64 protein-coding genes and 1 pseudogene are annotated in these 55,559 nt (G+C 32.5%); 20 read left to right on the top strand and 45 right to left on the bottom strand.

The features are described from left to right. Positions 1–1,100, bottom strand: a 1,100-nt coding sequence (locus AC34EU_RS00880; protein ID WP_489695999.1) for a hypothetical protein, incomplete at its 3' end; no start/stop codon positions are given. Positions 1,101–1,237: 137 nt separating this feature from the next. Here AC34EU_RS00880 and AC34EU_RS00885 point away from each other — a divergent pair. Continuing rightward, positions 1,238–1,732 (top strand): hypothetical protein, encoded by a 495-nt coding sequence (locus AC34EU_RS00885; RefSeq protein WP_487533272.1) that lies wholly within the window; start codon positions 1,238–1,240, stop codon positions 1,730–1,732. Between the two features lie 3 nt (positions 1,733–1,735). On the opposite strand, the pseudogene AC34EU_RS00890 reads toward AC34EU_RS00885, so the two are convergent. Then, positions 1,736–2,710 (bottom strand): annotated as a pseudogene (locus AC34EU_RS00890) (PLP-dependent cysteine synthase family protein); the annotation flags it as partial. Positions 2,711–2,727: 17 nt separating this feature from the next. Then, positions 2,728–3,963 carry an ABC transporter permease gene (locus AC34EU_RS00895; RefSeq protein WP_487533271.1) on the bottom strand — a complete coding sequence of 412 codons (1,236 nt, stop codon included), beginning with the start codon at positions 3,961–3,963 and terminating at the stop codon, positions 2,728–2,730. A gap of 12 nt (positions 3,964–3,975) precedes the next feature. Between AC34EU_RS00895 and AC34EU_RS00900 the strand changes: the two genes are divergently transcribed. Further along, complete coding sequence (locus AC34EU_RS00900) at positions 3,976–5,145, top strand: exo-beta-N-acetylmuramidase NamZ family protein (RefSeq protein ID WP_489696000.1); 1,170 nt, start codon at positions 3,976–3,978, stop codon at positions 5,143–5,145. Continuing rightward, entirely contained in the window at positions 5,138–5,845 is a 708-nt protein-coding gene (locus AC34EU_RS00905) for a methyltransferase domain-containing protein (protein WP_487533269.1), read from the top strand. The genes AC34EU_RS00900 and AC34EU_RS00905 overlap by 8 nt, the downstream gene beginning before the upstream one ends. Here AC34EU_RS00905 and AC34EU_RS00910 read toward each other — a convergent pair. Continuing rightward, positions 5,832–6,464, bottom strand: coding sequence for a 7-carboxy-7-deazaguanine synthase QueE (locus tag AC34EU_RS00910; RefSeq protein WP_487533268.1), 633 nt, complete (start codon positions 6,462–6,464; stop codon positions 5,832–5,834). The two genes, AC34EU_RS00905 and AC34EU_RS00910, sit on opposite strands and share 14 nt — an antisense overlap. A gap of 58 nt (positions 6,465–6,522) precedes the next feature. Here AC34EU_RS00910 and AC34EU_RS00915 point away from each other — a divergent pair, with 58 nt between their 5' ends. Beyond that, positions 6,523–6,948, top strand: coding sequence for a VOC family protein (locus AC34EU_RS00915; RefSeq protein WP_487533267.1), 426 nt, complete (start codon positions 6,523–6,525; stop codon positions 6,946–6,948). A gap of 54 nt (positions 6,949–7,002) precedes the next feature. On the opposite strand, the gene AC34EU_RS00920 is transcribed toward AC34EU_RS00915, so the two are convergent. From AC34EU_RS00920 to argS, 3 genes are all read right to left on the bottom strand, one after another. Further along, a complete protein-coding gene (locus AC34EU_RS00920) occupies positions 7,003–7,878 on the bottom strand; it encodes a bifunctional 5,10-methylenetetrahydrofolate dehydrogenase/5,10-methenyltetrahydrofolate cyclohydrolase (protein WP_487533266.1) in 876 nt (291 codons plus the stop codon). 3 nt (positions 7,879–7,881) lie between these two features. Next, on the bottom strand, positions 7,882–9,210 hold the full coding sequence (gene ffh / locus AC34EU_RS00925; RefSeq protein ID WP_487533265.1) for a signal recognition particle protein: 1,329 nt from the start codon (positions 9,208–9,210) through the stop codon (positions 7,882–7,884). A gap of 80 nt (positions 9,211–9,290) precedes the next feature. After that, on the bottom strand, positions 9,291–11,057 hold the full coding sequence (gene argS, locus AC34EU_RS00930; protein WP_487533264.1) for an arginine--tRNA ligase: 1,767 nt from the start codon (positions 11,055–11,057) through the stop codon (positions 9,291–9,293). Positions 11,058–11,137: 80 nt separating this feature from the next. Here argS and AC34EU_RS00935 point away from each other — a divergent pair, with 80 nt between their 5' ends. Beyond that, positions 11,138–11,560 carry a hypothetical protein gene (locus tag AC34EU_RS00935; RefSeq protein WP_487533263.1) on the top strand — a complete coding sequence of 141 codons (423 nt, stop codon included), beginning with the start codon at positions 11,138–11,140 and terminating at the stop codon, positions 11,558–11,560. Here AC34EU_RS00935 and AC34EU_RS00940 read toward each other — a convergent pair. From AC34EU_RS00940 to rpsL, 35 genes are all read right to left on the bottom strand, one after another. After that, entirely contained in the window at positions 11,550–12,827 is a 1,278-nt protein-coding gene (locus AC34EU_RS00940; RefSeq protein WP_487533262.1) for a citrate synthase, read from the bottom strand. The genes AC34EU_RS00935 and AC34EU_RS00940 overlap by 11 nt on opposite strands. 31 nt (positions 12,828–12,858) lie before the next feature. After that, positions 12,859–14,154, bottom strand: coding sequence for a phosphopyruvate hydratase (gene eno / locus AC34EU_RS00945; protein WP_487533261.1), 1,296 nt, complete (start codon positions 14,152–14,154; stop codon positions 12,859–12,861). 17 nt (positions 14,155–14,171) lie between these two features. Continuing rightward, positions 14,172–15,281 (bottom strand): glutamine-hydrolyzing carbamoyl-phosphate synthase small subunit, encoded by a 1,110-nt coding sequence (carA, locus tag AC34EU_RS00950; RefSeq protein ID WP_487533260.1) that lies wholly within the window; start codon positions 15,279–15,281, stop codon positions 14,172–14,174. 85 nt (positions 15,282–15,366) lie between these two features. Then, positions 15,367–15,861 carry a 50S ribosomal protein L17 gene (gene rplQ, locus AC34EU_RS00955; RefSeq protein ID WP_487533259.1) on the bottom strand — a complete coding sequence of 165 codons (495 nt, stop codon included), beginning with the start codon at positions 15,859–15,861 and terminating at the stop codon, positions 15,367–15,369. A 24-nt stretch (positions 15,862–15,885) separates the two neighbouring features. After that, on the bottom strand, positions 15,886–16,878 hold the full coding sequence (locus tag AC34EU_RS00960) for a DNA-directed RNA polymerase subunit alpha (protein WP_487533258.1): 993 nt from the start codon (positions 16,876–16,878) through the stop codon (positions 15,886–15,888). A 17-nt stretch (positions 16,879–16,895) separates the two neighbouring features. Continuing rightward, positions 16,896–17,501: a 30S ribosomal protein S4 gene (rpsD, locus tag AC34EU_RS00965; RefSeq protein WP_487533257.1), complete on the bottom strand. Its 606-nt coding sequence runs from the start codon at positions 17,499–17,501 to the stop codon at positions 16,896–16,898. A gap of 77 nt (positions 17,502–17,578) precedes the next feature. Further along, positions 17,579–17,962, bottom strand: coding sequence for a 30S ribosomal protein S11 (rpsK, locus tag AC34EU_RS00970; RefSeq protein ID WP_487533255.1), 384 nt, complete (start codon positions 17,960–17,962; stop codon positions 17,579–17,581). A 9-nt stretch (positions 17,963–17,971) separates the two neighbouring features. After that, positions 17,972–18,346 carry a 30S ribosomal protein S13 gene (rpsM, locus tag AC34EU_RS00975; RefSeq protein ID WP_487533253.1) on the bottom strand — a complete coding sequence of 125 codons (375 nt, stop codon included), beginning with the start codon at positions 18,344–18,346 and terminating at the stop codon, positions 17,972–17,974. 3 nt (positions 18,347–18,349) lie between these two features. Next, on the bottom strand, positions 18,350–18,466 hold the full coding sequence (ykgO, locus tag AC34EU_RS00980) for a type B 50S ribosomal protein L36 (protein WP_487531234.1): 117 nt from the start codon (positions 18,464–18,466) through the stop codon (positions 18,350–18,352). Positions 18,467–18,481: 15 nt separating this feature from the next. Beyond that, on the bottom strand, positions 18,482–18,697 hold the full coding sequence (gene infA, locus AC34EU_RS00985; RefSeq protein ID WP_487533252.1) for a translation initiation factor IF-1: 216 nt from the start codon (positions 18,695–18,697) through the stop codon (positions 18,482–18,484). 2 nt (positions 18,698–18,699) lie between these two features. Next, positions 18,700–20,058: a preprotein translocase subunit SecY gene (gene secY / locus AC34EU_RS00990; protein ID WP_487533251.1), complete on the bottom strand. Its 1,359-nt coding sequence runs from the start codon at positions 20,056–20,058 to the stop codon at positions 18,700–18,702. Between the two features lies 1 nt (position 20,059). Then, positions 20,060–20,515 (bottom strand): 50S ribosomal protein L15, encoded by a 456-nt coding sequence (gene rplO / locus AC34EU_RS00995; RefSeq protein ID WP_487533250.1) that lies wholly within the window; start codon positions 20,513–20,515, stop codon positions 20,060–20,062. A gap of 13 nt (positions 20,516–20,528) precedes the next feature. Then, positions 20,529–20,708, bottom strand: a complete 180-nt coding sequence (gene rpmD / locus AC34EU_RS01000; protein ID WP_487533248.1) for a 50S ribosomal protein L30 — start codon at positions 20,706–20,708, stop codon at positions 20,529–20,531. 9 nt (positions 20,709–20,717) lie between these two features. Beyond that, positions 20,718–21,242, bottom strand: coding sequence for a 30S ribosomal protein S5 (gene rpsE, locus AC34EU_RS01005; RefSeq protein WP_487533247.1), 525 nt, complete (start codon positions 21,240–21,242; stop codon positions 20,718–20,720). Between the two features lie 12 nt (positions 21,243–21,254). Beyond that, positions 21,255–21,605: a 50S ribosomal protein L18 gene (gene rplR / locus AC34EU_RS01010; protein ID WP_487533246.1), complete on the bottom strand. Its 351-nt coding sequence runs from the start codon at positions 21,603–21,605 to the stop codon at positions 21,255–21,257. A gap of 9 nt (positions 21,606–21,614) precedes the next feature. After that, positions 21,615–22,157: a 50S ribosomal protein L6 gene (gene rplF, locus AC34EU_RS01015; RefSeq protein WP_487533244.1), complete on the bottom strand. Its 543-nt coding sequence runs from the start codon at positions 22,155–22,157 to the stop codon at positions 21,615–21,617. A 19-nt stretch (positions 22,158–22,176) separates the two neighbouring features. After that, on the bottom strand, positions 22,177–22,578 hold the full coding sequence (rpsH, locus tag AC34EU_RS01020; RefSeq protein ID WP_487533243.1) for a 30S ribosomal protein S8: 402 nt from the start codon (positions 22,576–22,578) through the stop codon (positions 22,177–22,179). A 14-nt stretch (positions 22,579–22,592) separates the two neighbouring features. Beyond that, the gene (rpsN, locus tag AC34EU_RS01025; RefSeq protein WP_487533242.1) at positions 22,593–22,862 is read right to left on the bottom strand and encodes a 30S ribosomal protein S14; all 270 of its coding nucleotides are present in this window, start codon (positions 22,860–22,862) and stop codon (positions 22,593–22,595) included. A 1-nt stretch (position 22,863) separates the two neighbouring features. Next, entirely contained in the window at positions 22,864–23,415 is a 552-nt protein-coding gene (gene rplE, locus AC34EU_RS01030; protein ID WP_487533241.1) for a 50S ribosomal protein L5, read from the bottom strand. Between the two features lie 2 nt (positions 23,416–23,417). Beyond that, positions 23,418–23,729, bottom strand: a complete 312-nt coding sequence (gene rplX, locus AC34EU_RS01035; protein ID WP_487533240.1) for a 50S ribosomal protein L24 — start codon at positions 23,727–23,729, stop codon at positions 23,418–23,420. 11 nt (positions 23,730–23,740) lie between these two features. Then, positions 23,741–24,109 (bottom strand): 50S ribosomal protein L14, encoded by a 369-nt coding sequence (gene rplN, locus AC34EU_RS01040; RefSeq protein ID WP_487533239.1) that lies wholly within the window; start codon positions 24,107–24,109, stop codon positions 23,741–23,743. A gap of 1 nt (position 24,110) precedes the next feature. Further along, entirely contained in the window at positions 24,111–24,368 is a 258-nt protein-coding gene (gene rpsQ / locus AC34EU_RS01045; protein ID WP_487533238.1) for a 30S ribosomal protein S17, read from the bottom strand. A gap of 20 nt (positions 24,369–24,388) precedes the next feature. After that, positions 24,389–24,574 carry a 50S ribosomal protein L29 gene (gene rpmC, locus AC34EU_RS01050; protein ID WP_487533237.1) on the bottom strand — a complete coding sequence of 62 codons (186 nt, stop codon included), beginning with the start codon at positions 24,572–24,574 and terminating at the stop codon, positions 24,389–24,391. Between the two features lie 2 nt (positions 24,575–24,576). Next, positions 24,577–25,005, bottom strand: a complete 429-nt coding sequence (rplP, locus tag AC34EU_RS01055; RefSeq protein ID WP_487533236.1) for a 50S ribosomal protein L16 — start codon at positions 25,003–25,005, stop codon at positions 24,577–24,579. Positions 25,006–25,023: 18 nt separating this feature from the next. Continuing rightward, complete coding sequence (gene rpsC / locus AC34EU_RS01060; protein WP_487533234.1) at positions 25,024–25,752, bottom strand: 30S ribosomal protein S3; 729 nt, start codon at positions 25,750–25,752, stop codon at positions 25,024–25,026. Between the two features lie 3 nt (positions 25,753–25,755). Continuing rightward, on the bottom strand, positions 25,756–26,160 hold the full coding sequence (gene rplV, locus AC34EU_RS01065; protein WP_487533232.1) for a 50S ribosomal protein L22: 405 nt from the start codon (positions 26,158–26,160) through the stop codon (positions 25,756–25,758). 5 nt (positions 26,161–26,165) lie between these two features. After that, complete coding sequence (gene rpsS, locus AC34EU_RS01070; RefSeq protein WP_487533231.1) at positions 26,166–26,444, bottom strand: 30S ribosomal protein S19; 279 nt, start codon at positions 26,442–26,444, stop codon at positions 26,166–26,168. A gap of 3 nt (positions 26,445–26,447) precedes the next feature. Next, positions 26,448–27,272, bottom strand: a complete 825-nt coding sequence (rplB, locus tag AC34EU_RS01075; RefSeq protein WP_487533229.1) for a 50S ribosomal protein L2 — start codon at positions 27,270–27,272, stop codon at positions 26,448–26,450. Positions 27,273–27,282: 10 nt separating this feature from the next. After that, positions 27,283–27,573 (bottom strand): 50S ribosomal protein L23, encoded by a 291-nt coding sequence (gene rplW / locus AC34EU_RS01080; protein ID WP_487533227.1) that lies wholly within the window; start codon positions 27,571–27,573, stop codon positions 27,283–27,285. A gap of 4 nt (positions 27,574–27,577) precedes the next feature. Beyond that, positions 27,578–28,210 (bottom strand): 50S ribosomal protein L4, encoded by a 633-nt coding sequence (gene rplD / locus AC34EU_RS01085; RefSeq protein ID WP_487533226.1) that lies wholly within the window; start codon positions 28,208–28,210, stop codon positions 27,578–27,580. Next, positions 28,210–28,827 carry a 50S ribosomal protein L3 gene (rplC, locus tag AC34EU_RS01090; RefSeq protein ID WP_487533225.1) on the bottom strand — a complete coding sequence of 206 codons (618 nt, stop codon included), beginning with the start codon at positions 28,825–28,827 and terminating at the stop codon, positions 28,210–28,212. The genes rplD and rplC overlap by 1 nt, the downstream gene beginning before the upstream one ends. A gap of 19 nt (positions 28,828–28,846) precedes the next feature. After that, a complete protein-coding gene (rpsJ, locus tag AC34EU_RS01095; RefSeq protein ID WP_487533224.1) occupies positions 28,847–29,152 on the bottom strand; it encodes a 30S ribosomal protein S10 in 306 nt (101 codons plus the stop codon). Between the two features lie 10 nt (positions 29,153–29,162). Then, positions 29,163–31,289, bottom strand: coding sequence for an elongation factor G (fusA, locus tag AC34EU_RS01100; RefSeq protein WP_487533223.1), 2,127 nt, complete (start codon positions 31,287–31,289; stop codon positions 29,163–29,165). 20 nt (positions 31,290–31,309) lie between these two features. Further along, complete coding sequence (gene rpsG, locus AC34EU_RS01105) at positions 31,310–31,789, bottom strand: 30S ribosomal protein S7 (protein ID WP_487533222.1); 480 nt, start codon at positions 31,787–31,789, stop codon at positions 31,310–31,312. A gap of 21 nt (positions 31,790–31,810) precedes the next feature. Beyond that, complete coding sequence (rpsL, locus tag AC34EU_RS01110; RefSeq protein ID WP_487531205.1) at positions 31,811–32,185, bottom strand: 30S ribosomal protein S12; 375 nt, start codon at positions 32,183–32,185, stop codon at positions 31,811–31,813. A 393-nt stretch (positions 32,186–32,578) separates the two neighbouring features. Between rpsL and AC34EU_RS01115 the strand changes: the two genes are divergently transcribed. The 6 genes from AC34EU_RS01115 to AC34EU_RS01140 all read left to right on the top strand — a co-directional run bounded on the left by AC34EU_RS01115 (position 32,579) and on the right by AC34EU_RS01140 (position 41,353). Further along, positions 32,579–33,298: a hypothetical protein gene (locus AC34EU_RS01115; protein ID WP_487533221.1), complete on the top strand. Its 720-nt coding sequence runs from the start codon at positions 32,579–32,581 to the stop codon at positions 33,296–33,298. Between the two features lie 217 nt (positions 33,299–33,515). Further along, on the top strand, positions 33,516–36,779 hold the full coding sequence (locus tag AC34EU_RS01120; RefSeq protein WP_487533220.1) for a SusC/RagA family TonB-linked outer membrane protein: 3,264 nt from the start codon (positions 33,516–33,518) through the stop codon (positions 36,777–36,779). 21 nt (positions 36,780–36,800) lie between these two features. After that, a complete protein-coding gene (locus tag AC34EU_RS01125) occupies positions 36,801–38,393 on the top strand; it encodes a SusD/RagB family nutrient-binding outer membrane lipoprotein (RefSeq protein WP_487533218.1) in 1,593 nt (530 codons plus the stop codon). A gap of 9 nt (positions 38,394–38,402) precedes the next feature. Then, positions 38,403–39,233: a hypothetical protein gene (locus tag AC34EU_RS01130; RefSeq protein WP_487533217.1), complete on the top strand. Its 831-nt coding sequence runs from the start codon at positions 38,403–38,405 to the stop codon at positions 39,231–39,233. Positions 39,234–39,326: 93 nt separating this feature from the next. After that, positions 39,327–40,070, top strand: coding sequence for a 23S rRNA (guanosine(2251)-2'-O)-methyltransferase RlmB (gene rlmB, locus AC34EU_RS01135; RefSeq protein ID WP_487533215.1), 744 nt, complete (start codon positions 39,327–39,329; stop codon positions 40,068–40,070). Next, on the top strand, positions 40,067–41,353 hold the full coding sequence (locus AC34EU_RS01140) for a replication-associated recombination protein A (protein ID WP_487533214.1): 1,287 nt from the start codon (positions 40,067–40,069) through the stop codon (positions 41,351–41,353). The genes rlmB and AC34EU_RS01140 overlap by 4 nt, the downstream gene beginning before the upstream one ends. Here the strand turns inward: AC34EU_RS01140 and AC34EU_RS01145 are convergent. Both AC34EU_RS01145 and trkA read right to left on the bottom strand, forming a co-directional pair. Next, on the bottom strand, positions 41,350–42,846 hold the full coding sequence (locus tag AC34EU_RS01145; RefSeq protein ID WP_487533213.1) for a TrkH family potassium uptake protein: 1,497 nt from the start codon (positions 42,844–42,846) through the stop codon (positions 41,350–41,352). The genes AC34EU_RS01140 and AC34EU_RS01145 overlap by 4 nt on opposite strands. Before the next feature lie 2 nt (positions 42,847–42,848). Then, positions 42,849–44,198, bottom strand: coding sequence for a Trk system potassium transporter TrkA (gene trkA / locus AC34EU_RS01150; protein WP_487533212.1), 1,350 nt, complete (start codon positions 44,196–44,198; stop codon positions 42,849–42,851). A gap of 202 nt (positions 44,199–44,400) precedes the next feature. Between trkA and porT the strand changes: the two genes are divergently transcribed. Next, complete coding sequence (porT, locus tag AC34EU_RS01155; RefSeq protein WP_487533211.1) at positions 44,401–45,135, top strand: type IX secretion/gliding motility protein PorT/SprT; 735 nt, start codon at positions 44,401–44,403, stop codon at positions 45,133–45,135. Here porT and AC34EU_RS01160 read toward each other — a convergent pair whose 3' ends face one another. Further along, positions 45,136–45,861: a TrmH family RNA methyltransferase gene (locus AC34EU_RS01160; RefSeq protein WP_487533209.1), complete on the bottom strand. Its 726-nt coding sequence runs from the start codon at positions 45,859–45,861 to the stop codon at positions 45,136–45,138. A gap of 36 nt (positions 45,862–45,897) precedes the next feature. Between AC34EU_RS01160 and tamL the strand changes: the two genes are divergently transcribed. From tamL to AC34EU_RS01200, 8 genes are all read left to right on the top strand, one after another. After that, positions 45,898–48,438, top strand: coding sequence for a translocation and assembly module lipoprotein TamL (tamL, locus tag AC34EU_RS01165; RefSeq protein WP_487533207.1), 2,541 nt, complete (start codon positions 45,898–45,900; stop codon positions 48,436–48,438). A gap of 30 nt (positions 48,439–48,468) precedes the next feature. Next, a complete protein-coding gene (gene fbaA, locus AC34EU_RS01170; RefSeq protein ID WP_487533205.1) occupies positions 48,469–49,539 on the top strand; it encodes a class II fructose-bisphosphate aldolase in 1,071 nt (356 codons plus the stop codon). A 12-nt stretch (positions 49,540–49,551) separates the two neighbouring features. Continuing rightward, a complete protein-coding gene (gene accD / locus AC34EU_RS01175) occupies positions 49,552–50,409 on the top strand; it encodes an acetyl-CoA carboxylase, carboxyltransferase subunit beta (protein WP_487533204.1) in 858 nt (285 codons plus the stop codon). Positions 50,410–50,498: 89 nt separating this feature from the next. Further along, positions 50,499–50,768 carry a 30S ribosomal protein S15 gene (gene rpsO, locus AC34EU_RS01180; RefSeq protein ID WP_487533203.1) on the top strand — a complete coding sequence of 90 codons (270 nt, stop codon included), beginning with the start codon at positions 50,499–50,501 and terminating at the stop codon, positions 50,766–50,768. A 79-nt stretch (positions 50,769–50,847) separates the two neighbouring features. Continuing rightward, entirely contained in the window at positions 50,848–52,977 is a 2,130-nt protein-coding gene (locus AC34EU_RS01185; protein ID WP_487533202.1) for a polyribonucleotide nucleotidyltransferase, read from the top strand. 111 nt (positions 52,978–53,088) lie between these two features. Beyond that, positions 53,089–53,952 carry a sigma-70 family RNA polymerase sigma factor gene (locus AC34EU_RS01190; RefSeq protein ID WP_487533201.1) on the top strand — a complete coding sequence of 288 codons (864 nt, stop codon included), beginning with the start codon at positions 53,089–53,091 and terminating at the stop codon, positions 53,950–53,952. A 9-nt stretch (positions 53,953–53,961) separates the two neighbouring features. Beyond that, positions 53,962–54,618 (top strand): ribulose-phosphate 3-epimerase, encoded by a 657-nt coding sequence (gene rpe / locus AC34EU_RS01195; RefSeq protein ID WP_487533200.1) that lies wholly within the window; start codon positions 53,962–53,964, stop codon positions 54,616–54,618. Positions 54,619–54,664: 46 nt separating this feature from the next. Beyond that, positions 54,665–55,357, top strand: coding sequence for a TMEM164-related integral membrane acyltransferase (locus AC34EU_RS01200; protein ID WP_487533199.1), 693 nt, complete (start codon positions 54,665–54,667; stop codon positions 55,355–55,357). The last annotated feature ends 202 nt before the right edge of the window (positions 55,358–55,559 follow it).

Here is a 55,559-nt window from a genome sequence, read left to right on the forward strand (position 1 = left end):
GAAAAACCAGTTCCAGTAATTGCTATTGGAGAACCGGCATCTTCAGGGGTTAGTGTTACGTTTAATGAAATAGGAAAAGTTTGTTCAATACATCCATCCGGGCGTGTTATCTTTGCATAAACCACATCACCGTTGACTGGACTTCCCCTTGTAAAACTTTGACTAGATTGCTGACCAGTACTTGCATTATTTACAAAAAAATTATAACCATTTGATCCAATACCTCCAGAGGAATTAAAAGTTACCGATTGATCGCTACAAACCTCAATATACTTTGAACCTGCAATAACCCTTGGAGCCCCAAAACTCATAGTTGATGACTCAGTTGTAGAGGCGTTAAATGCTGTGCCGGAGACTGCACCCGTTATTCGAATAACATTTTTATTATTAGAATTTAAATCACCCATGTTTACAGCACTATAGGCCGCATTATTACTTATATCAACTGCTATTGCATCTGCCACTTCAGTAACTTCTGAAACAGTTCCTGAGGCGACAATTGTTGTAAAAGCAACAGTGCCAAGAGTGATAACATATGTTGATGTTGAAGCTCCAGTCTGAGCCCCAATGGTACCTAATTCAATATCAAGGATTTGTTGTCTAACAACCTGAGTAAAAGAAGGGGTGAGTAGGTTATTAGAAACATTGTTGGGACTTACTGTAATGTTAGCAAAACCACTGTCTATAATTGTTGAAGGGGAGGCGTCTAAATAGACCTCCACGGCAAAACTATTAGCCCCAGAATTTATCATATTAATGGTTTGTGTAACAGCAAAAGAGACGCCAGCACCAATATTTCCAGCAGGAGCATCCAAAATGTAAACAGCATTATTAGCACCTGAAACTGTAATTCTTATTTCAGCAATGGTAGTAGTTAATGTAGCTGCAGTATTGTTTTTTAAAATAGCAGAAAAAGAATATGATGATGATGGACATGCATCAGATATATTAGGATTAGGAAGTGCTTGACCTTGAAAAGATTCAAAACTAATATCTTGACCATAAGAACTGCTTGAACAAAACAATAATGCCAAAAATACTACACCAAATATGTATTTAAATAAACTTTTCAAATCTTTCTCACCGATATTGTTCTCCAATTTAACGCTTAATTACTAATTATAGTATAAAAAGGGGAGGGTTTATTGCATAATAAAATTACATAATTATGACTACAAATCATTCCAAAGTCTAAATGAATTCAAGTTTCTTATTAAAGTTGTACTTTTATTGAACTTTGAAAGCAAAATTTTACATACTATTATTAATTATTTTCTCAACTAGTTGCTCGCAGCAAAATAGCGTTGAAAAGGATGAAAAATTATTGAGTTTATTACTTAACAACAGCATACAAAAATCAGAACACGCAACGATAGATATAATCTACAATCCTGCTCCTTCTAACTTCAAGAATATGACGGTAGAGTTTGATTTTTTTCAGATAAATTTTGTTAATAAAGATAGTTTACGAACCGAGGTTAGATACTTCGCCGTTATTGATGGAGAAATATATAGGATTGGAAAAGGGCCTGATTGCATAATTTTTTCAAAGGAAATAAGGTGGAACTCAAAAGGAGAGTTGATCTCTAACTTTAAAATGTGGTATGAAAAAAATTCAATTGAAAACGAATTATACACTAAAAAACCTGAGGGAGCATTGAAAACTTACAATAATGAAATGGTTACGGACAATTCTTTGCCTGAAAATATTAAAAAAGTTATTTGCAAATAACTATATGAAGTTTTTGCTTTTCATCCACTCATCATTGTAGATTTTTCCGATGTAACGACTACCAGAGTCATGAATTAAAACTACTACTACATCTTCTTTCTTTAACTTTTTCTTTAACTGTAAAAGACCCTTGATCGCTGCTCCACATGAATTTCCTGCAAATATACCCTCCTGTTTTGCTAATTTTCTTGTATAAACAGCCGCATCTTTATCAGTGACTTTTTCAAAAAGATCAATCAAACTAAAATCAACATTTTTTGGGAGAATATCCTCCCCTATTCCTTCAGTACTGTATGGATAGACCTCATTTTTATCAAATATCCCTGTCTCATGATACTTTTTAAATACTGAACCATAAGTGTCTATTCCCCATATTTTTATATTTGGATTTTTTTCCTTTAAATATTTTCCTACACCCGATATCGTCCCACCGGTTCCAACACCAACAACAAAATGAGTTATTTTTCCATCAGTTTGATCCCATATTTCTGGACCAGTTTGTTCATAGTGTGCCGTTGTATTTGAGGGATTATCGTACTGATTGACGTACCATGAATTTGGAGTTTCTTTACCCAAGCGTTCTGAAACACTATAATAAGATTCAGGATCATTAGCAGGAACATCTGTCGGACAAACAATCACCTTTGCTCCCATTGCTCTTAAAACATCAAATTTCTCCTTGGATTGTTTATCTGTTGATACACAGATCAACTTATAACCTTTAACTATTGCAGCTAACGCAAGTCCCATACCTGTATTCCCAGATGTACCTTCAACTATCGTACCTCCTGGTTTTAAAAGACCTTTTTTTTCTGCGTCTTCAACCATTTTAACTGCCATTCGATCTTTTACAGAGGAACCCGGATTAAAATATTCTAATTTTACTAAAACCTGAGACTCAATACTAGATGTAATGTTGTTTAGCCTTACCATTGGAGTATTACCAATAGTTTCCAAAATATTATTTGATATTTTCATCTATTCCTTTAAAATAATTAACGTTTTCTAATGTTTTTACTTGGAGACATGCTGCTTATTATTTTAGTTGGAAACCAAAGCAATAAAAGACAAACAAAAATAAGGCTTAAATTAATATAAAACCACTCAAAAAAATTCAATTCTACTGGAGCCACATTAACATAATAAGTTGCAGGATCTAGTTTGATCCACTCAAAATATTTTTGTGAAAAATAAAAACCTAATGCTAAAAAATTTCCCAACAAAACCCCTTTAATGATAATCTGAAACCCATTCCACAAAAATATTTTTTGAATTTGAAAATCCTTAGCTCCAATAGTTTTTAGTAGTCCAATCATTGAAGCTCTTTCAAATATTAATATTAATAACGCGGTTGCAATATTGATTACTCCAACAAACAACATTATGATTAAAATAATCAAAATATTTAAATCAAAAAGAGCTATCCATTGAAAAATATTTTTAAATCTAGACTTTAAAGTAATGACATCGATATTAAAAGGAAGAGATTTGTATAATTTATTTGCTGTAGCTGTGTCTTTATCATTATTTTTTAAAAATACTTCAATTGCACCAACCTCTTCATCAGACCAGTCATTCAATACTCGAATCTGGTTTAAACTTCCTAAAACATAAACTTCATCAAAATCAGAAAAGTCAGACTCGTAAATACCAACAACTTTATATTTTCTTTGATTAGGAATTAATTGAGAATTGTCTCTTTTAAAATATGCAATAGGTTGATCCCCAATACTCATGTTCAGTCTCTTTGACATGTGTTTTGATACAATTATTTCGCTACTATTTATTTTGTTTAAATCAGGGAATCTACCCTCAATCAAGAATTCTGAAAAAATTGATTGATTAAAACTCGAATCTATCCCTTTAAAAACAATCCCCTCATAGCTGTCATTAAACTTAATTAAACCTGCTTTATATGCGACTTTTTGATAATCTTGAACATTATTTAAATCATTTAAAACAGAAAAATACTTTTTATCCATTTTAAAAGGATTTATAGATATCTGTGAAGTATTATTTTCAAAAGTAGAAATCACTAAATGTCCATTAAAGGCTGCAGTTTTTTTAGATATGGCTTTTTGCAAACCTCTTCCGGTAGCAACTGAAATAATAATAGATGCAATCCCTATAGTCACAGCTAATATTGCAATTTTTATTATACGAGATGAAACATTACTTTTGGAAATATTAGATTGCCTTATACGGTTAGCTAATAAATAGGTTATATCCAAAATTGATTTTTTATGACTTTCAATCTCAAAAATACGGTTTTATTATTTGTATTTGTTTTTAGTTTTTCTTCTGGTTTTTGTCAAAATGAGATTTTAACTGGAGCAGATCAATATGATGAATACATTCCATTTTTAAAAAATAAGACTATCGGAATTGTAGCTCACAAAGCTAGTAGGGTAAACAATGAAATCCATTTAGTTGACTTTTTAGTAGAAAATAAAATTAAAATTAAAACAATATTTGCTCCAGAACATGGATATGATGGAAGAGCAGATAACGGAGATTTATTATCTGATAGTAAAGATCAATCAACTGGATTAAATATAATTTCTCTTCATGGAAAAACTAAAAAGCCTCTTCCAGAGCATCTTCAAGGAATTGACTTAATGGTATTTGACTTACAGGATGTAGGAGCTAGATTTTATACATTTCTATCTACTCTTCATTATGTCATGCAAGCATGTGCAGAGGCAAATATTCCAGTTTTACTTTTAGACAGGCCAAATCCAAATGGACATTATGTTGATGGACCTGTTTTAGACATGAAGTTTAAGACCTATGTTGGAATGCATCCAGTCCCTATTGTTCACGGGATGACTTTGGGAGAATATGCTTCAATGATTAATGGTGAAAATTGGTTGGGGAAAAATCTTAAATGTAATTTAAGAATAGTTAAAATAAAAAACTACACTCATAAAACTAAATATATTTTACCAGTTAGACCTTCGCCCAATTTACCAAACAATCAAGCTATATCTCTTTATCCCAGCTTGTGTCTTCTTGAGCCGACTACAATAAGTATTGGAAGAGGTACCGAAAAACAATTTCAAATTTACGGTCATCCCAATTTTCCGAAATCAAAATTTAAATTCAAACCAGCTCCAAACTTTGGCTCTAAAAGCCCAAAATGGAATGATAATATATGCTTTGGAGTTTCACTAGAAAAAATTGAAATTTCAGATCAGCTAAATCTTGCTTGGTTAATAGACGCATACAATAAACTTCCAAAAAATTATATTTTCTTCAAAGATAGTTTTGAGAGAATTGCAGGAACAGATAATCTAAGAAAACAAATCATAAATAAAGTGTCCATAAATCAAATAAGAAAAAGCTGGGAACCTGGACTTGAGAATTATAAAAAATTGAGAAAAAAATATCTAATCTATCCTGATTATGATTGACCTTCTTGGAAATGCTATATATAATTACCATTTAAAAAAAAACAATCATCCGTTAATTACATGGACTAGCTATACAGATAAAGAAGTCCTAGACTGTAAGTACTTTTTTAGGAAATATGACGAAATGCCCCTTATTGAAAAAAAGGCTCTTGATCTCTCAAAAGGAAAAACTCTAGATGTGGGGTGTGGAGCAGGTTGCCATAGCTTATATCTTCAAGATTTTAAAAAACTAAATATGACATCAATTGACATTTCAAAAAAGTGCATTGAAGTATCGAAGTTATTAGGCTTAAAAAACACAATTAATCAGTCTTTTTTTAAACATAAAAATTATAAATACGATACAATTTTATTTTTAATGAATGGTGCTGGTATATGCAAAACATTAGACAGGCTTGAATTACTATTAAATCATTCCTCAAAACTACTTAATGAGGATGGTCAAATCTTAGTCGATAGTTCAGATTTAATTTATCTTTTTGATAAAGATTTAGACGGAGGAGTTTGGGTTAGAGGTGATAAATATTATGGAGAACTAACATACAGTTTAAGTTATGGTAAACAAGTAGAAAAATTTCCATGGCTTTATGTAGATTATGAAAAATTAGAAGAAGTAGCTTTAAAAACAAACTTTCGTTGTGAGAAAATAGTTAATGGAGAAAATCATGATTATCTAGCGAAGCTTACTAAGGTATATTGAGGTATTTATGAGTTTGTAATGACACCTTCCATTTTGTATTTTTCATAACATAGTCAACAATTTCTGGCATTATTTTATCTCGTCTACTCCACTCTGGCTGTAAAAACAATTTACATTTATCATTAACTTTCTTTGCCTGAGTTTCAGCAAAATTAAAATCATGTTTATTGTAAACTATAATTTTCAATTCATCTGCAATTTCATAAGCAGAATTATTAGGCTCCTTATTCTTTTTTGGAGAAAGACAGAACCAATCCCAATACCCAGTAACATTATATGCTCCAGAAGTTTCAAGATGTATTTGAATGCCTTTTTCTTTAAGCAGTTTAGTCAAAGGATCCATATTCCACATCAAAGGTTCTCCTCCTGTGACCACAATAGTATTAGAAAAAAATTTAGCCTCTTCAGCAATTTTAGAAATACTTGTTGGAGGGTGTAATTCTGCATCCCAGCTTTCTTTAACATCACACCAATGGCATCCAACATCACAGCCGCCGATTCGAATAAAGTATGCGGCACTTCCTTTATGATACCCTTCCCCTTGAATAGTATAAAAAGCTTCCATAAGCGGGAGCATCTTACCTGATTTCACGTCATCAAAATTAATGCTCTTTTTCATGTTAACAAAGATAGTCTAATGAGATAAACCGAGTCAAAAAAATATATAACTTTAGTATATGAAAAAAACCCCTCCATTTCATCTCGCTATTCCGGTTGATGATCTTTCTAAAGCAGTTGATTTTTACGAAAATGTATTAGGCTGTGTTCCCGGAAGAAAAAGCAGTCACTGGGCAGATTATAATTTTTTTGGCCACCAGTTAGTTGTTCATGTTGACCCATCACATAATTCAAAAAAACATCATAATGAGGTTGATGGAAAATCAGTTCCTGTTCCTCATTTTGGAGTAGTTCTTCCCTGGGATGATTTTGATGTTTTCGCAAATAAATTAGATGATTGTGAACAAATTGAATTTATAATTGCTCCATACCTTAAATTTGAAGGTTTATCAGGAGAACAAAAAACATTATTTTTTTATGATCCAGCAGGAAACGCTTTAGAATTTAAAAGTTTTAAAAATATTGATCAACTTTTTGCAACATAAATATGGCTTGGCTTAATTTTCTTGATATAACTTTTGATGGCATTTGAAAAAAAACTAATCTTTTATTTCACAAGCCAGTAAAGTGTTCTTCAACAACATAGCTATAGTCATTGGACCCACACCTCCGGGAACTGGAGTTATATAGCTTGCCTTTTTAGAAACATTTTTAAAATCTACATCACCTTTAATAACATAACCTTTTGAATTAGTTTTGTCAACAACTCTAGTTATTCCAACGTCAATAACAACAACACCTTGCTTGACCATGTTTTCTTTTATAAATTCCGGAATCCCAAGAGCTGAAATAATTATATCAGCTTTTAAGCTTAATTCTTTAATGTTTTCAGTTCTACTGTGAGCGACTGTCACAGTCGCATTTCCATAAGAACTTTTTTGACTCATTAAAACGCTTATAGGCCTCCCAACTATATTACTCCTGCCAATAACAAGACAGTTTTTACCTGAAGTCTGAATATCGTATCGTTTTAATATTTCCATTATTCCAAATGGAGTTGCAGGAATAAAAGAAGGAAGCTCTAGCACCATTCTCCCAAAGTTAGTTGGGTGAAATCCATCAACATCTTTATGGGGATCTACCATCAATAAAATTTTTTCTTCATTAATATGCTTTGGAAGGGGCAATTGAACTATATACCCATCAATATTTTTATTTTCGTTAAGTTTTTTAATTTCAGTTAAGAGATTATTCTCACTTATTGTGTTTTCTAGACGAATTAATGTCGACTCAAATCCAACTTGTTTACAAGATTTCACTTTACTTCCAATATAAGTAAGGCTTGCTCCATCATCTCCAACTAAAATAGCTGCTAAGTGAGGCTTCTTCATGCCAGAGGACAACCTAACATCTACAGATTCTTTTATCTCTTCTTTGATTACATTTGAAAGATATTTTCCATCTAGAATTTTCATATATTATTTCTGATTTTGAAACATTTGCATCATCTGTTTACCTTTTCCTCCTTGCATCATTTTCATCATTTTACTCATCTGATTAAACTGTTTTATTAATTGATTTACTTCATCTAAATCTCTACCTGAACCATTTGCAATTCTCTTTTTTCTACTTGGATTTAAAAGGTCAGGAAAAGAGCGCTCTTTAGGGGTCATTGAAGATATAATAACTTCTATATTTTTAAATGCGTCCTCATCAATTTCTTGATCACCTACCATTTTATTAGCTCCTGGAATCATACCAACAAGATCCTTAATGCTTCCCATTTTTTTAATTTGATTTATTTGACTTAAAAAGTCATCAAAACCAAATTTATTTTTAGCTATTTTTTTATTTATTTTTCGAGCTTGATTTTCATCAAATTGGTCTTGAGCTCTCTCAACAAGTGAGATTACATCTCCCATTCCTAGAATTCTATCAGCCATCCTTTCTGGGTAAAAAACATCTATGGCGTCCATTTTTTCTCCAGTTCCTATAAACTTAATAGGTTTGTCAACCACATACCTAATTGAGAGTGCTGCACCTCCCCTTGTGTCACCATCTAATTTTGTTAAAACAACCCCGTCAAAATTTAATTTATCATTAAATGATTTTGCAGTATTAACCGCATCCTGTCCGGTCATTGAATCAACCACAAATAGGGTTTCACTAGGGTTGACAGCTTTATGTATGTCTGAAATTTCTTTCATTAACACTTCATCAACTGCTAATCTTCCAGCGGTATCAATAATTATTAAATCATTTTTTTCTTTCCTTGCAATTTCAATTGCTTCTTTGGCAATTTTAACTGGATTCTTTTCCTCAATATTTTTAAAAACAGGGACTCCAATTTCGTTTGCAAGAATCTCAAGTTGTTCAATTGCTGCTGGTCTATAAACATCACATGCCACAAGGAGTGGTTTTTTTGCTTTTTTTGATTTTAAATATTGAGCTAGTTTAGCAGAAAATGTGGTTTTACCTGACCCCTGAAGACCACACATTAAAATTATAGACGGGTTTACTGATAAGTTAATATTATTAACTGATGACCCCATTAATTCAGCTAACTCATCCTTAACAATCTTCACCATTAACTGTCCTGGCTTTAGACTTGTTAAAACATCTTGACCTAATGCTTTTGATTTGACTGAATCAGTAAATTTTTTTGCAATTTTATAATTAACATCTGCATCTAACAGAGCTCTTCTAACTTCTTTAAGAGTTGCTGCAACATTAATTTCAGTTATTTTTCCATGCCCTTTTAGGACCTGAAATGCTTTATCAAGTTTTTCGCTGAGGTTATTGAACATTTGCTAAAGTTAATATAAACTATTGTTTTTTATGAAATGAAAATCATAGATTTTTTGAATAAATTTTAATTGAATTTAGCCTACATTCTTTCTGGAACTTCGATTCCTAACAAAGAGCATGAATTTAAAATAGTATGTCCAACTTTTTGAATTAAAGTTAATCTGAAGTTTTTTATATTTGAATCACTCTCACCAAGTATGGATATGTTTTGATAAAAAGAATTAAAAACTTTTACTAAATCATAAAGGTAATTTGCAATTAGTGATGGACTATAAGATTCTCCTGCCTGTTTAACAATACCTGGATACATTAATAATTGTTTTAGTATCTCTTTTTCTTTATTATCAATTTTCATTTTTATGTCAGAATTCCATTTAATTTTTTTTGCACTTCTTAAAATAGATTGAATTCTTGCATAAGCATATTGGATAAATGGGCCAGTATTTCCATTAAAGTCAAATGACGCTTTGGGGTCAAAGAGAATTCTTTTTTTCGGATCTACTTTAAGAATAAAATACTTTAAAGCCCCCAGACCTATCTGAAGAAAAAGTTTTTGAGGATCTTCTACATCTTGAATTCTACCATGTTCTTCAGAGATTTGGTTAGCAGAGTTTCGCATTGTAGTGATTAAATCATCAGCATCAACTACGGTTCCTTCTCTACTTTTCATTTTACCTGAAGGAAGGTCAACCATACCATAACTTAAATGAAAAAGATTTTTTGACCAATTGTATCCCAGTTTTTTTAGAATTAAAAATAACACCTTGAAATGGTAATCCTGCTCATTTCCAACAGTATAAACCATTCCATCAATTTTTGAATGATCTAAGAAACGCTGATAAGCAGTACCTAAGTCCTGTGTCATATAAACAGAAGTTCCATCTGATCTTAAGAGTAATTTTTCATCTAATCCGTCAGATTTTAAGTCTACCCATACAGATCCATCTTTTTTAGAATAGAAAACTCCTTTAGAAACACCCTCTTTAATTAACTTTTTACCTAAAAGATAAGTGTCACTTTCATAATAATATGAATCAAAATCAACACCTAACATTTTGTATGTATCTTCAAAGCCATTATAAACCCAATCATTCATTTTATTCCAAAGCTCTCTTACTTCCTTATCGTTTGCTTCCCATTTTATCAATAGATCTTGAGCTTCCATGAAAATTGGGGCATTAGCTTTTGCATATTCTTCAGTTTGACCGTCTTCTAATAATGTGTTAACTTGAATATTATATTCTTTATTATATAAAACATAAAACTTACCCACAAAATGGTCACCTTTTACGCCAGCATCTAGCGGATTTTTATTTTCTCCAAAAAGCTTCCATGCAACCATTGATTTACAAATATGAATCCCTCGATCGTTTATAATTTGTGTCTTTATTATTTTATTACCATTAGCTTTTAAAATTTGAGAAATAGAATACCCAAGTAAATTATTTCTTATATGACCCAAATGAAGAGGTTTATTCGTGTTTGGAGATGAGTATTCAACCATTATTAAATTAGCATCATCTTTAGGCTCTGTATGGCCATATTTTAAATCGTTTTTAACTTTATCTAAAAACAAAATATAAAATGAAGAAGTAATTGTTAAATTCAAAAAACCATTAACCACATTAAAATCTTTAATTAAATCCGATTCAGATTTCAACTCAGAACCAATTAATTCACCTAATTGCTTAGGATTAATCTTTATTTGTTTTACTAAAGGAAAAAGAACTAAAGTAATATCTCCTTCAAAATCTTTTCTTGTAGATTGAAATTCAAAGTTTTTAACAGAAACTTTAAACGTTGTTTTTACAAATTTTTCAACTATTTCGCTTATTTCTTTTTCCATATCTAAAATATCTGATAAATATAATTAAACTCATGTTATTGCTGGCATGAGTAATAATAAAGTGCTATTTTTAATTAATTATGTTAATTAATATTTCATATAATAATCCTTTAATAAAAAAGAAAATAAACTTAGCTATTGGATCTCCTTTTTCTTTGAAAGAAAGATGGAGTAAAAAAGGGATAGGATCTCCAAGACTTTTAATTGAAGAGGCCTCTATTAATATTCATAATTTATTAGTTCTTGATCAAAATTTAAATTCTTGCAACATAGAATTACGGCCAAAAGGAATTATAGTTAGATTTAGGAGTATACTTGAAACATATGGCTTAGTAATTCCTTACTATAAACTAAAGCTATATAAAGGTAAAGCACAGCAATACTCAATATATAATGATAGCACTTTCATTAAAGTTCAAGCTACAAAAAAGGAAATACATTCATTTTTTAAAAAAATTACCAAAGAAAAAACAATACTAAGTCTAGAAAATCCTAACCTTTAGATTTAGTATTTCTGGATATACTTCCATTATATATTTGACGGGGGCGACCTATAGGTTCTTTATTTAATCTCATCTCTCTCCACTGGGCTATCCAACCAGGGAGTCGACCGAGAGCAAACATTACAGTAAACATTTCAGTTGGAATTTCCAATGCTCTATATATAATACCTGAATAAAAGTCAACATTAGGGTACAGCTTCCTATCTACAAAATATTTATCATTCAATGCTTCTTGTTCTAGGTTTTTAGCAATATCAAGAATTGGATCTTCAATACCAAGATCTTTTAAAATACCATCTGCTGTCTTTTTAATAATTTTTGCTCGTGGATCAAAATTTTTATAAACCCTATGACCAAAACCCATCAAACGAAATGAATGATTTTTATCTTTAGCCTTTTCCATAAATTTACTAGCATCTCCTCCGTCTCTTTTAATCATTTCCAACATTTCAATAACTGCCTGATTGGCACCTCCGTGCAACCTTCCCCACAAAGCAGAAATACCAGCTGAAATTGAGGCAAACAAACCCGCTTCAGAAGAACCTACAATCCTTACCGTTGAAGTAGAACAATTTTGCTCATGATCAGCATGTAAAATTAAAAGTTTATTTAAAGCACTCGTTATAACTGGATTACTTCTATATTCCTCATTTGGATTTTTAAACATCATTTGAGCTAAATTTTCAACATAAGGAAGTGAATTGTCTGAATAGTTTAGAGGCAATCCTCTAACCTTTCTGTGAACCCATGCAGTAAGTACAGAAAATTTAGCAATTAACTGAACAATTGCATGATACATTTTTTCTTCAGAATTAACATCAACGGACCCTGGATTAAAAGAAATCAGAGCAGAGGTTAATGAAGCTAAAACTCCCATAGGATGAGCTCCATGAGGAAAACTCTTTAAAATACTAGTAATATCTTCATGAACTAGGCATTCTTTTCTAATATCATTTTCAAATTTATTTAATTCATTTGATGATGGCATTTCTCCAAAAATTAATAAATAAGAAACCTCAATAAAACTTGAATTATTAGCTAAATCATCAATATCATAACCCCTATACCTAAGAATTCCATTTTCACCATCTAAATAAGTTATGCTACTTATACAAGATCCCGTGTTTTTATAGCCAGGATCCAAAGTAATAAGTCCAGTTTCAGATCTTAACGTTTTAATATCTATACCTACTTCACCTTCTGTTCCTTGGATAAGAGGAAATTCGTATTCTTTATCTTTATAGTTGAATTTTATTTTTTGTCCCATGCTTTATAATACATTTATTTTTTCAAATGAACTAGCTTTTCTTTAAGTTAAATGCTTTAAATCCAGGATAATAAGCTTTATCCCCTAATTCCTCCTCTATTCGAAGAAGCTGATTGTATTTTGACATCCTATCACTCCTTGAAGCTGATCCTGTTTTGATTTGACCAGTACCTAATGCTACGGCAAGGTCTGAAATAGTATGATCTTCTGTTTCACCAGACCTATGTGACATCACAGAAGTAAAACCGGCATCATGAGCCATTTGAACAGCTGCTATTGTTTCAGTTAAAGTACCTATTTGATTAACTTTAATCAAAATAGAATTAGCATAATTCCCGTCAATTCCCTTTTTTAATCTTTTAACATTAGTAACAAATAAATCATCACCTACTATTTGGACGTTTTTCCCAGTCATTTCAGTTAAATATTTCCAACCTTCCCAATCATTTTCATCCATTCCATCTTCAATAGAAATTATAGGATATTTGCCCGCTAGTTTCGATAAATATTCAGCTTGTTCTTTTGAATTTCTAATTTTTGCTTGTTTACCTTCAAATATTGTGTAATTGTATTTTCCATTTTCATAAAACTCTGAAGAAGCACAATCAAGAGCAATTTTTACATCAGAGCCTGGCTGATATCCTGATTTTTTTATTGCTGAGATAATAGTGTCAAGAGCATCTTCAGTTCCTTCTAATTTCGGAGCAAACCCACCTTCATCTCCAACTGCTGTGCTAAGGTTTCTTGATTTTAAAACTTTTTTTAGATTATGAAAAACTTCAGTTCCAATTTGTAAAGCATTAGAAAAGTTTTTTGCTCCAATTGGTATAATCATAAACTCTTGAAAAGCTATAGGTGCATCCGAATGAGAACCACCATTTATAATATTCATCATTGGAACTGGTAAAGTTTGAGCACTTTCTCCCCCAATATGTTTATATAAAGAAAAACCAGATTCTTTTGCTGCAGCCTTGGCAACTGCTAATGAAACTCCTAAAATTGAATTTGCTCCAAGATTAGATTTATTTTCAGTTCCATCAAGATCAATCATTAATTGATCTATTTCTTTTTGATTAAAGACAGATAATCCAACTACTTTGGAAGATATAATAGAATTAACATTTGCAACTGCTTTTTTAACTCCCTTTCCCATATAATCAGTGCCTCCATCACGTAATTCAACAGCTTCATGCTCACCAGTTGAAGCACCTGAAGGAACGGCTGCTCTTCCCAGTTTTCCATTTTCTGTTACTACGTCAACTTCTACAGTAGGATTCCCTCTAGAATCAAAAATTTGTCGCGCATGAATTTTTGTAATTAAGCTCATAGTTTATAAATTAATGATTAAGAAGAAAAGTTTTTAATTGATTCTATAAATTTATCAAACAAATAGTTTGAATCATTTGGTCCTGGCGCTGCTTCTGGATGGTATTGAACTGAAAAACAGTTTTTAGATTTAATTTTAATACCTGCAACAGTATTATCATTTAGATGCGAATGTGTTATTATTATATCTGGATTTAATTCAGCAGCATTTCTATCAACGGCAAATCCATGATTTTGAGAAGTTATCTCACCTTTTCCTGTTTCATGATTAATAACTGGATGATTTATGCCTCTATGACCATTAAACATTTTATAAGTAGGAACACCGTTTGCTATAGCAATTACCTGATGTCCTAAACAAATTCCAAAAAGGGGTAGATTTTTCTTAATTATTTCTTTTGCAATATTTTGAGCTTGCAATAATGGTTTTGGATCCCCTGGGCCATTTGATATAAAGTAACCATCAGGATTCCATTTTGAAAGCATTTCAAAAGATGAATTGTAAGGAAAAACTTTTACATAAACATCTCTTTTTATAAAGTGATTCAATATGCTTTTCTTTACCCCTAAGTCTAAAGCAGAAACTTTATACTTTGCATCAGGATTACCAATAAAATATGGTTTTTCAGTAGATACTTTAGATGCTAGTTCTAGACCATCCATATTAGGAAGGTTTTGCAATTCAATTATTAAATCGTCCAAACTTTCTAACTCAGTAGTAATGACTGCATTCATTGCACCATTATCTCTTATATAGCTAACTAACGCTCTTGTATCTACATCTGATACTCCAACTATTTTATTTTCTTTGAAGTAAGAAAGTAAATCTGCTTCAGCAGATGGCCTAGATTGGGTGTTGCTGAAATTTTTACAAATCAATCCTGCAATTTTAATGTTTCCGGATTGTGCATCATCGTTTAAAACACCATAATTTCCAATATGAGCATTTGTAGCAACCATTATTTGTCCATAATAAGAAGGATCTGTAAATATCTCCTGATATCCTGTCATACCAGTATTAAAACAGATTTCGCCAAAACCAGTTCCATCTACACCAATAGATTTTCCAAAAAATTTTGTACCGTCAGCAAGAACAACAACTGCCCTCTTTAGTGCTTTGTAACTCATAAAGTTTATTTAACAAATTAACATAAAAAAAAGGATAATCTAAAATGATTATCCTTTTCAATTATAATACTAAAAAACATAAATTTTAATTGTCTTTTTTATTAGTGACTGAATCCTCTTTTTTTTCAGACTCAACATCAGGTAAATTATCTTCAGTTGACTTCTTAGACTTTCGTCTTCTTGTAGACTTTTTCTTATTATCTGTGCTATTTGAATAAACTTCATTGAAATCAACTAATTCAATCATAGCCATATCTGCATTATCTCCTAAACGATTACCCATTTTTATAACTCTAGTATATCCGCCTGGACGATCACCAATTTTACTTGACACAGCTCCAAACAACTCTGAAACAGAAGTCTTGCTTCTTAATTCACTAAAAGCAAGTCGACGATTATGAGTAGTGTCGTTTTTGGCTTTAGTAATAATTGGTTCAATAAAAACCCTTAGTGCTTTAGCCTTAGTCACTGTTGTATTAATAGATTTATGCTCTATAAGGGAGCAAGCCATGTTTGATAGCATGGATTTACGATGGGCCTTTTTCCGGCCTAAATGCATTACTTTTTTTCCGTGTCTCATTTTATTTTATATAAAAGCGGTGACTTAATCTTTATCTAATTTATATTTTGAAAGATCCATTCCAAAAGAAAGTCCTTTTAAAACAACTAATTCCTCCAATTCTGTCAATGATTTTTTTCCAAAATTTCGAAACTTCATTAAGTCATTCTTATTAAAGGATACTAAATCACCTAATGTATCTACCTCAGCAGCTTTAAGACAATTAAGAGCTCTTACTGATAAGTCCATGTCTATAAGTTTAGTTTTTAAAAGCTGACGCATATGAAGTGATTCTTCATCATATGTTTCTGTCTGAGCAATTTCATCAGCTTCTAGTGTAATTCTTTCATCTGAGAATAAAAAGAAGTGATGTATTAAAGTTTTGGCCGCCTCTGTAAGTGCATCTTTAGGATGTATAGAGCCATCTGTAATGATTTCAAATACTAATTTTTCATAATCAGTTTTTTGTTCTACACGATAATTTTCTATCGTATATTTTACGTTTTTAACAGGAGTGAAAATCGAATCAATCGCTATTACACCAAGATCTGATGACGAGTTCTTATTTTCTTCTGCAGGCACATAACCACGTCCTTTTTCAATTGTTAATTCCATACTTAATTGAACACCTTTTTCAAGGTTACAGATAACATGCTCAGGGTTTAAAACTTGAAATCCAGAAATAAATTTTTGAAAGTCAGCAGCTTTTAATTGGTCCTGACCTCCAATATTAATAGTAACTTTTTCGTCTTCAACATCATCAATTTGACGTTTAAACCGAACTTGTTTTAAATTTAGTATAATGTCAGTTACGTCCTCAACAATTCCTTGAATTGTAGAAAACTCATGCTCTACTCCTTCGATTTTTACAGATGTAATTGCAAACCCCTCAAGAGATGATAATAAAACTCTACGAAGTGCGTTTCCAACAGTTAATCCATAGCCTGGTTCAAGTGGACGAAACTCAAATTTCCCTTCGAAATCTGAAGAGTCTATCATGACAACTTTATCGGGTTTTTGAAAATTTAATATAGCCATAGTGAATGCTTATTTTTTTATTTTGAATATAGTTCTACGATCAATTGTTCTTTTATGTTTTCAGGTATTTGAAGACGTTGAGGAATAGTTACGAAATTACCCTGAAGGGTATCTCTATTCCATGTTAGCCATTCATAAACACTTGAATTATTATCCAAAGAATTAATTATGATCTGTAATGATTTTGATTTTTCTCTTACTCCAATAACATCGCCAGGTTTGAGCTGGTATGATGGTATGTTTACAATATTGTCGTTAACAGTTATGTGACGATGCGAAACCAATTGGCGAGCTCCACTTCTTGAAGGCGACAAACCCAAACGAAAAACAGTATTATCTAAACGAGATTCACATAATTGAAGCAAAACTTCACCTGTAACTCCTTTAGACCTATTAGCTTTTTCAAATAAGTTTTTGAACTGACGCTCTAAAATTCCATAAGAATATTTAGCTTTTTGTTTCTCCATTAATTGAATCGCGTATTCAGATTTTTTTCCTCGTCGACGATTGTTACCATGTTGACCTGGAGGATAATTTCTTTTTTCAAAAGACTTATCTTCTCCGAAAATAGCTTCACCAAATTTTCTAGCTATTTTAGTTTTTGGACCAGTATATCTTGCCATTTCTTAGTTTTTAAATATTTGTCAGTTATGAATTAAGGTCTTATCCTTCGATAACAATACAAATACGGTTAATAATATTAGACACGTCTTCTTTTTGGAGGACGACATCCATTATGAGGTAGAGGGGTAACATCCACAATTTCAGTCACTTCTATACCATTATTATGAAGGGTTCTTATAGCGGATTCGCGTCCATTACCAGGCCCCTTAACATATACTTTAACTTTTCTTAACCCAGCTTCCTGAGCAACTTTAGCACAATCCTCTGAGGCAGTTTGAGCTGCATAAGGTGTGTTTTTTTTAGATCCTCTAAAGCCCATTTTACCGGCTGATGACCATGAAATCACTTCTCCTTTTAAATTTGTAAGAGATATTATTATGTTATTGAAAGAAGCATTTATGTGGGCTTGACCCGTTGCCTCTACAATGACTTTTCTCTTTTTACTTACTGTTTTTGCCATTGTTATGTGTTATTTAGTAACTTTCTTTTTATTTGCAATAGTTTTCCTTTTACCTTTCCTAGTTCGAGAATTATTTTTTGTTCTTTGACCTCTTAACGGAAGACCAGATCGGTGACGAACACCTCTATAACATCCAATATCCATTAATCTTTTAATGTTTAACTGAGTCTCTGACCTTAATTCGCCTTCAATCTTAAAACTTGAAACTGCATCACGAATACGACCTGTTTCATCGTCAGTCCAATCTTGGACTTTAATATCTTCACTCACTTTTGCTATTGCCAATATATTAGCAGCACGATTACGACCAACACCATAAATATATGTTAGTGCTATAACCCCTCTTTTTTGTTTTGGAATATCAACTCCTGAAATTCTTGCCATAATTTATCCTTGTCTTTGTTTGAATCGAGGATTCTTTTTGTTAATAACATATAAAGTGCCTTTTCTTCTTACAATCTTGCAATCGGCACTTCTTTTCTTAATTGACGCTCTTGTTTTCATTTAAATGATTATATATTAAAATCTGTACGTAATTCTAGCTTTAGTTAAGTCATATGGACTCATTTCTAATTTTACTTTATCACCAGGTAATAGCTTGATATAATGCAATCTCATTTTACCTGAAATATGAGCTGTAACAACATGACCATTTTCCAATTCAACTCTAAACATTGCATTAGATAACGATTCTATTATATTACCCTCTTGTTCTATTGCTGCTTGCTTAGCCATATCTATATTGTTGGAGTTATTGTTCTACGATTTTTTCCAGTTTTCATTAACCCGTCATAATGACGATTTAATAAGTAAGAATTAATTTGCTGAATTGTATCAATTGCAACACCTACCATAATCAACAAAGATGTTCCTCCATAAAACAATGCCCAACCTTGTTGCATTCCAATTAATTTAACGACAATAGCAGGAAAAACTGCAATCGCTGCAAGAAATAATGAACCTGGAAAAGTAATATGAGACATAACGGTATCTAAATAATTTGATGTTTCAACTCCTGGTTTAATTCCAGGAACAAAACCACCACTTCTTTTTAAATCATCGGACATTTTATTTGTAGGAACTGTAATCGCAGTATAGAAGAAAGTGAAAATTATAATCAACAAACCAAACAACACATTATACCAAAGTCCAAACATATCTGAAAATTCAGCTTGCATCCATTGACCAACATCAGAATTTCCTAAAAAACTACCTATATAGACCGGAGCAAACATTAAAGCTTGTGCAAAAATAATCGGCATAACCCCAGATGCGTTTAATTTTAAGGGAATGTATTGTCTTGAACCAGCAATATTTTGTTGAGAAGTTCCACCAGTAGTCCTTCTAGCATACTGAACCGGTATTTGACGGACAGCCATAACAAGTAAAATAGAAAATAAAATAATTACAATCCAAAGAACTAATTCAATAAGTACTAACATGAGACCTCCATTATTTTCACTAACTCTAGATATAAATTCTTGAGTAAAGGATAAAGGAAGATTAGCTATTATTCCAACCATTATAAGTAATGAGATTCCATTACCAATACCTTTGTCAGTTATTTTTTCACCTAACCACATCGCAAAAATAGTTCCTGTAACTAAAATTGTTACAGATGAAAAAAGAAACAAAGGACCTCTTCCAAGTATAAAGGCACTGTCAGGAACACCTAAAGCACTTAAACCAAACAAATATGCTGGCGCTTGTACAACACATATTGCAATAGTTAACCATCTTGTGATTTGATTAATAGTTTTACGGCCACTTTCTCCTTCTTTTTGTAGCTTTTGAAGGTAGGGTATTGCTATACCCATAAGCTGAACAACAATAGATGCAGAAATATATGGCATTATACCTAAAGCAAACACTGATGCATTAGCAAAGGCTCCTCCGGTAAAGGCATTTAATATTCCTAAAAGACCCCCAGCATCAGTTTTCTGAGCCAATGATGCGAGTTGAACTGAATCTATTCCAGGAATAACAATTTGCGCACCCAAGCGATAAACCAATAGCAAGAATAATGTAACTCCTATCCTTTTACGGAGTTCTTCTATATTATAAATATTTATTATGGTTTCTAAAAACTTTTTCATATTATTCTATACTAATAGCTTCTCCCCCTGCTTTTTCAATTGCAATTTTTGCAGTAGATGTAAATTTATGAGCCGAAACTTTCAATGAAGCTTGGATTTTTCCTCTTCCTAAAATTTTAACAAGATCATTCTTTCCTGCCAAACGAAGAGAGATTAAATGATCAATTGTCAATTCTCCTTTTATTTTTTTTGAATCAACCAATGCCTGAATAGTATCTATATTAACACCCGTATATTCTTTACGGTTAATATTTTTAAATCCAAACTTCGGAACACGTCTTTGCAAAGGCATTTGACCTCCTTCAAATCCTAACTTTTTAGAATATCCAGAACGAGACTTAGCACCTTTATGTCCTCTTGCAGCGGTTCCACCTTTTCCTGATCCTTGACCACGTCCAAGCCGTTTGCTGTTTTTATGTGTTGACCCAATTGCGGGTTGTAAATTACTTAAACTCATTTAATGTCTGTTTTTAAGCTTCAACAACTGAAACTAAATGTTCTACTTTTTTAACCATCCCTAAAATACTAGGTGAAGAATCATGTATAACCTCTTTACCAATTCCTCTTAAACCTAAAGCTTCAAGAGTTCTTTTTTGAGACTTAATTCTTTTAATACTACTTTTTACCTGTATAACTTTTATTTTTTCCATTTTAATAGATTAACCATTAAATACTTTATCGATTGATACTCCTCTTTGACTAGCAACTGTTTCTGGACTTCTAAGTTGAAGTAAGGCGTCAAAGGTAGCTTTTACAACATTGTGTGCGTTAGAAGATCCTTGTGACTTTGAGAGAACATTGCGAACTCCTACTGATTCTAACACAGCTCTAACAGCTCCACCAGCAATAACACCCGTTCCATCAGATGCAGGTTTTAGAAAAACTCTACCCCCTCCATATTTACCTTTTTGTTCATGTGGAAGAGTTCCATTTTTAATTGGAATTCTAACTAAGTTTTTCTTGGCATCTTCAATAGCTTTTGAAATAGCTACCGGAACTTCTTTTGACTTACCTAGTCCTTGTCCTATAACTCCATTTTCATCACCTACAACAACAATGGCGGAAAAACCAAATGCTCGCCCTCCTTTAGTTACTTTAGTTACACGTTGAACAGCTACTAGACGATCTTTTAAATCAAGCCCCGCAGGTTTAACATATTCGATATTACTATAGTTTTGATACATATATTTAATCTATTAAAATTTAAGACCTGCTTCACGAGCACCATCTGCTAATGATTTGACTCTACCATGATATAAATACCCACCACGATCAAACTTAACAGTTTTTACACCTGCTGCTATTGAGCGTTCTGCAATCAATTTACCAACCATCGCTGAATTCTCAATTCTAGATGAACCGGAAATATCTTTTTCTCTTGAGGATGCTGTCGCTAGAGTTGTTCCATTTTGATCATCAATTAATTGAGCATAAATCTCTTTATTACTTCTAAAAACTGCTAATCTGGGCTCTAATGAACTACCTGATATTGTTTTTCTAATTCTTTTACGAATTCTTTCTCTACGTTGTGTTTTTGTCAATCCCATGGTATAAAATTATGCTGATTTACCTGCTTTTCTTCTTATTTCTTCTCCAACAAAACGAACGCCTTTACCCTTGTATGGTTCAGGTTTTCTAAATGACCTAATCTTAGCGGCAACAAAACCGATCAATTGCTTGTCATGTGAGGTGAGTTTTATTCTAGGATTTTTTCCTTTTGCTGAAATTGTTTCAACCTTTACTTCAGGTGCAATATTAAAAACAATGTTATGTGAATACCCTAATGATAAGTCAAGAAGTTGAGCTTGATTAGTAGCGCGATAGCCCACACCAACCAATTCTAATTCTTTTGTAAACCCCTTAGATACCCCTTCAACCATATTATTGACCAAGGCACGATATAAACCGTGCTTAGCATTAGAGTCTTTTGTTTTAGAGGGATTTATCACATTTATAATACCATCATTGTTTTTAAAGTTTACATCAGAATATGGTTGAGATAACTCACCAAGCTTTCCTTTAACAGTTATCAAATTCTCTTGAATATCCACAGTTACTCCTTCGGGTATTACTATGGGATTATTTCCTATTCTAGACATTTATTTACAATTTCCTTTATTAATATACATAGCAAAGCACTTCGCCTCCTACATTTTGTTTTTTTGCTTGTTTTCCAGTCATCAAACCACTTGAGGTAGAGATTATTGAAATACCTAATCCATTTAACACTCTAGGAAGATTATCACTACCAGAATATTTACGTAAACCTGGAGTACTAATTCTCTGTAATTTTTTGATGACAGGGTCTTTAGTATTTGAATCATACTTAAGAGCAATTTTAATGTTTCCCTGATTATTTTTAGTTTCCTCAAATTTAAAACTAAGTATAAATCCTTGATCAAAAAGAATTTTAGTCATTTCCTGTTTTGTGTTGGATGATGGTATATCAACAACACGATGACCAGCACTATTCGCGTTACGAATTCGAGTTAAATAATCTGCAATTGGGTCTGTATTCATAATTTTTGTTTTTTTTACCAGCTAGCTTTTGTTACTCCAGGTATCAATCCATTATTAGCCATTTCTCTAAAAGTAACACGTGAAAGTCCAAACTGACGTATATAACCTTTTGGTCGTCCCGTTAACTTGCATCGATTGTGTAAACGTACTGGAGATGCGTTTTTTGGTAACTTCTGAAGAGCTTCATAATCACCTGCTTCTTTTAAAGCTTTACGCTTTGCAGAATATTTTGCTACTGTTTTAGCTCTTTTTACCTCACGAGCTTTCATTGATTCTTTTGCCATATTAATTTTTTTTAAATGGAAGCCCTAACTCATTTAATAATGATTTCGCTTCTTTATCTGTATGTGCATTGGTGACAAATGTAATATCCATTCCACCTATTTTATTAACTTTATCAATATTTATTTCAGGGAAAATAATCTGCTCAGTGACTCCAAGATTATAATTTCCTCGTCCATCAAAACCAGTAGCTTTTACTCCTTGAAAATCTCTAACACGTGGTAAAGCTACTGTAACAAGTCTATCTAAAAACTCATACATTTTTTCACCACGAAGAGTTACTTTCGTTCCTATGGGCATACCTTTTCTTAATTTGAAAGAAGCTACATCTTTCTTAGATAAAGTTGGAACAGCTTTTTGACCAGAAATTTGCGTTAATTCATCAACAGCATAATCAATAAGTTTTTTGTCTGAAACGGCTGCACCAACACCTTTACTTATAACAATTTTTTTTAGCTTAGGTACTTCCATTATATTTGAATAACTAAATTCATCCTTTAGAGAATTCACTATTTTTTCTTTGTACTCCTTTTTAAGTCTTGGTTGGTAGCTCATAATTATAAAACTTCATTTGATTTTTTTGAATAACGAACTTTCTTATCATCCTCAATTCGATAACCTATTCTCGTTATATTTCCGTCAGCGGTAAGGATTGAAAGGTTTGAAATATCAATTGATGATTCTTTTTCGACAATGCCTCCTTGAGGACTTTGAGCACTTGGCTTAGTGTGTTTCTTTACAAGGTTAATTCCCTCAACAATAACTCTACCTGTTTCAGAAATAATTTTAACCACCTTTCCCTCACTACCTTTTTGAGCACCAGCTACAACTCTTACATTGTCACCTTTTCTAATTTTAAATTTTTTCATTATTATAAAATTTATAACACCTCAGGTGCTAGTGAAACAATTTTCATAAACTGCTTATCTCGCAATTCACGAGCAACAGGACCAAAAACACGAGTTCCTCTCATCTCACCTGTTTCATTAAGCAATACACATGCGTTATCATCAAAACGAATGTATGATCCATCAGGTCTTCTAATTTCTTTAGTGGTTCTAACAACAACTGCAGTGGAAACTTGTCCTTTCTTTACTGTGCCAGCAGGGGTTGCATCTTTTACAGTAATAACAATTTTATCACCTACAGAAGCATAACGTCTTTTTGTACCTCCTAGCACTCTAATTGTTAATACTTCTTTTGCTCCTGTGTTATCAGCAACTTTAAGTCTTGATTCTTGTTGTAACATTTTATTTTGCTCTTTCTATTATTTCAACTAATCTCCAGTTTTTTGACTTACTTAAGGGACGAGTTTCCATTATTTTAACCGTATCACCGATATTACAATCATTTGTTTCATCATGAGCGGTATACTTTTTAGTCTTTAAAACGTATTTACCGTACATTGGATGTTTAGTTCTTTTAACTTCAGCAACAACAATAGATTTTTCCATTTTATTACTAGTTACTTTTCCAATTCGTTCTTTTCTAAGATTTCTACTTTCCATAATAGTTATTTCTTATTGGTTTATTTTTTAGCATTTTGTGCTGTTAATAAACGTGATATTGTTCTGCGAACATCTCGAATTTGTATGGGATTTTCTAAAGGCGAAATCGTATGTGTCATTCTTAAGTCGTTTAATTTTTTTTTAAATTCCTCTACTTTATCTATTAAGTCTTGTGCCGAGAGTTTTTCTATTTCAGTTTGTTTCATCTTTAATCAGTTTCTTTTTGATAATCACGAGCAATAATAAACTTAGTTCGAACAGGGAGCTTTTGAGCCGCAAGCCTTAAAGCTTCTTTTGCTATATCTAATGTTACACCAGCAACTTCAAACAATATTCGACCGGGCTTTACAACTGCAACAAAATATTCTGGAGCACCTTTACCTTTACCCATTCTAACTTCCAATGGCTTCTTAGTTATAGGTTTATCTGGAAATATTTTAATCCATAATTGGCCTTCACGTTTCATATGGCGCGTAGCGGCAATCCTTGCAGCTTCAATTTGCCTTGATGTTATAAAAAGAGAATCTGTAGATTTAATACCAAACATTCCATTAGATAACTGGTTACCTCTTTGAGAAAGACCTTTCATTCTTCCTTTTTGTGCCTTCCGAAATTTTGTTCTTTTAGGTTGTAACATAATACCTATGATTCAGTTTTAGTTTTTTCCGCGGCGCTGTTGACGACCTCCAGATTTATTATTATTTTTCGAATTTACTCCCGATTTTTTTTGCATTCCAACAAGTGGAGATAATTCTCTTTTTCCATAAACTTCACCTTTCATTATCCAAACTTTCACTCCCAAACGACCGTATGTAGTATGAGCTTCAACAAGTGCATAATCAATATCTGCTCTAAAAGTTGATAATGGAATACGACCTTCTTTATACGATTCACTTCTTGCCATTTCAGCACCATTTAATCGTCCTGAAATTTGAACCTTGATACCCTCAGCATTCATTCTTATAGATGAAGCAATTGACATTTTAATTGCACGACGATATGAAATACGATTTTCAATTTGACGAGCAATACTTGAAGCAACAAGTTTTGCATCTAACTCCGGTCTTTTAATTTCGTGAATATTTATTTGAACTTCTTTATCAGTAATTTTCTTTAACTCCTCTTTTAACTTGTCAACTTCTGAACCAGCTTTACCAATAATTATTCCAGGTCGTGCAGTCGTTATAGTTAGGGTAATTAATTTTAATGTTCTTTCAATGATAACATTTGAAACACTAGCTTTTGCCAAACGGGCATGAATATACTTACGGATTTTATCATCCTCAGCTAATTTATCTCCATAATCTCGACCACCATACCAGTTAGAGTCCCAGCCTCTAATAATTCCTAGGCGATTTCCAATAGGATTAGTTTTTTGTCCCATAATTTAATCTTCAATATTGTTTGCACCCAAAACAAGGGTTACATGATTTGATCTTTTTCTAATTCGATGAGCACGCCCCTGAGGAGCTGGACGAAGGCGTTTAAGCATACTTCCACTATCTACTTTAATTTCTTTTACAAATAACTCTGCATTCTCAACATCACCTTCTTCATTTTTGGCTTGCCAGTTTGAAATAGCAGAAAGCAATAACTTTTCTAACCTACGTGAAGCCTCTTTAGGGCTAAACTTAAGGATAGAAAGAGCTTTATCTATTTTCTCACCTCTTACCTGATCAGCTACAAGTCTCATTTTACGTGGAGATGTAGGACAGTTATTTAATTTTGCAAAGGCAATATTTTTTTTACCTTCTTTTGTGAGTTCAGCACTCTGTCTTTTACGATTTCCCATGTGCTTTATTTTTTACCTTTATTTTTTGCTCCAGCATGCCCTCTAAATGAACGTGTTGGTGAAAATTCACCTAATTTATGTCCTACCATATTCTCTGTAATATAAACAGGAATGTGAGTTTTTCCGTTATGAACAGCTATTGTTTGTCCAACAAAATCAGGTGTAATTAGTGATGCCCTAGACCATGTTTTAATAACAGCTTTTTTGTTATCTTCAATATTCTTGTGAACCTTAGCGTTTAAGCTATGATGAACATAAGGACCTTTTTTAAGTGAACGTGCCATAGTTTATTTTTTTCTGCGCTCAATAATGAACTTATTACTTGCTTTTGTTTTAGTACGTGTACGGTATCCTTTTGCAGGAATACCATTTCTAGAACGAGGGTGTCCTCCAGATGCACGACCTTCTCCACCACCCATTGGGTGATCAACAGGATTCATCGCTACTGGTCTTGTCCTAGGACGTCGTCCTAACCAACGTGATCTCCCGGCTTTTCCTGAAACCAATAATTGATGATCGGTATTGGAAACTGCTCCAATTACGGCCAAACAAATAGTTTGAATCAACCTGGTTTCTCCTGAAGGCATTTTGATTGTTGCAAATTTACCATCTCTAGCCATTAACTGCGCGAAGGAACCAGCACTTCGAGCTATAACAGCTCCTTTTCCTGGTTGTAGCTCGATACATGAAATTATGGTTCCAAGTGGAATTTTAGATAACGGTAAAGCATTTCCAATATCTGGTGTAGACTTATCACCTGATGAAATTTTTTGATCAACTTTCAAGCCATTTTGCGCTATGATATATCTTTTCTCTCCATCCGTATATTCTACAAGAGCAATAAATGAACTTCTGTTTGGGTCATATTCAATTGATTGTACGGTGGCGGAAATATCAAATTTATTTCTCTTAAAGTCAATAACACGATAACGTTTTTTATGGCCGCCACCACGATGACGAATGGTCATTTTACCTTTATTGTTTCTTCCTCCACTACGCTTTTTTGGCTCTAATAAAGTTTTTTCAGGTTTATCTGTAGTAATTGCATCAAAGCCATTTACTACTCTAAATCTTTGTGCGGGCGTTACTGGTTTTAATTTTCTAACTGACATCTATCTGTTATTATAAATTACTATAAAAATCAATTACATCACCGTCTGCTACCTGAACAATAGCTTTTTTTAATGCGTTCGTTTTTCCGTGTTGAATACCTGTTTTAGTAAACTTTGTTTTTCGCTCGGGACCATAATTCATAGTTCGAACTTTATTAACATTTACACCGTATGATTTTTCAACAGCTTTCTTAATCTCAACTTTGTTGGCTTTTGTGTCAACAAGGAATGTATAACGATTATTAAGCTCGCTATCTGATGTAGCTTTTTCGGTGATAATTGGTTTAATTATAATACTCATATACCTAAACTTTATTCAAAATTAATTCTAGATCGGCAATAGCACTTTCAGATAAAACCAAATTACCAGCATTGGTTATTTTGTAAGTGTTTAATTCTGAGTTAGTTATAACTTGAGAATTTTTTAAATTGCGCGACGACAAATATACATTTTTATTTTTCTCTCCCAATACCAGTAGGGATTTTTTACCCTCTAGATTTAAAGCCTTCAATACCTTTATAAAGGAAGAAGTCTTTGGTTCTGATAGCTGAAAATCTTCTAAAACAATGATTGACTTATCTTTAGCTTTTATACTGAGTGCAGATTTTCGAGCTAATCGTTTAACTTTTTTATTAACTTTTTGACTATAATCTCTAGGTGAAGGACCAAAAACTCTTCCTCCTCCTCTAAATAATGGATTTTTTATACTACCTGCTCTAGCAGTACCTGTACCTTTTTGCTTTTTTATTTTTCTGGTTGAACCAACAATCTCAGCACGTTCTTTGGATTTATGTGTCCCTTGACGTTTATTTGCCAAGTGTTGTTTGACATCTAAATAAATAGCATGATTATTAGGCTCTACACCAAACACAGAAGGATCAAGCTTTGCTTTTCTTCCGGTTTCTTTTCCTTCAATATTTACAATAGCTATTTCCATTATTTCCTTATTATTACGTATGCGTTTTTATGTCCTGGGACACAACCTTTTACAACAAGAATATTTTTTTCTGCAACAACTTTAACAACACGAAGGTTTTGCACTTTTACAGATTCGTTTCCCATTTGACCAGCCATTCGCATACCCTTAAATACTCGGGCAGGATATGATGCTGCACCAATAGACCCTGGAGCACGAAGACGATTATGTTGACCGTGAGTAGCTTGTCCTACTCCAGCAAAACCGTGTCTTTTAACAACTCCTTGGAATCCTTTTCCCTTTGATGTTCCAGAAACATCAACAAATTCTCCTTCTACAAAATGTTCTACAGTTATATGGTCACCCAGTTTATGGTCTTCACTAAAATTTTGAAATTCAACAAGTTTACGCTTGACAGGAGAGTTAGCCTTTTTGAAATGGCCGATAGCTGCATTAGAACTATTTTTTTCAGACTTGTCATCGAAACCTAACTGAAGAGCATCATACCCATCAATATCTTTAGTTCTGACTTGGGTAACCACGCAAGGACCAACTTCTATAACTGTACATGGAATATTTTTTCCATTTACATCATAAAGAGATGTCATTCCGATTTTTTTTCCGATTAATCCAGACATGATTACTATTATTTTTTTATTATACTTTTATTTCTACTTCTACTCCACTTGGTAATTCTAACTTCATTAGCGCATCAATTGTTTTTGATGAAGAGCTGTATATGTCTAACAAACGCTTGTAATAACATAATTTAAATTGCTCACGCGATTTCTTATTTACGTGTGGTGAACGTAATACAGTAAAGATTTTTTTGTTTGTAGGAAGCGGAATAGGTCCAGTTACTACAGCACCGGTTGTCTTTACTGTTTTTACGATTTTATCAGCAGACTTATCTACCAAATTGTGATCGTAGGATTTTAATTTTATTCTAATTTTTTGACTCATTGATGCTTAATTAAACGTTTTTTCCTTTTACATCAGCAATAACTGCCTCAGATATATGTGATGGGGTTTCGGCATAATGTGAAAACTCCATAGTTGATGTAGCTCTACCTGATGAAAGCGTTCTTAATGAAGTTACATACCCAAACATTTCAGATAGAGGAACCAGAGCCTTTACAACTTTCGCTCCCGCTCTATCGTCCATAGCACTCACTTGACCACGACGACGGTTTAAATCACCTACTATATCACCCATATTGATTTCTGGAGTTAAAACCTCTAACTTCATGATTGGCTCCATTATTACTGCTTTTGCTGCTTTTGCAGAATTTTTAAATCCTAGTTTAGCTGCTAACTCAAAGGAAAGAGAATCTGAATCAACCGCATGAAAAGACCCATCTTTCAATGTTACTTTCATAGAGTCAACTTCAAAACCTGCCAAAGGACCATTATTCATTGACATTTTAAATCCTTTTTCTACTGAAGGAATATATTCTTTAGGAACATTTCCTCCCTTAATAAGATTGACAAATTCTAGTCCTGGCTTACCTTCTTCAGCAGGCTCAATTTCAAATACAATATCTGCAAACTTACCTCTACCTCCTGATTGTTTTTTATAAATTTCTCTATGTTGAGCTTTAATGGTTAAAGCTTCCTTATATTCTACTTGAGGTTGCCCTTGATTTACCTCTACCTTAAATTCTCTTCGAAGACGATCAACTATAATATCTAAATGTAGTTCACCCATTCCAGAAATAATTGTTTGTCCGGAAGCCTCATCAGATTTTACTTGAAAGGTCGGATCCTCCTCAGCCAACTTAGCTAAAGACATTCCTAATCTGTCAACATCTGCTTTAGTTTTGGGTTCAACTGCAATTCCAATTACTGGATCAGGAAAGTCCATACTTTCCAATACAATAGGGTGTTTTTCTTCCGTAAGCGTATCGCCTGTTTTAATATCTTTAAATCCTACTGCGGCACCTATATCTCCCGCTTCGATATAATCAATAGCATTTTGTTTGTTAGAATGCATTTGATAAATACGAGAAATTCTTTCCTTATTACCAGAACGGTTATTTAAAACATATGAACCGGCGTCAAGTCTTCCAGAATATGCGCGAAAAAATGCTAAACGACCGACATAAGGATCAGTAGCAATTTTAAATGCTAATGCCGAAAAAGGTTCTTTTGCATTTGGCTTTCTTGAAATCTCAAGGTCTGTATTTGGATCAGTACCAGTTATAGCCTCTTTATCCTGAGGTGAAGGTAAATAACGACACACGGCATCTAATAAAAACTGCACGCCTTTGTTTTTAAATGAAGATCCACAAATCATGGGTATAATACTAATTTCCTGAGTAGCTGCTCTTAAAGCATTATGAATCTCATCTTCAGTTATACTGTCCGGGTCATCAAAAAACTTCTCTAATAGAACTTCATCATATTCAGCAACAGCCTCTATTAGTTGATTACGAAGCATTTTTGCCTCTTCTTTTAGATCAGAAGGAATATCAACAACATCAAATGTTGAGCCGTAATTATCATCATGCCATACAATCGCACGATTTTTAACTAAATCAACAATACCTTTAAAATGTTCTTCATCACCAATATTTAAGACTATTGGAACGGCATTTGATTTAAGCATGTCTTTAACTTGCTTACATACTCCTAAAAAATTAGAACCTTGACGGTCCATTTTGTTAACAAATCCTATACGAGGAACTTTATAATTATCAGCTAAACGCCAATTTGTTTCTGATTGAGGCTCAACACCATCTACGGCTGAAAATAAAAAAACCAATCCATCAAGAACTCTTAATGATCGGTTTACTTCAACTGTAAAATCAACGTGACCAGGGGTGTCTATTATGTTAAAATGATATTCATTAGCATCAGATTCATCTTGTTCTTTTTCTGAAGGAAATGACCATTTACAAGTTGTGGCTGCTGAGGTTATAGTGATTCCTCTTTCTTGTTCTTGCTCCATCCAATCCATTGTTGCCGCTCCATCATGAACTTCTCCAATTTTATGACTAACACCTGTGTAAAAAAGAATTCGCTCTGTGGTGGTTGTTTTACCTGCATCAATATGAGCAGCAATTCCAATGTTTCGTGTGTATTTTAAATTTCTTGCCATTTTAAATTATATGTCTGAAATTAAAATCTAAAATGAGAAAAGGCCTTGTTTGCTTCGGCCATTTTGTGAGTATCCACTCTTTTCTTTACAGCAGAACCTTCTTCTTTTTCAGCAGCAATACATTCATTTGCAAGCCTAAGAGCCATTGATTTTTCATTACGCTTGCGCGCAGAAGTAATTAACCATTTCATAGCCAGAGAAACTTTTCTGTCAGCACGAATTTGCATAGGAATTTGAAATGTGGCACCTCCAACTCTTCTACTCCTAACCTCGACATGAGGCATTACATTTGATAATGCATCTTTCCATATTTCAAGAGCCGTTTTCTCCTCTTCCTCTTTCTTTCTTTCGTCTATTATATTAATAGCATCATAAAAAATTTTGTAAGCGGTTGATTTTTTACCATCCCACATAAGATTATTCACAAACCGAGTAACTAATTGATCTTTAAATTCTGGATCTGGTAGTAATGGTCGTTTTTTAGCTTCTCTTTTTCTCATGGTTAATCGTTGAAGAAATTATTATTTTTTAGGACGTTTAGCTCCATATTTGGATCTTCTTTGAAGTCGACCTTCAACTCCTGCGGTGTCAAGAGCTCCACGTACTATGTGATAACGAACTCCAGGCAAATCTTTTACTCTTCCACCACGAACTAACACGATAGAGTGTTCTTGAAGATTGTGTCCTTCTCCAGGAATGTATGCATTTACTTCTTTTCCATTGGTCAATCGTACACGAGCAACTTTTCGCATAGCTGAATTTGGTTTTTTCGGAGTGGTAGTATATACTCTCGTACATACACCACGGCGTTGTGGACAGGATTCTAAAGAAGCAGATTTACTCTTCTTAGTATTTGTCACTCTTCCTTTTCTTACTAATTGTGCAATAGTTGGCATATATTTTTTATCAATTTTTATTATTGAAATCCCCTTTTTGGGCGTGCAAATGTAGAATATTTTTTTTGTCTTTCAAATCCAAAAATGGTGTTTTTTAAAAAAATAATGATATTTAATGGTTGATTAAAAGCAGTAAGTTTATTTTTTTTAAAATTTGTCAGTAAAAATAGACAAGTTATTTTATTGATTTATTGATATTTATAAAAATTTAAAGACTTGCTATGTCTGATAATTATTGTAAATCTAACCTGTTTAAAAAATAAATTAAAAGGCATTAAACCATTTGCCTTAATTAGTGTCCATTATATAAGTATAAGCATTTAGTCAAGATTATTAATAACCATTTCAATTGTCTCAAATTTATTTTATAAGTTTACGCACGAAAAAAATACAATGAAAAAATTTTTTACTTACTCAAAGTTTCACCCAATATTAATCTTACTAATTAGTATAAATATTTATTCTCAGCAAGATTTAACAGACACAAGGAGCATGGACGCCCTCACTGATTTAAAAAATCGTCGAGCTAGAAAAGCTACTCCACCTAAAGGAGTTAAAGGCACTTACTACTTTAGTGAAAACTTTCAATTATCAACAGTCGTATATTTTGGGGAAGAATTAAAAGACAAAACATTGTTAAGATACAATGCTGCAAATGATGAAATTGAAATGGGAAACAGCACTACACAAAAAGATGCTGAGGAAATACTTTTAAAAAGCGCGAAAGTTAATGCCATTATTGATAATGAAGAATATAGACTATTACCTCACCGGTTAAAAGAATCTAATTACCCTGTTATTGGATATTTAGTTGTTTTAGTTGACAACAATAAATATTCATTATATATAAAGAGAAAAAAAGTTTTTATGAAAGCAGTTGAAGCTAGAACTTCACTGGACAGATCTTTCCCTCCAAGATTTGTTGATGATGTATCATATTATTTTAGCCTAAAAGGAAGCACACCCCTACCTTTAAAGGTAAGCAAATCTAATCTTCGAAAAATATCTGGAGAAAATGGGGCTAAAGTTAAAGCCTTCATTAAAGATAATAATATTAAAATTAAGTCTTTAAAGGGTTTGATTCAAGCATTTGACTTTATGAATTCATTATAAGTTGGATACCCCATAATGTAATTTAACCTATTTAGGTATACTAACATTACTATTTTAAACTGCCCCCCCATTAACCCGCTAGTAATCAAAGTCAAAGAATAAATTTTTGGTTTTTCTTAACATGAAAGAGTTAATTTTTGGTTTTTCTTAACATTTAGTCTATATTTATAGCCAATTTTTAATTGAAAATAAATATTAATTAATCAAACTTTAAAGTATGAAAAGCTTATTAAGACTGATAATGGTTACTTTGATAATGACGCAAGTTGCGTTTGCGCAAAAAACTATTACCGGTGTGGTCTCTGATGACCAAGGTATGCCGCTCCCAGGAGCTACAGTTCTTGAGCAAGGTACTAGCAACGGTGTTTCTACCGATTTTGACGGGAATTATTCCATTGAAATAGCTGAAGGCAATGTTCTTGAATTTAGTTTTGTTGGATATGAAACTTCAGCAATAACGGTAGGTGCCGACGATCAAATTAACGTATCGTTAGCCCAAGGCAATGAATTAGAAGAAGTTATCGTAACTTCTCTTGGTATTAAGCGTGAGAAGCAAGCCTTAGGGTATGCTGTTTCGAAAGTTGATCAAGATCAACTAGAGCAACGCTCTGAAGGAGATATAGGACGTGTCCTTGCTGGTAAAGCATCTGGTGTACAAATCACTAATGCTTCTGGTGTCTCTGGATCTGGAACAAGTATAGTTATTCGTGGATTTAACACGTTTAGCCAAGGTAACCAACCTCTATTTATAGTTGATGGTATTCCTTTTTCAAGTGATACTAATGCTCAAGGTAGTTTTGTTGATGGAAACAGTGGATCTTCACGATTCTTAGACATTGACCCAAACAACATTGAGACTGTTAGTGTATTAAAAGGTCTTGCGGCTTCTAACCTTTATGGTACTCAAGGTCGTAACGGAGTAATCTTAATCACAACTAAATCAGGAAGTACTGCTGGTTCAGGTGCTGCTAAGAAAACCGAAATAACTATTAACACCTCTTATTTTAATGTAGAACTCGCATCTCAGCCAGATTACCAAATGCAATATGGTAATGGTTTTGATCAATCATTTGGATGGTTCTTCTCTAACTGGGGTCCTAGCTTCGATGAAGGTGGTCCTGCAGGATGGGGTGGACAAAGTTCAATTAATGGATCTGGAACATGGGCTTCTTCGCTTATTGGACCAAATGCTGGACAAAATGTTACTAAAGGTTATTTAAAACACCCATACGTAACTCAAAGTAGCGCTACTGGAACATATGATATTCTTGAACTTATTGGTCTTAATCAAACCTCTGAATACAAGTGGCAACCATACGATAGTGTTGGTGGCTTCTTTCAGACTGGTCACACTGCCTCTACAAACATGAACATGCGTGGAGCAAGTGATGATGGATCTATTTCATATAACATTAACTATGGTAATCTTGAAGACCTAGGATTTACTCCTGAAAACTCTTTAAGAAGAAATACTTTAAGTTTTGGAGGTCGTGCTAATTTATCTAATGGATTTGTAATTAACGGAACATTAAACTATACAAACACAAACTTTAAATCTCCTCCAGTTGCTGCTGGATATGGATCTAACGTAGGTGGTGAAGGTGCTTCTGTATTTGCAAATGTATTTTATACTCCACGTTCTGTAGACTTAGTTGGTCTTCCTGACACTAACCCTGTTACTCAAGGTTCTTTATACTATCGTAATAACAATGGTATTCAGAATCCAAATTGGACTGTCAAAAACGCGGCAAACACTCAGTTAGTTGATCGTGTATTTGGTGGAGCAAATATTTCTTATAACCTAAGCGATAATCTTAGTGCATCATACCGTTATGGAATTGATGTTTATTCTGAGAATAACGTTAATTACGCTAACAAAGGTGGTAAGACAGGTAGTTTAATCAACCAAAATGGTATCTATGAAACTTGGAATAACAGAAAAAGTATCAATGACCATAACTTATCTATAGCAGGTAGCTATAAGGCAGGTCCGCTTGGAATGGACTTCACTGTTGGTTATACAACTCGTGGTGACACATACGACAGAAACGGAACTAGATCAATTGGTCAACAAGTTTACGGAGTACTTCGTCATTTCAATTACGAACAACAAGATGAACTTCAATATTTCGAAAGAAGAAACATTAAAGGTCTTTATGGACAAGCTTCTTTTGATTATAATCGTTTTGCATACTTAACAGTATCAGCTCGTAAGGATGAAGTATCTAACCTTTCAATGGAAAATCGTTCAATCGTTTATCCATCTGCAAGTGTATCCTTCCTTCCAACTTCTGCTTTTCCATTTATTAAAAGTGATTTGATAAACCTATTGAAGGTTCGTGCTAGTTACGGTACTTCCGCTAACTTCCCATTTGGATATCCAATTGCTGCAACTTTAAATCTTGACACTCAAGATTTCTTAACTGATTCTGGTGGACAAGTGATCACAAATACTTCTGGATCCCTTTTAGGTAACCCTAATTTAAAACCAGAGACTATTAGTGAGATTGAGTTTGGTATTGAAGGTAGATTCCTTGATAGTAGATTAAGTGTAGATTTCTCTGTATATGACAAAAAGACAAACGATTTAATTATAAGACGTCCACTTGACCCATCTACAGGTTACACTGCTACTCAAACAAATATTGGTGAAATTTCAAATAAAGGTATTGAATTAGATCTTGGACTTGATATAATTAGAGGACAAGATATAAGTTGGAGTGCTTTTCTTAACTATTCAGCAAACGAATCAATTGTAATGGATCTTGGTCTTGATACAGATGAAATAGTTTATTCTGGATTTAGTAATCTAGGAAATGTTGCGAGAGTTGGTGAATCTTTAGGTTCTATTGTTGGATCTGCAATCACAAGAAATGATGCTGGTGGTAGAATAGTTAATAACCAAGGTAGTTATGATACTACTTACGGTACTAACATCATTGGTGATGCTAACCCTAACTTCTTACTTAACATAAGTAACAGTCTTAAAGTAGGAAATTTATCGTTTAACTTTTTAATTAACCATGTAAATGGTGGAGATATTTACTCGATGACGGTAGCAACAATGCTTGGTCGTGGTCTAACAAATGATACATTAGATCGTGAGCTTTCATATATTTTACCTGGTGTAAATTCTGCTGGTGAAGTAAATACGAAACAGATCAACAACTCTACATTCTACTTTAGTAATGTATTGTATGGTCCAGATGAACTTCAAGTTTATGATGGTAGTGTATGGCGTTTAGGTGAGGTGTCTCTTACTTATGATATGCCACAAGCAATTATAGATGCAACACCATTTGGTGGAATAAGTATAACTGCTGCAGGTTACAACCTTTGGTATGATGCTTATAACACTCCAGAATTTGTAAACTTTGACCCGAATATCGCGGGAACAGGAGTAGGTAACGGACGTGGATTTGACTATTTGAATGGTCCAAGCGCAAAGAGATTTGGAGCTAGTTTAAAACTTACTTTTTAAATAATGAAAAACAATAGAATTATGAAATCAATTAATAAATTTTTCGCAATGTGCCTCGGTACTCTTCTTGTGTTAAGTTCATGTGAGACCGCAGACTTGGAACTTACGGTGAACCCTAACGCGTTAGATCCTAGCCAGGCAAGTGCAGACTTTTTCTTGAATGGAATTCAAGAAGACTTTGCTGGATGGGCACACTCATTCGGTAGTGTTGGTAGTAATCTAACTCGTATAACTTACATGAGTGGGAGAAACTATGACAACGTATATTCACCTAATTCATTCGATGGTCGATGGCAATCAGCATATCAAGGTATGCTTGAAGACATCAGACTTATGAATCTTTTAGCTGAAAATCGACCATATGCATTAGGTATGGGAGAGGTAATGGAAGCATACATATATTTGACACTAGTAGATTATTTTGGAGATGTACCCCAAGTTGACGCATTAAATGCTGCTGAGGGTATATTAAATCCAACTGCATCTGCTGGAGCTGATGTATATGCTCATGCAATCTCTAAATTAGATGCTGCAATTGCTCACTTTACTACTGGTGGGGGAGCGCCTGAAAATGACTTCTACTACAAAGGAGACGGAGCTAAATGGATAACAGCTGCAAATAGTCTTAAGAAAAAGGCATACTTGAATATGGGTAACACATCTGCATATGGTGCAATTAGTAACTATATTAAAGATGGATCTCAAGATTTCCAATTCCAATGGGGAACTAACGCTGCACAGCCTGACACGCGTCATCCAAACTACAGAAGTAGCTATACCCCAACAGGTGGAGGTTCTTATATGGCAAACTGGTATATGGATACGATGAAAGCTGGTGTAGGAGGAATTGCAGACCCTAGAGTTTTTTATTACTTCTATCGTCAAGTTGAAGGTGTTCCTGGTTTTGATGGATACGCAGCTAATGAAGAAGTTTTAGAATGTGGACTTGAAGGTTACTTTAACCCTTACCCAGCAGGAATAGTATTCTGCTCGCCAGGTGGAGGTTATTGGGGACGTGATCATGGAAATGATAACGGTATCCCACCAGATGGATTCCAGAGAACACTTCACGGTAGTTATCCTGCTGGAGGAAAGTTTGACGATCGTTCATATGCTTCACAGAAAAATGGAGCTGGTGCTGGAGGTGCTGGTGTAACACCAATTATGCTTTCTTCATGGATGCATTTTATGGATGCTGAAGTTGCTGGTGTTGGAACAGCTGCTGGAACTACTTCAGTTTTAGCTGGAATAGCTGCTTCAATGGCAAAAGTTTCTGGATTCGCAGGATCACCTGCTATGTCTAGTACTGCTGTTGATGGCTACACTACTTCATTTGCTTCAGTATGGACTAATGCAAGTACTTCAGAAAAAGGGAACATGTGGGCTAAGCAATATTGGATTTCATTATTTGGAAACGGTACAGATGCATACAATGCATACAGACGTACAGGTTTCCCAACTGATGTACAGCCAAATATTGAGCCTAATCCAGGTTCATTCCCAAATTCAATGTGGTATCCTAATAATTATGCTACCAGAAATTCAAATGCAGCCCAAAAGGGTAATTTGACTGGAAAAGTATTTTGGAATACACAAAGTTTTAATCTTAAATAATAAACAGATATGAAAAAAATAATAACTCTATTTAGTTTATTGTTGATAACAGTTTCTTGTCAAGAACCTGAAACAACAATTAACGACGTTCTTGATAACTACGTTACAGGGGCGGTATTAAGAGGTTGGAACCCTACGGGAGACTACAATTTCTTTGCGCCTACTACATCAGTATTTACAGTTGAAATTGAAGAGCATGATGTAAAGAATGGTGCTTTAATGCAAAGTGTTGAAGTTTATGTTGCACTTAACGGTGCAGGTGAAGTTTTACTAAGGACATTAACGCCTACTGATTTTGCTGTTGGTGTCAATGGACTTCCTAGACATCAGTTAACAGTAACTCTTGGAGAATCTATCAGTGCTTTAGGATTATCAAGTACTCAGTATACTGGTGGAGATGTGGTTAATATTCGTTTACAGTTAAATTTAACTGATGGACGTAGCTATACTAACACTGATGCAGCAAGTTCACTAACTGGATCATATTTTAAGTCACCTTATATCTATAATATGACTATAAAATGTATTCCTGTAGGTGCTGTAGCTGGAGACTATACTATTAATATGATTGATTCATGGGGTGATGGTTGGAATGGAGCATCAATAACTGTTACAGTTGATGGTGTTGCACAAACTGTTGGTCTTCCAACTGGTGCTACTGGAACTCAAACAATAACAATACCTGCAAGTGCTTCTACGATGTCATTCGCCTTCGTAAGTGGTGATTGGGATAGTGAAGTTACTTACACTATTTCATTTAATAATGGTGGTGGTGACCAAACTGCAATATCAGAGACTAACCCTGGTGCAGGAGTTAAAGTATTAAGTGTTTGTCCGTAATTGACAAATTCAATACTAAAAAAAAGGAGATCATTTGATCTCCTTTTTTTTTTACAAAAACATTGAATAAAAAAAATAAAGTATTTTTATTGTATGGAAGATAAAATTGAGATATATGGTATTCATGCAATACTTGAGGCTATAGAATCAGAGACTAATATAGAAAAGGTATGGCTGCTTAAAGGTAACAGAGGATCACTATTCCAAAGACTTGAACAATCATTACGGCAAAATAACATACCTCATTCGTACGTGCCAAAAGAAAGACTTGAAAGGTTTAAAAATAAAAATCATCAAGGGGCAATTGCTACCATATCTAAAATTGAATTTATTGAAGTTGAAGAATTAATAGAAAGTGCATTTAAAAATAATGATTCTCCAACTTTCATATTACTTGATGGAATTACAGATGCTAGAAATGTTGGGGCAATCCTAAGATCTTGTGCAGCAACGGGAGTAAATGGGTTAATCATACCTCAAACAGGAAGTGCTCCAATAAATGATGACACAATAAAAACATCAGCAGGAGGGGCATTTAAAGTTCCCATTTCAAGGGTAAATCACTTAAAAGATGCAGTTTATCTTTTAAAATCTTATAAAACTCAAATAATTGCTGTGAGTGAGAAATCAAATGAAAACTTATTTAATTTAAAAATTGAAAAATCAGCTGCTGTAATAATGGGATCAGAAGATAAAGGAATTCAAAGTAGTCTTTTAAAAATATGTGACTCCTCTATTAAACTTCCCATGGAAAAGGGAGTAGATTCTTTAAATGTATCTGTTGCTTGTGGAATTGTATTATATGAAAAAATAAGACAGCAATTGGCTTCTAAATGAACAATATTCCTTTAGCAGAAAGAATGCGTCCACGCTCATTAAAGGATTATGTTGGACAAGAAAAATTACTTGGACCCCGAGGTACACTTAGGAACATAATAGAAAGTGGATTAATTCCTTCGATGATATTATGGGGGCCCCCAGGCACAGGGAAAACAACTTTGGCTGAGTTATTATCAAAAATTCAGGAAAGACCTTTTTATCAAATTTCTGCAATAAATGCAGGGGTTAAGGATATTAGAGAGATTATTGAGAAATCTAAAAACAGGGGCGGATTATTTACAAAAAAAAATCCTATACTTTTTATTGATGAAATACATCGATTTAGTAAATCTCAACAGGATGCACTTCTTGGAGCAGTGGAAAAAGGCATTATAACTTTAATCGGTGCAACAACAGAAAACCCAAGCTTTGAAGTTATAAATGCATTATTATCAAGGTGTCAAGTTTTCATATTAGAACCCCTACCAATAAAAGCTCTTCGTGAAATTATTAATAGAACAATCTTAGAAGACTTAGTCCTTTCAAAAAAAGATATTATAATCACAGAAGACGATGCTCTATTAAGACTTTCAGGGGGAGATGCTAGGAAATTATTATCAATTTTAGATTTAGTTATAAATGTGATGGATAATAATTCAAATAAAATTGAAGTTACCAATAAAAAAGTAATGGATGTTGTCCAAACAAACATGTTAATGTTTGATAAATCAGGAGACTTACACTACGATATAGTATCAGCATTTATAAAATCTATAAGAGGAAGTGATCCAAATGCAGCAATATACTGGTTAGCTAGAATGATTGAAGCAGGAGAAGATGTTAAGTTTATAGGTAGGAGACTAATTATTCTTGCATCTGAAGATATTGGTAATGCAAATCCTAATGCTTTGTTAATTGCTAAATCAACTTTTGACTCAATAAACATAATAGGTCTTCCAGAGGCAAGAATTATACTAAGTCAATGTGTTATTTATCTTGCAAGTTCGGTGAAAAGTAATAGTAGCTACAAAGCAATAAATAAAGCCCAAGAAATTGTTCAAAAAACAGGAAACCTTTCTGTACCTCTTCATCTTCGAAATGCACCTACTAAACTTTTAAAAGAATTAAAGCATGGGAAGGACTATGATTATACCCATGATTATTCTAATAATTTTATTTCTCAAGAATATTTGCCAAAAGAACTAACAAATACAAGCTTTTACATTCCAGGGCATAATCCTAAAGAAAAGACACTACGTGATTATTTAAAAAATCTTTGGAAAGATAAATACAACTATTAACGACTTCTCCAGAAGAATGGCGTAAACAAAATTAACACAGTAAATAATTCTAATCTTCCTAGCAACATAAGAAATGAAGCCCACCATTTACCAATGTCAGGGAGGAGAGCGTAGTTAGATGAAGGTCCGAAATCTCCAATTGCTGGACCTACGTTACCTAGACTAGCGGCTGACACTCCAAAAGCGGATTCATAATTTAACCCCAAAGCACTGAAAACCAAAGCGCCTAATGCAAACGACAGCATATATAAAATAAAAAAACCTGAAATATTATAAATAATATTTTGATCTACTATTGATCCATTAAAGCGAGATCTTACTATTGCACTTGGATGTAGAAACCTTTTAAATTCTAAAAATCCACTTTTAATCATTAATAAATGTCTAACAATTTTAATTCCTCCAGAAGTTGAACCTGCTGATCCACCAACAAACATAAGTCCAAAGAAAAACATTGTTAAAAAGGGAGTCCAACCAGCAAAATTTCCTGAAACAAATCCTGTTGTTGTAATAACAGCAACAACTTGAAAAAGAGAATGTCTAATAGTGCTCTCTAATTTACCATAAACTTGAGGATGTTCAAAATTTGATTTTGATAAGTCTACATTGTTAAATACAATAAAAGCTACAATAATAACTGAAATTAAAATAAAAGTAAAATAAGTTTTAAACTCTTCATTCTTTATTATTTTTTGAATTTTTCCAGTAAAAACAAAATAACTCAAAACAAAATTTGTACCAGAAATAAACATGAAAAATATTATTATATATTGAATCATTGGATTATAATTCCAATATGCTATACTAGCATTTTTAGTAGAAAAGCCTCCAGTTGCAATTGTGCTCATAGAGTTATTAATAGCATCAAAAAAGCTCATTCCAGCAATATTCAGTAATAATGTTTCCGTTAAAGTAAATCCGACATATATATACCATAGCCTTTTAGCTGTGTCTGTTATTCTTGGATGCAGTTTATCTCCAGTAGGGCCTGGGGCTTCTGCGCTAAAGAGTTGCATTCCTCCTACACCCAATAGAGGCAATATGGCTATTGTTAAAACAATTATCCCCATACCTCCTATCCAATGAGTGGTACTCCTCCAAAAAATTATACTCTTAGGAAGGCTTTCAATGTCATTAAGAATTGTGGATCCTGTGGCAGTATATCCAGAAGTTGTTTCAAAAAAAGCAAAAGAAATTTGAGGAATTGTTTCAGTTAATAAATAAGGCAACATTCCTGAAAAAATCATCAAGACCCAGCCTAAAGCAACTATTATATAGCCCTCTCTTTTTTGAATTTGTTTTTCATGATTTTTAGTGATGAACATTAATATTAATCCAAAAATAAAAACACTAGATCCAGCTGAAAAAATCTCTAGGGTAACTCCATCTTTAAAAATTAAACTTACCAAAGCAGATAAAAACATAAATCCTCCATTAAAAAGAAGTAAAACTCCCATTAAATAGATTATTATTTGATAATTAATTCTATTCATTATTAAGAAAATAAACTTTCCACTTTTTTTATTGAACGATGCAAGCAACATACTAAAACTCTGTCCCCTGATTCTATAACATAATTTCCTAGCACAATTTTACCTACCCCAGACTTTACTACTCCACCAATAGTTGCAGTTCTAGGAAAATTCAAATCTTTTATTTTATATCCTGTTACTTTAGATTCTGGTTTTACAATAAACTCTAGAATTTCAGCATTAAGATTATTAAGAGTAGTCATATCAACAACTTCTCCTTTTCTTATGTATCTAAAAATTGTGTTTGCCGTTAAAAGTTTCTTATTAATCAATGTGTCAATCCCTATAGATTGAGAAAGTGAAAAATAATCCATATTCTCAACTAAAGCTATTGTTTTCGAAACATTTTTAGAATTCGCCATTAAACATGACATTATATTAGTCTCTGAATTTTCAGTCACAGCAATGAATGCATCCATTTCATCTATAGACTCCTCATTAAGAAGCTCCACACTTCTTCCATCTCCATGAACTACTAGAGCTTCAGGATGAGATTCAGCAATGTCTAATGCTTTATTCTTTTTCTGTTCAATTAAAGTCACATTAAACTTTTTATTACATAGAGCATTTGCAGTACCTCTTCCAATTTTTCCACCTCCGAGTATCATAACATTTTTAATAGACTTCTTTTCTTTTCCAGTTAATTTATAAAGCTCATCTACACCCTGTTTTAGTGTAATAAAAAAAGTAGTATCACCAGCCTCAAACAAAGTATCTCCTCTTGGGATCATAGTGAGCTGTGTTCCCTTTCTTTGCAAAGCAATCGGCATAAAATGCAAATCAGGAAAAATATTTGCAGATTCTTTTACTGATTTTCCAACAATAAGAGCATCATCTCCTAGACTAGTTCCTATTAAAGTTAACTCACCTTTCTCAAATTCATAGCTATTACTAAAAGCAGATTGGTCAAGTAATTGCATTATTTCTTCTGCAGCTAATGCTTCAGGGGAAATAAGTTCATCAACACCTAAACTATTAAAGTTAACCGCATCATTTTTCTTTAAAAATTCAAGAGTAGAAATTCTTGCAATTGTTCTTTTACAACCTAGTTGTTTAGATAGAGCAGCTACTGTTATATTTGTTGTTTCTTCTGAAGTCACAGCTATAAACAAATCAGCCTTACCTACTCGCGCCTCTGTTAATAAAGCTATAGAAACGCAGCTACCTCTAATTGTTCTTATATCTAAATGACTTTCAGCATAGTGTAAACGGTCTTTATCAATATCTAAGAGTGTTATATCTAGAGATTCAAATGAGAGTAATTTGGCTAGATGAAATCCAACCTCTCCAGCACCAGCAATAACTATTTTCATATTTTTGTAACAAAAAACTTTATACAAATATACAAATTCATAAAATTAGATATAGGTTAAAAGTAAAAATGCAATTAAAACGATTAAATTTTATATCCAAAAAGTAATCTAATTAATAAACCTTATTATATTTCAACAATATTTCATTAAAAAAGAGGTTTATACATTTAAAGACAAACTTTAAAAGCTATTTAAACACAAAGTGAGTATAAACCATAAAACATATTATTTTTTAATATTATCACTATTAATATTTAAAGTTAACGCTCAATATCCTTCTGTAAGAGAAAGGATAATCAATCTTCCAAATTTTGATGAAAAATTTCTTCACTATGGATATTATGTAGGTGTTAATTCATATGATTATAAATTTCAATATATAAAAGATTATTACAGAGTCAATAAGTATCCAGATATTCAGGTAGAGTCAATGACTGGTTTTAATGTTGGTCTAATTGGAGACCTCAGAATAAATAAGTTTTTTAATCTAAGAGTAGAGCCGGGACTTGTATACTCTCAACGTAATTTAACATATCCCGATATTCCAATATTTACATCTGAAAATGATCTTATAAGGGAAATTAAATCTACTTATATTCATATTCCTCTATTAATAAAGATGAGCGCAAAAAGAATAAATAACTTTAAACCATATTTAACTTTTGGTATTTCTGCAGATTATGATTTATCTAGTAATTCAAAAAACACAGATGATAATTCAAGCAATGTCTTTAGAACAGTTTCAAAAAATTTAAATTATGAGTTAGGTTTGGGTTTTGATTTCTATTTATACTATTTTAAATTTTCACCTTCTATTAGAGGTATTTTTTCAATGCAAAATGAATTAATTCAAGATTATGATGTTTTTAGTCCATGGACCAGTAATTTAAAAAATATGTTTTCTAGAGGCTTTGTTATAAACTTTACATTTGAATAATTAGTTTATTTGCCTATACCTCTCACTTAGAACAATTCCAACAGATAAAGCAACATTTAAACTATCAATCTTTAAGCTTTGTTTGTTTTTTGGTATTGTAATTAGATTGTTAATAAATTTATTTACTTCGGATGAAATTCCGTTAGACTCGTTACCAAAAACAAAAATTGATTTTTTATTCAAATTTAAATCATATATAGCACCCCCCTTTAAACTTGCTCCAAATATCTCTAGTTTAGATTTTTTTAAAAATGGAAGTAAATCTATATAATGACATCTAACTCTTGAAATCGAACCCATAGATGATTGAACAACTTTGGAATTAAAACAATCAACAGTATCCTTACTACAAATCAAATCTGAAATTCCATACCAGTCACATGTTCTTATTATAGTTCCAAGGTTTCCAGGATCAGATATTGCGTCTAAAACTATAACAGAATCAGATTCTTTATTAAAATCATATAAATATTGTGGTTTATTAAAAATTCCTAAAAAATTACTTGCACTCTTAAAATGAGTCAATTTTTGCATATCATTTTTTAAAATAAAATCTGCAGGAAAGCTTGTGTTGTTTTCGGTAGTTAAGAGTTTTGAGTATTTAAAATTAGCTTCTAATAATTCTTGAATTAGTTTTTCGCCTTCAGCAACAAAAAGTCCAGTCTTTTGGCGAAATTTCTTTTGCTTCAGGTTTTGTATTTGATTAATCAGACTTTTTGTAACCATTCAAAAAATGTACTTTTGGTTATAAATTAAATTAGTTTGAACTGTTTAAAACCAAAACTACATAATATACTTTTCATTTTACTACTAATTATGGGTTGTAGTACTGAAAAGTTTTTAAAAGAAGGAACCAACCTTCTGTATGAAAACAGGCTTTATATTGATGGAGAAGAAAAACGTAACGCCGCGGTAAAAGAATTAATTTCACCCAAACCAAATACTTATTTTTTAGGCATACCTCTTAAGCTACAATTAAATCAGTTGTCAAAAGAATTACCCAAAGAATATTTTGAGAAATGGCTAAACAAAAAGTCAAACAGAAAAGAAAAATTAAACTCATTATTATCCCCCAAACAAGTCTATCAGTTAGAAAAGTATTTTGTAAGATTAAATACATGGATGAAAAATAATGGAGAAGAACCTAGAATTGTTGATAGTTTACTAATTAAGAAGAACATTAGTAGACTTAATCAATTTTATAAAAACCTTGGATATTTTGATGTAGAAACAAATTTTGAAATAACTGAATTAAAGCCTAAAAATCAAGAAATAAAATATAAGGTTAATCTCAAAGAGGTCTATATTATTGAAGATTATGTAGAAGAAATAAAATCAAATGAACTAAAAGATATGTTTTTATTTAATATTGATCAAAGTTTTATAAAATCGGGAAGCTCATTTAGCATAGAAAGGATTGAAAAAGAAAGAGATAGATTAATAAAGTTATTTAGAAATAATGGTGTGTATAATTTTCAACAAAACAGTGTACAGTTTCTAGCAAAAATAGATAGTAGTGGAATAGACAAGAGGATTAATGTTGTTTTAGAAATAAATTCAATTCAAAAAAGAATAAATGACACTCTTAAAACAATACCATATAAAAAATTTAAAATTGATGAAATTAATATTTTTATTGAATCATTAGCCAATAATGATTTGAACTATAATTATAAATCCTATTATAAAGGATTTATAATTAATTCAAAAGAGAAATTAAAATATAGAAATAAAGCTATTACTGATCCTATTTTTATTAAAAAAGGCGAGCTATATAGTGATAATGATAGGACATCCACTTATGGATACTTCAACTCTTTGGGGAATTTTAAATACCCAAGTATAACATATGAGCCAAATTCGGACAGTACATTAATTGCATCTGTTTTTTTAATTCCTAAAGAACGATTTTCGTTGGGAATGGATTTGGATATTTCTCATTCTAATATTCAAGATGTAGGAATGGGATTAGGAATTACTAATGGGATAAGAAATCTATTTAAAGGTACAGAAATTCTAGATTTTAGGATTAAAAGTACTCTTGGAGCATCAAGAAATTCAGCAGTCGCAAGTGATCGATTTTTTAATTTATTTGAACTGGGAGCAGATATTAAAATTAAATTTCCTAAAATAGTATCACCCTTACCTATATCATTAGAAAAATTTATACCTAGAGAAATGGATCCTATTACTCAGCTAACATTTGGGACTACTTTACAGGAGAACATTGGACTAGATAAACAATATTTTGGAAGTAGCTTTGAATATCAATGGAGTCCAAAAAAATCAAGAAAAATTAGTTTTAAGCTTATTGATTTGGAGTTTGTAAATAATAAAAATGTTGAAAATTATTTTAATGTTTATAGAAACTCATATGACAGGTTAAATACAATTGCAAAAAACAACTCTAATACTAGTCAATTCATGGGAAGTGACGGAAACTTAGCTATCCCTGAAGGATCAAATTCATTTATTGAAAATGTTCAAAATGGTAATTTACAGCTAGAAACTCAGGCTGAATTAGACAGAGTAAGTAGCATAAGTGAGCGTCAACAACGTCTTACAGTAAATAATCTAATCCTAGGCTCTTCATTAAGTTTCAACACAAATAGTCAAAAAAGTTTAATCGATGAAAATTTTTATCAATTAAAATGGAAAATTGAATGGGTAGGAAATGTTTTGAATAAACTATTAGAGTTCTCTTCTGAAAAAAATAATAAAGGAGAATATGCTATTAACGGAGTATCTCCATCTCAATATATAAAAACTGAATTAGACTACGTCAAACATTATCAAACAGGAAGGGATCGTATTTTAGCATTTAGATTTTTTGGAGGAATAGCTTTACCCACAGGAAGCTCGTTAAGTATACCTTTCTCAAGATCATATTTTGCTGGTGGAGCAAACGACAATAGAGCATGGAAAGCTTATAAACTTGGACCTGGAACAGGTAGTAATAATAATGAATTCAATGAGGCTAACCTGAAAATTTCGACCAATTTAGAATATCGCTTTCCTCTTATAGGGCCATTGAAAGGAGCTCTGTTTATTGACGCAGGTAATATTTGGAATATCGCAGATAACATAAAGGATTCTGATGCAAGTTTTGAAAAAATTTCTGATTTAAGTGAAATTGCAGTTGGTTCAGGTTTTGGGATTCGATATGATCTTGATTTTTTTGTTTTTCGATTTGATACCGCATTTAAAACATATAACCCTTCCCTTGAAAAGCAAAATAGGTGGCTTAGTGAGTTTTCATTGAAGCAGGCGGTATTTAATATTGGAATTAACTATCCTTTCTAATTTAAATTTTTAATTTTACCAAAAAAAATAATGAGTTTACCTTTTCGTCCTGGAGTTGTCACTGGAACAAATGTTCAAAAAGTATTTAAGCTGGCTAAGCTCAAAAAATTTGCAATTCCAGCAGTTAATGTTATTGGATCAAATTCAATAAATGCTGTTTTAGAAACTTCTGCTAATATAAATAGCCCAATAATTATTCAATTTTCAAATGGAGGGGCATGTTTTAATGCAGGGAAAGGTCTTACTAATACAAATCAAAAAGCTGCTATTGCAGGAGCCGTTGCAGGCGCAAAACATATACATGAATTAGCGAAATCATATGGTGCATATGTGATTTTGCACACTGATCATTGTTCTAAAAAGCTTTTACCTTGGATTGATGGGCTTCTTGATGCGAGTGAAGATTATTTTAATAAAAATGGACATTCACTATTCAGTTCCCATATGATAGATTTATCTGAAGAACCAATAGAAGAAAATATCAAAATATGTAAGTCATATTTAAAAAGGATGAAGCCTTTGGGTATGACTCTTGAAATAGAATTAGGAATTACTGGTGGAGAAGAGGATGGAGTTGATAATAGTGACGTAGATGTTTCAAAACTCTATACTCAACCTGAGGAAGTTTCTTATGCTTATAAAGAATTAAGCAAAGTAAGTCCTCAATTCACAATTGCTGCTGCTTTTGGAAACGTTCATGGAGTTTATAAACCTGGAAATGTTAAATTAACTCCTAAAATTTTAAAAAATTCTCAAGAATACATATCTAAAAAATATAATCTTCCAATTAATACTGTAGACTTTGTCTTTCATGGAGGTTCAGGTTCATCTGAACATCAAATTAAAGAATCTATTGGTTATGGTGTAGTTAAGATGAATATTGATACTGATTTACAGTATGCTTTTACAGAAGGAATTAGAGATTATATGAATGACAAGTATGAATATCTCAGTTCCCAAATAGGAAATCCAGATGGAGCAGATCAACCTAATAAAAAATATTATGATCCTCGAAAATGGCTGAGAATGGGTGAAGAAACATTCATTAATCGTTTAAAAAAAGCCTTTGAAGATTTAAATAATGTTAATACATTAGATTAAATATAAAATTTTATGAGCTGGTTTAAGAGAAGCGAAAAAGGAATCCTTACTAAAACCGAAGAAAAAAAGGATATTCCTAAGGGTTTATGGTACAAGACTCCGTCAGGAAAAATTGTTGAAACACAACAATTAGCCGAAAACTTTTATGTTAGTCCCGAAGACGATTACCATGTCCACATTGGAAGTAAGGAGTATTTTGAAATTCTTTTTGATAAAAATGAATTCACTGAATTAGACGTTAATCTAAAGCCAATAGATTTTTTAAACTTCATTGATAATAAAAAATATAAAGAACGAATAAAGCAAGCCCAAAAAAAAACTAATCTTAACGATGCTATTCGAACTGCAGTTGGAATGTCAAAGGGAAAAGAGCTAGTAATATCATGTATGGATTTTGCATTTATTGGAGGTTCAATGGGCTCTGTAGTGGGGGAGAAAATTGCAAGAGCTACTGACTACTGCATCGAAAATTCACTTCCTTTATTGGTGATTTCTAAATCTGGCGGAGCTAGAATGATGGAGTCTGCCACTTCTCTCATGCAAATGGCTAAAACATCTGCTAAACTAGCTCATTTAGCAGAGGCTAAGTTGCCTTTTATCTCTTTATGTACAGATCCAACTACTGGAGGCACAACTGCCTCTTTTGCAATGCTGGGGGACATAAATATTGCTGAACCCAAAGCTTTAATTGCTTTTGCTGGGCCAAGAGTAGTAAAAGACACAACAGGTAAAGATCTTCCAGAAGGATTTCAAACAAGTGAATTTCTTAAAGAAAAAGGGTTTTTAGACTTTATAGTTCATAGAAGTAAGCTAAAAGAAGAGGTGAACAAATACATTGACTTAATACTTAATCAAAAAATTAGAGAATAATTTGAGATTTAAAGATCTAATTATTAAAAATAATTATATTTGCAAACCAAAATAACGCGTACATAAAAATCATTTAAAATAATATTGGCATGTATTTATCAAAAGAAATAAAAGAAGAGATTTTTACCAAATATGGAAAATCTAAATCTAACACTGGGTCTACAGAAGGTCAAATCGCGCTCTTCTCCCATCGAATAAACCATTTATCGGAACATTTGAAAAATAATAGAAAAGATTTTAACACTGAAAGATCACTAGTTGGTTTAGTAGGAAAAAGAAGAAGTCTTCTAGATTATTTGAAATTTAAAGATATCGAAAGATATCGTTCTTTAATAAAAGAATTAGGTATAAGAAAATAGCCCTAAACTTATAACAAGGGAAATACCTTAGTTTTTCATTGGTTGCACGACACACAACGCTTAATTAAAACCTTGAAAAATGAAACCAAAAATATTTAAAGAAGAAATTAAACTCCCTGATGGCAGAATAATTTCTATAGAAACGGGTAAGCTCGCAAAGCAAGCCCATGGATCAGTTGTCGTACAAATGGGAAAAACCATGTTGTTATGTACAGTTGTATCAAACTACAAACAAACTGATTTAGACTTTTTGCCCTTAACAGTAGATTATCGGGAAAAATTTGCGGCAGCAGGTCGCTATCCAGGTGGTTTTTTTAAAAGAGAAGCACGTCCTAGTGATGGTGAAGTATTAACTATGCGTTTAGTCGATCGTGTACTACGTCCATTATTTCCAAAAGATTATCACGCAGAAACACAAGTAATGATTCAATTGATGTCTCATGATGAAGATGTAATGCCAGATGCTTTAGCTGGTCTTGCAGCTTCTGCAGCTATTCAATTAAGTGACTTTCCTTTCGAATGTGCTATTTCTGAAGCTCGAGTAGCTCGTGTAAATGGTGAATTCGTTATCAACCCAAGCCGTGCACAATTAGCAGAATCTGATCTTGATATGATGATTGGTGCTTCTGCAGATTCAGTAATGATGGTTGAAGGTCAAATGGATGAAATTTCTGAAGAAGAAATGGCAGATGCTATAAAGTTTGCTCACGAAGCAATTAAAGTACAAGTTGCTGCTCAATTACGATTAGCAGAAGCTTTTGGAAGAAAAGAAGTTAGAGAATATGACACTGCTCAAACCAATGAAGACCTTGAAAAGCGTGTTCATGATATGGTTTATGACAAATGTTACGCTATTGCTAAGAAGGGGACTTCTAAAGCAGAACGTAGCGCTGCATTCTCTGATATCAAGGAAGAGGTTAAAGCGTCTTTCTCTGAAGAAGAAATGGGAGAATTTGGCCATCTTGTTGGAGGATACTACAGAAAGTCTGAAAAAGAAGCGATACGTGAATTAACATTAAGTGAAGGAGTTCGTTTAGATGGGCGTAAAACAGATGAAATTAGACCGATTTGGTGTGAGGTGGATTACCTGCCGTCTACACATGGCTCTTCAATCTTTACTCGTGGAGAAACTCAAGCATTAGCTACAGTAACACTTGGAACATCAAGAGATTCAAATAAAATTGATATGCCTTCTTTTGAAGGTGAAGAAAATTTCTATTTACATTATAACTTCCCTCCATTTTGCACAGGTGAAGCCCGTCCCTTAAGGGGAACCTCGCGTAGAGAAGTTGGGCATGGAAACTTGGCTCAACGTGGTTTAAAAGGCATGATTCCTGCTGATTGTCCTTACACTGTTCGTGTAGTATCTGAAGTTTTAGAATCAAATGGATCATCATCTATGGCAACTGTATGTGCAGGAACTATGGCATTGATGGATGCAGGGGTTCAAATCACAAGACCTGTTTCAGGTATTGCAATGGGACTTATTTCTGACGGAGATCGTCATGCAGTACTGTCTGATATTTTAGGTGATGAAGATCATCTTGGTGATATGGATTTTAAAGTTACTGGTACTTCTGAAGGAATAACTGCATGTCAAATGGATATTAAAATTAAAGGACTTTCATATGAGATATTAGTAAAAGCATTGAAGCAAGCTAGAAATGGAAGGCTTCATATTTTAGATAAAATATCTGAAACTATTGAAAAGCCGAATATAGATGTTAAATCACATTCGCCAAAAATGGTGACTAGAAGAATTCCTAATGAATTTATTGGTCCATTTATTGGCCCTGGAGGAAAAGTAATTCAAGAACTTCAAAAAGTAACAGGCTGTACAATAGTGATTAATGAAGATCCTGTAACTGAAGAAGGTGTTATTGAAATACTTGGAACTGGACAAGAAGGAATCGAAACCGTATTAACAAAAATAGATTCCTTACTATTCAAACCAGTAAAAGGAGACACTTACGAAGTTAAAGTTATTAAAATTCTAGATTTTGGTGCTGTTGTAGAATATAATGAAGCGCCTGGCAACGAAGTTTTACTTCATGTTAGTGAAATAGCATGGGAGAGAACCGAAGATGTTAGTGACGTTCTTAAAATTGGAGACGTTTTAGAAGTTAAATATTTTGGTGTTGACCCTAGAACTAGAAAAGAAAAAGTTTCCAGAAAGGCTCTATTAGATAGACCACAAAGAAAAGATTAGTAAAACTTTTTTTATCTCAATTAAAAAAACCTCCTTAACTGGAGGTTTTTTTTTAAATAATGAAACCTTTGTAAAATAATTACGTATAAGAGGTATAATCCAAATTATAAAATGAGACAATTAAAAATTACAAAACAGGTTACAAATAGAGAAACAGCTTCTTTGGATAAGTATCTGCAAGAAATTGGTAAAGTAGACTTAATTACAGCTGAGGAAGAAGTTGAATTAGCGCAAAGAATAAAAGCTGGAGATCAACTTGCATTAGAAAAATTAACTAAAGCTAATTTACGTTTTGTAGTTTCGGTTGCCAAGCAATATCAAAATCAAGGATTAACACTTCCAGATCTTATTAATGAAGGTAATCTAGGTTTAATAAAAGCGGCTCAGAGATTTGATGAAACTAGAGGTTTTAAATTTATTTCTTATGCTGTTTGGTGGATACGTCAATCAATTCTTCAGGCTCTTGCAGAACAATCAAGAATAGTTAGACTTCCCTTAAATAAAATTGGCTCTATAAATAAGATTAATAAGACTTATGCTTTTTTAGAGCAGGCTCACGAACGCCAACCTTCTCCAGAAGAAATCGCAAAAGAGTTAGATATGACTATTAATGATGTTAAAGAGTCATTAAAAAACTCAGGACGTCATGTTTCAATGGATGCTCCTCTTGTAGAAGGTGAAGATTCAAATTTATATGATGTTTTAAATATTGGTGAATCTCCTAATCCTGATAAAACTCTTCTTCAAGAATCCTTACGCACAGAAATTGAACGCGCTCTTGAAACATTAACTCCCAGAGAAGCTGATGTTGTTAGGTTATATTTTGGTCTAGGAAATCAGCATGCCATGACATTAGAAGAAATAGGAGAAACTTTTGATTTAACAAGGGAAAGAGTTAGACAAATTAAAGAAAAGGCTATAAGGCGTTTAAAACATACTTCTAGAAGTAAAATATTAAAAACTTATCTTGGGTAAAAGTATTATATGAAATATCTCATCGCTCCTTCAATTCTTGCAGCAGATTTTGGTAACCTAGAAAAAGACTGTAAGATGATTAATAAAAGTAATGCTGATTGGTTTCATATTGATATAATGGATGGCGTATTTGTTCCTAATATTTCTTTCGGAATGCCTGTGCTAGCATCAATAAATAAATATGCTACAAAACCACTTGATGTTCACCTAATGATTGTTGATCCCGATAGATATATTAAAACATTTTCTGACCTTAATGCAGAAATATTAACGGTTCACTTCGAAGTTTGTAATCACCTTCATAGATCTATTCAAGAAATTAAAAATAATGGAATGAAAGCAGGAGTTGCTTTAAATCCTCACACACCTGTTAATGTTTTAGATTCAATTATTGATGAAATTGATTTAGTCTGTATTATGAGTGTTAATCCTGGTTTTGGTGGTCAAAAATTCATTAAAAATACATTTGCAAAAATAAGTGAATTAAAGAAACTAATTGAATTAAAGAAATCTAGTGCTATTATTGAAATTGATGGTGGAGTAACAGATCAAAATGCCAAAGAATTAATCAAAGCTGGTGCTGATGTCTTAGTTGCTGGAAGTTTTATTTTTAAATCAATTAGTCCATTGGACACAATTTCCAATCTTAAGTCAATTACTAATTAGTGAGTAGATGAAATTGCATTTATCATTCATTGATTATATTTAGTAGATGGATTATACCATAGAATTTTTATCTATCGAGTGGATTAGAAATTTAGTTATAATATTTTTTTTAGCTTCACTTTTTTTATTTGCAGGTAAGTTTTTTAATAAAAATCAAAACCTGATAATTGCAAAATCACTTAGCGTCTTTCTATTGTTGATTACTATTTTTCACGCTTCATACCTCTTAATTTATGATCTTTGGGATGTCAAAGAACATCTTCCATTACACTTATGCAGTATAAATGGTGTTATATGTTGTTTTATTTTATTCATGCCTAAAAATAAAAATTTATTCGAATTTAATTTTTACACAGGTATTATAGGAGGTGCTGTTGCATTACTAACTCCTCAATTAAATGATTATGACGGGAGCTTTTCACAATATATAGTTTATTATTTAAGTCACGGATTAATAATACTTATACCTCTATATCTTTATTATTATTTAAATTTTGAACTGCGAAAGTTATCATGGTTAAGAGCTTTAGTTTTCTTAAATATTCTCACGGCTATTTTTATTCCTTTAAATTCATATTTGAAATCCAATTACATGTATGTTAACGAACCACCAAAAGTTGATAATCCATTAATTATTGGTGAGTGGCCTATTTATTTAATAAACCTTGAGGTGATAATATTATTATTGTTTGCAGTTACATATTTTATTTTCACAAAAATTTCTATTTTTAAGTCTTAATTTTTTTATGATTTATATTAAAGTGAATATCCCTAATTATGTATGTAAAATTTATGATGAATAAAAGCAATCTATCATAGTTGTGATTCTGTGTGTGTTTGGATTTTCAAAACACAAAATGAAAGAAACAATTTTGTTGAAGAAACATTAAGAATGCTGATGAAGCAGAAAGAGAGAGATTTTATTAAATTTTATAAATAAA

Source organism: Candidatus Marivariicella framensis (genome assembly GCF_982709265.1).

What these genes read in the sequence shown, in the direction of transcription:
- carA (WP_487533260.1), bottom strand. Translation starts at nt 15,281, where the DNA reads ATGAGTTACAAAGCACTAAAGAGGGCAGTTGTTGTTCTTGCTGACGGT.
- rpsS (WP_487533231.1), bottom strand. Translation starts at nt 26,444, where the DNA reads ATGGCACGTTCACTTAAAAAAGGTCCTTATGTTCATCATAGCTTAAAC.
- rplO (WP_487533250.1), bottom strand. Translation starts at nt 20,515, where the DNA reads ATGAGTTTAAGTAATTTACAACCCGCAATTGGGTCAACACATAAAAAC.
- AC34EU_RS01160 (WP_487533209.1), bottom strand. Translation starts at nt 45,861, where the DNA reads ATGGTTACAAAAAGTCTGATTAATCAAATACAAAACCTGAAGCAAAAG.
- rplN (WP_487533239.1), bottom strand. Translation starts at nt 24,109, where the DNA reads ATGTTACAACAAGAATCAAGACTTAAAGTTGCTGATAACACAGGAGCA.
- rplX (WP_487533240.1), bottom strand. Translation starts at nt 23,729, where the DNA reads ATGAAAAAATTTAAAATTAGAAAAGGTGACAATGTAAGAGTTGTAGCT.
- rplC (WP_487533225.1), bottom strand. Translation starts at nt 28,827, where the DNA reads ATGTCTGGATTAATCGGAAAAAAAATCGGAATGACATCTCTTTATGAT.
- rpsH (WP_487533243.1), bottom strand. Translation starts at nt 22,578, where the DNA reads ATGAATACAGACCCAATTGCAGATTATTTAACTCGAATTCGTAACGCG.
- AC34EU_RS00915 (WP_487533267.1), top strand. Translation starts at nt 6,523, where the DNA reads ATGAAAAAAACCCCTCCATTTCATCTCGCTATTCCGGTTGATGATCTT.
- rplR (WP_487533246.1), bottom strand. Translation starts at nt 21,605, where the DNA reads ATGGGATTGACAAAAACACAACGTAGAGAAAGAATTCGTAAAAGAATT.
- rpsD (WP_487533257.1), bottom strand. Translation starts at nt 17,501, where the DNA reads ATGGCAAGATATACTGGTCCAAAAACTAAAATAGCTAGAAAATTTGGT.
- AC34EU_RS01130 (WP_487533217.1), top strand. Translation starts at nt 38,403, where the DNA reads ATGAAAAAAATAATAACTCTATTTAGTTTATTGTTGATAACAGTTTCT.
- AC34EU_RS00935 (WP_487533263.1), top strand. Translation starts at nt 11,138, where the DNA reads ATGTTAATTAATATTTCATATAATAATCCTTTAATAAAAAAGAAAATA.
- rpsN (WP_487533242.1), bottom strand. Translation starts at nt 22,862, where the DNA reads ATGGCAAAAGAATCAATGAAAGCTCGTGAGGTAAAAAGAGCTAAAACA.
- rpmC (WP_487533237.1), bottom strand. Translation starts at nt 24,574, where the DNA reads ATGAAACAAACTGAAATAGAAAAACTCTCGGCACAAGACTTAATAGAT.
- eno (WP_487533261.1), bottom strand. Translation starts at nt 14,154, where the DNA reads ATGAGCTTAATTACAAAAATTCATGCGCGACAAATTTTTGATTCTAGA.
- AC34EU_RS01115 (WP_487533221.1), top strand. Translation starts at nt 32,579, where the DNA reads ATGAAAAAATTTTTTACTTACTCAAAGTTTCACCCAATATTAATCTTA.
- rpmD (WP_487533248.1), bottom strand. Translation starts at nt 20,708, where the DNA reads ATGGAAAAAATAAAAGTTATACAGGTAAAAAGTAGTATTAAAAGAATT.
- AC34EU_RS00910 (WP_487533268.1), bottom strand. Translation starts at nt 6,464, where the DNA reads ATGAAAAAGAGCATTAATTTTGATGACGTGAAATCAGGTAAGATGCTC.
- AC34EU_RS01190 (WP_487533201.1), top strand. Translation starts at nt 53,089, where the DNA reads ATGAGACAATTAAAAATTACAAAACAGGTTACAAATAGAGAAACAGCT.
- rplD (WP_487533226.1), bottom strand. Translation starts at nt 28,210, where the DNA reads ATGGAAATAGCTATTGTAAATATTGAAGGAAAAGAAACCGGAAGAAAA.
- rplW (WP_487533227.1), bottom strand. Translation starts at nt 27,573, where the DNA reads ATGAGTATTATAATTAAACCAATTATCACCGAAAAAGCTACATCAGAT.
- infA (WP_487533252.1), bottom strand. Translation starts at nt 18,697, where the DNA reads ATGGCTAAGCAAGCAGCAATAGAACAAGAGGGTAATATAATAGAATCG.
- fusA (WP_487533223.1), bottom strand. Translation starts at nt 31,289, where the DNA reads ATGGCAAGAAATTTAAAATACACACGAAACATTGGAATTGCTGCTCAT.
- rpsK (WP_487533255.1), bottom strand. Translation starts at nt 17,962, where the DNA reads ATGGCAAAAACAGTAAGTAAAAAGAGAAAAGTCATTGTAGAGGCAACG.
- AC34EU_RS01185 (WP_487533202.1), top strand. Translation starts at nt 50,848, where the DNA reads ATGAAACCAAAAATATTTAAAGAAGAAATTAAACTCCCTGATGGCAGA.
- AC34EU_RS00960 (WP_487533258.1), bottom strand. Translation starts at nt 16,878, where the DNA reads ATGGCTATATTAAATTTTCAAAAACCCGATAAAGTTGTCATGATAGAC.
- rplB (WP_487533229.1), bottom strand. Translation starts at nt 27,272, where the DNA reads ATGTCAGTTAGAAAATTAAAACCAGTAACGCCCGCACAAAGATTTAGA.
- rpsC (WP_487533234.1), bottom strand. Translation starts at nt 25,752, where the DNA reads ATGGGACAAAAAACTAATCCTATTGGAAATCGCCTAGGAATTATTAGA.
- rpsG (WP_487533222.1), bottom strand. Translation starts at nt 31,789, where the DNA reads ATGAGAAAAAGAGAAGCTAAAAAACGACCATTACTACCAGATCCAGAA.
- AC34EU_RS01200 (WP_487533199.1), top strand. Translation starts at nt 54,665, where the DNA reads ATGGATTATACCATAGAATTTTTATCTATCGAGTGGATTAGAAATTTA.
- AC34EU_RS01120 (WP_487533220.1), top strand. Translation starts at nt 33,516, where the DNA reads ATGAAAAGCTTATTAAGACTGATAATGGTTACTTTGATAATGACGCAA.
- argS (WP_487533264.1), bottom strand. Translation starts at nt 11,057, where the DNA reads ATGGAAAAAGAAATAAGCGAAATAGTTGAAAAATTTGTAAAAACAACG.
- ffh (WP_487533265.1), bottom strand. Translation starts at nt 9,210, where the DNA reads ATGTTCAATAACCTCAGCGAAAAACTTGATAAAGCATTTCAGGTCCTA.
- AC34EU_RS01125 (WP_487533218.1), top strand. Translation starts at nt 36,801, where the DNA reads ATGAAATCAATTAATAAATTTTTCGCAATGTGCCTCGGTACTCTTCTT.
- rpe (WP_487533200.1), top strand. Translation starts at nt 53,962, where the DNA reads ATGAAATATCTCATCGCTCCTTCAATTCTTGCAGCAGATTTTGGTAAC.
- rpsQ (WP_487533238.1), bottom strand. Translation starts at nt 24,368, where the DNA reads ATGGAAAGTAGAAATCTTAGAAAAGAACGAATTGGAAAAGTAACTAGT.
- fbaA (WP_487533205.1), top strand. Translation starts at nt 48,469, where the DNA reads ATGAGTTTACCTTTTCGTCCTGGAGTTGTCACTGGAACAAATGTTCAA.
- AC34EU_RS01145 (WP_487533213.1), bottom strand. Translation starts at nt 42,846, where the DNA reads ATGAATAGAATTAATTATCAAATAATAATCTATTTAATGGGAGTTTTA.
- rpsL (WP_487531205.1), bottom strand. Translation starts at nt 32,185, where the DNA reads ATGCCAACTATTGCACAATTAGTAAGAAAAGGAAGAGTGACAAATACT.
- AC34EU_RS00900 (WP_489696000.1), top strand. Translation starts at nt 3,976, where the DNA reads ATGACTTTCAATCTCAAAAATACGGTTTTATTATTTGTATTTGTTTTT.
- rplQ (WP_487533259.1), bottom strand. Translation starts at nt 15,861, where the DNA reads ATGAGACACGGAAAAAAAGTAATGCATTTAGGCCGGAAAAAGGCCCAT.
- rlmB (WP_487533215.1), top strand. Translation starts at nt 39,327, where the DNA reads ATGGAAGATAAAATTGAGATATATGGTATTCATGCAATACTTGAGGCT.
- ykgO (WP_487531234.1), bottom strand. Translation starts at nt 18,466, where the DNA reads ATGAAAACAAGAGCGTCAATTAAGAAAAGAAGTGCCGATTGCAAGATT.
- AC34EU_RS00940 (WP_487533262.1), bottom strand. Translation starts at nt 12,827, where the DNA reads ATGGGACAAAAAATAAAATTCAACTATAAAGATAAAGAATACGAATTT.
- rplV (WP_487533232.1), bottom strand. Translation starts at nt 26,160, where the DNA reads ATGGGAAATCGTAAAAGACAGAGTGCTGAACTCACAAAAGAAGGTAAA.
- rplF (WP_487533244.1), bottom strand. Translation starts at nt 22,157, where the DNA reads ATGTCTAGAATAGGAAATAATCCCATAGTAATACCCGAAGGAGTAACT.
- accD (WP_487533204.1), top strand. Translation starts at nt 49,552, where the DNA reads ATGAGCTGGTTTAAGAGAAGCGAAAAAGGAATCCTTACTAAAACCGAA.
- secY (WP_487533251.1), bottom strand. Translation starts at nt 20,058, where the DNA reads ATGAAAAAGTTTTTAGAAACCATAATAAATATTTATAATATAGAAGAA.
- AC34EU_RS00905 (WP_487533269.1), top strand. Translation starts at nt 5,138, where the DNA reads ATGATTGACCTTCTTGGAAATGCTATATATAATTACCATTTAAAAAAA.
- AC34EU_RS01140 (WP_487533214.1), top strand. Translation starts at nt 40,067, where the DNA reads ATGAACAATATTCCTTTAGCAGAAAGAATGCGTCCACGCTCATTAAAG.
- rpsM (WP_487533253.1), bottom strand. Translation starts at nt 18,346, where the DNA reads ATGGCAAGAATTTCAGGAGTTGATATTCCAAAACAAAAAAGAGGGGTT.
- AC34EU_RS00920 (WP_487533266.1), bottom strand. Translation starts at nt 7,878, where the DNA reads ATGAAAATTCTAGATGGAAAATATCTTTCAAATGTAATCAAAGAAGAG.
- rplE (WP_487533241.1), bottom strand. Translation starts at nt 23,415, where the DNA reads ATGAGCTACCAACCAAGACTTAAAAAGGAGTACAAAGAAAAAATAGTG.
- rpsO (WP_487533203.1), top strand. Translation starts at nt 50,499, where the DNA reads ATGTATTTATCAAAAGAAATAAAAGAAGAGATTTTTACCAAATATGGA.
- rpsJ (WP_487533224.1), bottom strand. Translation starts at nt 29,152, where the DNA reads ATGAGTCAAAAAATTAGAATAAAATTAAAATCCTACGATCACAATTTG.
- rplP (WP_487533236.1), bottom strand. Translation starts at nt 25,005, where the DNA reads ATGTTACAACCTAAAAGAACAAAATTTCGGAAGGCACAAAAAGGAAGA.
- rpsE (WP_487533247.1), bottom strand. Translation starts at nt 21,242, where the DNA reads ATGTATCAAAACTATAGTAATATCGAATATGTTAAACCTGCGGGGCTT.
- trkA (WP_487533212.1), bottom strand. Translation starts at nt 44,198, where the DNA reads ATGAAAATAGTTATTGCTGGTGCTGGAGAGGTTGGATTTCATCTAGCC.